Source organism: Anabaena sp. PCC 7938 (assembly GCF_049315035.1).
Taxonomy (GTDB): domain Bacteria; phylum Cyanobacteriota; class Cyanobacteriia; order Cyanobacteriales; family Nostocaceae; genus Anabaena; species Anabaena cylindrica.
This window is the reverse complement of the sequence record NZ_CP186034.1, coordinates 5,999,289-6,056,959: the sequence shown is the minus strand read 5'-3', so window position 1 is coordinate 6,056,959 and position 57,671 is coordinate 5,999,289. Positions and strand designations below refer to the sequence as shown.

Sequence of the window (57,671 nt, the reverse complement as noted above, 5' to 3'; positions counted from 1 at the left end):
CTTTCTGGAAACTGAAATACGATTCCGGCTAATTGTTGTAGTTGTTCGGCTATCAGTTGTTGTTCTCTCCAAAAAGCTGCACCGGAGGTAGGTTCAGCCAGTCCAGATAAAATTTCTAGTAAGGTACTTTTGCCGGAACCGCTGGGGCCAATAATCAAACCTAGTTGCTGGGGTGGTAATTCCAAGTTGATAGATTTAAGAATTGCGGTTGGGCAAGCTGTGGGGTGATAAGTTAGATTTCTGAGATAGAGCATTTGTTAAAATTAGCAAGAAGTCAGCGAATAACTGATGGAGTAGATTAAGAAAAACTTGATTTAGCAGCAATAATCAGGCATTTTTTTCTATTGTGGCAGACTTAGCTGAGAAAATCGCTACAACCAGTCAGGGAACCGAAGTAATTGACCAGAGTCTACCTGTGTAGAAAATTTTGACGGTGATAGATGCTTCTGGAATTTACCAATTTTTTACATTTTAAGTAACAGATAAGACAATTTCAACCGCAATTCTTCTGAGGCGTTTTATGTCCAAACAATTTTTCATTCCTCAATTAATTATGTTTTTCCGATTTCCTAACCTTGTTAAAGTCACCTTTGCTACTACTTTTGCGCTAAATTTATTGGTGAATCCTGCTTGGGCTGGTGATCCGTTTCGGAGTGGTGAACAGCATAAAATTGGCGATCGCACAGAAGCCGCTTTTAAAGCCATTTTTCAACAAGGAAATTACCCAGCAGCCGCAGATCATCTGCAAAAAGCAATCTCTGAGGAACCAAATGAACCCCTGGCTTACGCTATGAAGGCTTCTTTCGCTTATGGCGATCAGGATTTAGCCGGCTTAGATAAGTACAGTAAAAAAACTTTAGAAGCTGGACAAAAGCTGATTGCTAGTGATCCCTTACGCGGTAATTTATACACTGGTGTGGGCAACTTTTTAGAGGGTGCAGTCATGATCACCCGTGACAAGAGTGTTAATGGTGTATCAAAAGCCCTGAGTCGCTTGACAAAAGTTTATGAGTATTTAGATAAAGCCGAAGCGATCGCACCTAATGATCCAGAGGTAAACTTACTCCGGGGTTATATGAATTTAATGTTAGCCGTTAATTTGCCTTTTATCAGCCCAGATCAAGCAATTGAAAAGTTAGAAAGAAATGCTGCACCTAGGTATTTAGTAGATCGGGGTATTGCTTTAGCCTACCGGGATTTGAAACAATATCCTCAAGCCTTAGATTATGTCAATCGAGCCTTAAAATCGACTACTGACAATCCAGAAATCTATTATCTCAAAGCCCAGATATTGCACGAAAAGGGTAAAAAAGAAAAAAGCCAGAATTTGATTAAAGATGCAATAGTTCATTTTGATAAAGCTTTAACCAAAAAATCCCAACTTCCCGCTAGTCTAGTCAAACAAATTGAACACGAACGCAGAACCGCAGCCAGCCGATTGACTAATCTGTCATAGTAGTATTCATCTCAGTGAGAAGTTGTCAATTGCAAAGCCTGTAGGGGCGGGGAAACCCGTCCTTTGATCATATTGCATCCCACCCAAAACCGCTATATAGTAAATAGTTCGTAATTAATTTTGAAACCCTTTTACTAATTACCCATCACCAAAATGCACATTCAATTTCGTGAGTTTAATCCTTTTGATGTCTGGATTTGGTTGAAATTCAACATGATTCCCTCTGAACGGGAAAAAAAATATGTAGAAGAAGTATTTAATTCTTGGTTTTATCTTGGTAAATTAGGAGCATTTAATGCTGAAAATCTCCAGGTACAGGAAACTGGTTTAGAACTCAGCTATCTGGATTATGATCCACAAGGTTATAACAAAAGCTTTCTCGCTTTGATGCACAACATGGGCGAGTTTGAGTATGAAGGAGAATGGGGGCGTTGCTGGTTTGATATGGGAACTAGTGATGCTATCTCTCTCGATATCTTAATCAACGCCCTGACTCAATTAAGTGAGGAATATGTTGATATTCAAGAACTATATATCGGTGGAGAAAATCCAGATTGGCCTATCGAAGATAGCGAAACTCGTGCTGATGCAATTTACAATAACTAACTACAAACATGAATAAATCAGGTCAAATTCGAGTCATAGTTTTAGCTCTAATTCGAGACGGTGAAAGAATATTTGTTTCTGAAGGTTATGACCCTACCAAACAATCAACATTTTATCGTGCTTTAGGCGGTGGTGTTGAATTTGGCGAAACTAGTTCTATAGCTTTAGAAAGAGAATTTCAAGAAGAAATCCAAGCTGATTTAACAAATATTCGCTATTTGAGTTGTATCGAAAATCTGTTTATCTTTAATGGTAAACAAGGACATGAAATTATTCAACTTTATCAATGCGATTTTGCAGATCCTAAATTTTACAAAATCGAAAGTTTAACTTTTTCCGAATCTCCAGATCGTAAGCATCGCGCTTTATGGATAGATATTGCTCGATTTAAATCAGGAGAATTAAGGTTAGTGCCTGAGATATTTTTTGATTATTTGTAAATTCAGGAGTCAGGAGTCAGGAGTCAGGAGTCAGGAGTCAGGAGTCAGGAGTCAGGATGAAGAATATTTTTCTCTTCTGTTCCCTGTTCAGAGTTCCCTGCTATATCAAAAATTCTGTATCCTAAATCCTTACACTCAAGATAGCAATCCTCTCTGAGTGAAATAAAAATGTAAGTATTCAGGATAGAGAATACAAAAGTCAGGAGAATAAAGCTTTTTTAGTCAATTTTGATGATTTTTATAAAATCTCTCTTCTCTCTATTCTTCATTTCATAAGCATTCTGAACCGCAGGTCTGCGTAGCGTCTCCTGACTCCTGAATTCTTACATAAAAATTACATCCATGATGATTGCTATAATTAACTTAGAACATCAACCAAGAGAGTGAATTATGTCTATTCAATTAATGACAAGACGTTTCACAGTTGCACAATACAACCAAATGAATCAAGCTGGTATTCTCACAGAAGATGACAGAGTAGAACTTATTAACGGAGAAATTATTGAAATGTCCCCCATTGGTAGAAGACACGCAACTTGTGTAAACCGTTTAAATTTTCTTTTTTCACAATTACTTACTAAAAAGGTAATAGTGTCTGTACAAAATCCCATTATCTTAAATAATCTATCAGAACCACAACCCGATATAGCATTACTCAAACCTCGTGTAGATTTTTATGAAGCTGGACACCCACAACCAGAGGATATATTGCTATTAGTTGAAGTTGCAGATAGTAGCATTGAATATGACAGAGAACTGAAAATTCCTCTTTATGCAAGTAGCGGTATTTGTGAAGTTTGGTTTAATAGATATTTATGAACAACTAATTACAGTTTATCGCTACCCTAATGCAAATGGTTATAGTGAAATCAAAACTTTCCGACATGGTGATATTCTAAATATACAAGCATTTCCTGAACTTACGTTGAGAGTTAATGATGTACTAGGATAGACGATTGAATTAATCGTATCTATCTTTTTTTAATTTAATCACTTCAATGACATTATCATGGTGTTGACCACCGATAATATCTTTTAAATGTATTTTTCCCTCAATATACTGTAAATGTATCCGCCAACCTGATATTTTATCAATATCAGCACGGTAGATAGCTTGTTTAATACCAGTCACTTTGTGTAATCTTGTTTTGGGAAAAGTTCTAGTTCTGTGACATTCATTATCTTCTAGTTCTGCTAAAGCTTTGAGAAACTCTATTTTTAACTCCTCTGGCAAAATTTGCATGGCTTCATAAATAACACCATATTCATCTAGAAGAGGCTTAATTTGTGGCATTATAAAGCAGTAACCTTAACCTCTTGATTTTCATCTACCGTAAAATCTTGATAAATAAATTCTGCAATGGCATTATATGCTTGTTGTGCATCTTCGATGTTAACTATTCTAAATAAAGTAACAAGTATACAGCCAAAAATTGGATCATCATCAATAGTTAGAATTATTCTTTGTTGGTCATTAATTTTTAAAGAATATATAGTTGAATCATAGGAGTGATTAAGTTTTATGTTTCTGAGTTGCTCACTGTGTTGATAAAAAGAATTGTTCTCAGATGATAAAAGTTCAAAATGGCGATTCATTTCTTTAATAATTTTAAACTTCTCCGTATCATTAAATCTTTCTAAATCTTTCTCAAAATCCTTTGTCGATTCAATGAGTATATCCATCAATTTAACTCCTGAGTCGAATATTCAAGGTTACTTTAAATTTATCCTAAACTTATAGATAATTGTATGGTGGCAAATGTCAATGTGCCAGATTTTTTATAAAAAACTGATTTATGTCAGAAATCCATTTATCAGAACCTGTAATCATAACTATTCATGCTTATACTGCAAACGGTTCATAGTTTAACCAAATATGGAACCCCTCTCCATAGACGCGTTCGCGAAGCGTCTCGAAGAGTACCTCTCTCCGTGAACGGGGAGAGGCTTAGAACTCGGTTTTTTCATCAATAAAAAGTACAATTCCTAACCGTTTTGAGTATATAGCAATTCCCAAGCTCATGAAATACACCCCACCTGCGCTGTCGCGCACCCTCCCTTTACCAAGGAGAGGGTTGGGGAGGGGTAATTTTGTATCTAACTAGAGTGGGAAAGGCTATAAGAACAAATCTTTTTGAATAATCAAACATTATGCCAGTTCAACAGCTAAAAAATAAACTACCTGTAACTCTATTCATACTTCTATCAGGAGTGGCTATTACCCAGAGTATTGGTTGTAGCAAGTTATACTTTGATAATAACAAAAATGTAGCAGATGCCCAAACTCCACCTAAACCAGCACCCCAAGAAATTATTCAAGCGGGAGAAGTGCGGGCTTTACCTGGGAAATTAGATACCATACCTGTTTTTAACAGTAATAGCCCGGAATGGGTAAAAACTGAAGGAGTTTTACTTTCTACATTTCCCCCCAATGGGAAAACAGTTCCCGCAGCACATCTTAATTTTCCCTTTCAAGGACGCTTTGATTTATTTGCTCATCACTATAGCCATACTCCTAAAGATTTGCAAACGCTTTATTTGGGTATAGTTTTGCATAATCCTGGTAAAAAATCTGTAACAGTCGATGTTTTACAGGGTGCGAGTTATTTAATGCAAGATGCACCTTTTGTCACTTTAGCGCCATACATTGAAAATAATGATGGAAAGGCTTTTTCTGGGCCGGGAAATAGGGCTGTAGCTGATGTGTTGCGAGGAGTTCGTCAAGCTGATTTTCCGGCTAAATTGGTAATTCCTGCGGGAAAAAGTCGGATGTTGTTAAATCATCCTATTCCGGTGCGAAATTTAGAAAAACCTGTCAATGGTCGGTCGAGCTTTTTTCGTTTGCGTAGCGGTGGCAAAGTTTATACAGCTAGTTTGGCGATGTATGCGAAGAAAAATGCTGATGGTTCTGACCGTGCGCCAACTTTGGCAGAATGGCAAGCTTTATTAAATAACGGTAATTTTGCTGGGCCAAGAGATAAAGTTCCTACAGCACCAGATGCTAAAGGCGGTCAATTGATTTATGGTCGTGTAGCGGGCGTTTCTCAAGGTTCTCGGTGGGAAGCAAAACTGGTGGATAAACCGGAAACGCAAACTTTGACAATTCCCCAACCTGGTAAGGCGATTTCCTATCCTATAGCTACTTTGCGGGCTGGTAGATTAGGTACTGAACAAAGTCAAACGGCGAAGATGTTGGTGCGTTATGCCGACACCGCTTATGAGGCACATGGGAATTATGGTGTGGAATATAATCTCAGTTTGCCTTTAAGTAATAATACAGAAAAAGCTCAAACTGTTTCCATGACTTTAGAAACACCTTTAAAAGACGATAAATTAGCTCAAGGTGGTGTCCGCTTCCGAAAACCATCCTTAGATTTTCCTTTCTTTCGGGGGACAGTGCGGTTGCGTTATGCTGATGATCAGGGGGAACAAAGGACGCGCTATGTGCATTTATGGCATCGTACTGGTCAAGTTCTGGAACCTTTGACAAAAGTTGTGTTACAACCTGGAATGAGGCGCATGGTGCAGCTAGATTTGATTTATCCACCCGATTCCACTCCACCCCAGGTGTTGACGGTGAGAACTTTAGAAAAATGAGGTAAAGACGGTGGGAGTTTTCCCTATCTTATTTACCGCCGTAGAAGAAGGCAATTTCTTTTTCTTTAAGGGGTGCAAAACCTGCATCTACTAATTTTTGGTCTAGTTCTGCTTGGGGAATGTGTTTTGCACCAATGCGGACTATTCGGGAACGCATGGTATTAGATACGCCACTACGTTGTCTACCTGCTTCTAGTCCCATAACTTGGGTGTATAGTTCTAATTTAGCTGATGGAATGGGAGAACCATCAAAATCAACTCCTTGGGCGATCGCTACATCAATAGCATCTGCACCTGTGGTAGTCTGCTCTCCTAGGTTAATTTCGGTCGTCATGGCAATTTGCTCACAAGAATATTAAGTATACTTTACCAGTCTTGCTGCCACCTCTGGCTGTATTGCTTGACTGATGAGCTTTGCGAGTCCAGACTTGTCACTTTTGGAAATTTTCGTTTAATCTCGAACCAGCAGTATAGCAATTTTTAGGTGATGCTATGTCTGATGCCAACTCTCCTCACGACAAAGACCGCAGCCTCGAACAGGCACTAACTAACAAAATTATCGACGATTATTTCGAGAATTCTGAAAGTTGGCTGAGAGCAATTTTGCGGATGTGTATTTTTTCTTTAGCTGAAATTAATGGAGAATCAGTTTTTATTGTTGAATGTCCAAATCACGCTGTAGCTAAACGTTTGAGTCGGAAAACTTATCCGTTTCGAGGAATGGTGTATTTTTTAACTGATAACTTCGATGATCGCGATCGCACTTTGTTTTGCTATAAAGATGAACGTAAAGGCTATTGGCGCTGTTTCGATACTAGTACAAACAGTTGGCAATCTCTAAGTAAGTTACAATCATCCACGACTCCAAGGGAATAGGGATTCGGGACTGGGGACTGGGGACTCGGAAGAAGAAAAGGAGCAGGGAGCAGGGAGCAGGGGAAAAAATGCCTCTCCTCTGCACCCTGTTTCCTGCCTATTTCCTCTATTCACTATTCCCCAATTACGAATTACGAATTACGAATTACGAATTAGATCGTGTAATTGAACCACCAACAAACGCACCTAATATTGTACCTGTCCAAATGCCGGCTGTACTGCCTTGCCACATTGCCCCTGGTGTCACCCAAGCATTACATATCTGTTGAAAACCCCAAGCTTGGTTTTGGCATTTTTGACTGTGGAGCATTGACGTGATTTGTACACCAATCAAACCACCAAAAAAACCGGAAGATAGAGCTAAACAAGTACAAATTAGGATGCGTTTTTTATTCATGGTGGTTGGGGAATGGGGAGGAATAATTAATATAAAACCACAGTCGAAATCAGAATATAGAATTTAGTTTATAAAGAAGTGAAGGTAAGTAATGAGTCAGTAATAATCTAATTATAGCAATTTCCAAGCTCATGAAATACACCCCACCCGCGCTGTCGCGCACCCTCCCCTTGGTAAGGGGAGGGTTGGGGAGGGGTAATTTTGTATCTAACTAGAGTGGGAAAGGCTATATAGCCATTTACATTTTAGCAAAACTCTAAAAGCTAAAACATCTCAGCTTTCGCTCTATTCTTCTGCACCCCTAAAATATCAGCTTTTCAAGGCAGCCAATCTTGATTTAATAATTGTTCGAGAGTATATGGACAATCTTCAGGAAAATGAATTATCATACCTGTTTTCTGCTTGACATATTTTAATGCTTTTTGATAAACTTTTAATTGGTTTTCTTGTAAATGATTTCGTAGATTTTGAGTTAAATACTCGTTGAGTTGGTTTCTAAAGCTCATAATTTCAGCTTGCCAATGATTGGCGTTATATTCATGTTGCTCTTGCCAATATTCAAGAAGTAATAAATGTCTGATAATTTGTTCTAGAAAACTTTCAACTGTTAATCTGTCTCGACGACTCACCGCTTCTAATTCCTCAATCAAATGCTCTAAGTCGAGATTTTCTAGTTGTTTTTCTTTTAATAGTTTCAAGGTTTGTACTAACCATTTCTCATTATCAACTTCATACAGAGAATATAGTTCACTTGCTTGAGTCATTGCTGTACTCTACTTGCTTGTTAGTAATGACTAAATCAAATCTGTCCCACTTCTTATTTTGCCACATCATTGGTAAACAAATGGACGATGAATTGTATTTCATTGCGCCGACGAGCGTGGAAACTACGGAAGGCGATAAAGGCGGTGAATGAGGTAATGAATGACCGGTAGCAACGCGAAACTGAAAAATGACGGGTTTAGTCGTCAGGTGCATCAGATGTCAAATTTATGTTGATTGTTGATGAATTATCGAGTCTGACGCACCCTACAAAGCTACTAAGTGGGAATCCGTAATTACGAATTACGAATTACGAATTACGAATTACGAATTACGAATTACGAATTACCCATCAGCCTGTATTTCTCATTCCCGCAGCAATACCGTTAATGGTTAACAATGCTCCTCTGAGTAACTCACCTTTGCTGTAACGGGAGTGAATTATTCCAGAGGTGCTGGTGTTTTTGTACTGCCGTAGACGCTTGAGTAGAGAAACTTGGATAAATCCTAAAGGTACAATTGTCCCATTTCTTAACTGTACTGAACGCTGTAAAGTTGGATCACCATCTAAAAGTCGCTGGTGTCCGGTGATGTTTAAGACTAAATTTCTGGTGAGATAAAATTCGCTGGCAATTTGCTCAAATACTTTGTCAAACCGGGGTTTGTCTTCTGGGCTGGATAATTCATCAACGTAATGACGTGCCATTTCAATATCTACTTTGGCTAAGGTCATTTCGGCTTTGGAAATTACCATTTTGAAGAAAGGCCATTTGACATAAAAGTAGCGTAGCAATTTGAGGTGTTCTTCTGGTTCGGCGTTTAAAAATTCTTGTAAGGCTGTGCCGATACCGTACCAAGAAGGTAACAAAAATCTGGTTTGTGTCCAACTAAATACCCAAGGAATGGCTCGTAAGCTGCTTAAGTCTTTTTTACCAGATGGTCTTCGCGCTGGACGGGAGCTAATTTGCAGTTGGCTGATTTCTTCAATGGGGGTGACTTGGTGGAAGAAGTCAATAAAATCAGGTTGTTCGTAAATGAGGGCGCGATAATGCTGACGCGATCGCATTGACAACTCTTCCATGATCTCATTCCATGGTTCAATATCATCAAATCCAGTCCGCAGTAAACTAGCTTGAATAACCGCACTGGTAATGGTTTCTACGTGGTACAAAGCCAAATCCAACAAGGAATATTTAGAAGCTAAAACTTCTCCTTGTTCGGTAATCTTAATGCGGCCGTTGATACTGTGACCTGGTTGAGCTAAAATCGCCTCATAAGCTGGGCCACCACCCCGTCCCACAGATCCACCTCTACCGTGAAAAATCCGCAGATGTAAGCCGTATTCTTCAGCGATTTTCTGGAGTGATTTTTGCGCTTTGTGAATTTCCCAGTTGCTACTTAAGAAACCGGAGTCTTTGTTGCTGTCAGAATACCCCAGCATGACTTCTTGCAAATTGGGGTTGAGGGTGGGAGATGGAGAAGAATTTTCGGGTTTAATTGCTTCATAGCCACCTGCTAAGAAGGCGCGATAAAGGGGAAGTTCAAACAGTTGCCGCATGACGCTTCTGGAGCGTTGTAAGTCTTCTACAGTCTCAAATAGCGGTACTACTCTAATTGATCCTACTGCGATCGCAGGATCAAATAATCTCGCTTCTTTGGCTAAGAGTAAAACTTCTAAAACATCGCTGACTTCGCGGCACATACTGATGATGTAAGTCTGACAGATGTTGATGCCAAATTCTTGTTGTAGCGATCGCAAAACCCGGAAAGTTTCAATGACATCGTTGGTTTTTTCCGAAAATGGCAATTCACTGGGAATTAATGGCCGTCTTGTTCGTAATTCCCCGGTTAACCAAGCCACTTTCTGCTCTTCTGAAAGTTCGTTATAGGGTTGGGGTAAAACTTGCAAGTATTCAAGAATCTCATTCAGCGCATCAGCATGACGGGATGATTCTTGGCGAATATCTAGCTGGGTGAGGTTAAAGTCAAAAATTTCCACTTGACAAATTAGGGTTTCTAAAGCTCGACAGCCTAAACCCGTTTCAGTCAAATTGTGGTGAATTAATCGCAATTCAGCTAAAAACTCTGCCCCGGAACGGTACATTGGTGCATCTTCATTTGTGGGCGTTTCCCGTTTATATAAAGCCAAATTGCGATCGCGTGTATTTTCTAGCCGTCTCAACACATAAGCCAGTTTTAACCGATAAGGTTCTTGGCGATAACGCAGAGCTAAAGCATCATAGACATCACTCATCGTTGATTGATCTAACTCTAGAGATTCCAGCAAATCTGGTAATACATCACTCCAGTGCATGGACACACTCAATAACTCAATCAGTTGCGTCACCGACTGAATATATCGCTCTAAGACCATTTTCCGCTGATAACAAGCAGTCTTCCAAGTAACTTCCGGTGTCACCGACGGATTTCCATCTCGGTCTGAACCTACCCAAGAACCAAAGGAGCAGAAATTTGTACTTGGTGGTTCTAGCCAAGGAAATGTTTGTGCTAGAGAATATTTGAGGCGTTTATACAACTGCGGAATGCCATCAAATAACACTTCTTGGAAGTAGTGCAGAGCATAATCTACCTCATCTAAAACCGTGGGCTTAAATTGATGTAGCTCATCTGTCCGCCACCACAGACGAATTTCTTCCATCAATCGCTCTCTCACCTCGGCTGCCTCCCAAGGATAGCCCCCAGAGCGATTTTCTAAGCTATCTAGGTGTTGTAAAAGGTCAACTACCTGCCGCTGTTTATCGCGGATAGTATGACGGACAATTTCCGTGGGGTGTGCAGTGAAGACTAAGCGGATATCCAGTTGAGAAATGAGGCGTTGAATTTGCTGGGGTGGAACATTCAGTTTGAATAACAGCGGAAATAAAGCGGCAAATGTACCCTTTTGTTGAATTGGCGTGGTGTCTGTCCAACTTTGTGGTGAGTCTGATCCTAATGACTTGGTAACTGGTAGGTCATCTTCTCGTTGGTTGGTTGAATAAATAATATTGGCGAGATTTACCTGATCTGTACCGTTTGTATCAGAATAGCGAGTAAGTTGCTGCTTTTGTTCGTATTCCTGCTCAATGATGTTAATTAACTGAAAATACAGAGCAAAGGCACGAGCAGCACGAATGGCCTCGTTGATATTTAATTGTTCAATCAATTCGACTGCGGAGGAAGCCTGGTCATGGGTAGCTTGTCCTTCAGGAGAACACAAATCGCGCAATTGACGCAATAGATCTACCATTTTTTGTCCGCATTCTTGCCGAAGAACCGACTCCCACAATTCCTCTACTACCTGTAGACGATGACGCAAGAATAATTCCGACATGGGGTATGTATTCGCTGCTGGCGATGAAGAGTATAAAAGGGAACCCATATTCTCCGTTCTGGTAAAGCCAATTAATATTTACAGTGCTGAGTATCGAGTACCGAGTGCTGAGTCAGAAGAATGCTTACTAATTTCGCAAACAGTCAATGCCTGACCTTTGTAAGTGGTCTTTTAATTCAATACGGGCTAAACGCCCTGCTAATAGCACTTTTAACTCAGCATTCTTCATAATTCTAGTTTTTTTGTTTGTACTGGAATAGGATTAACCGTAGCCAATAAATGCTTATATATATAGTTAGCTTTGGTTTAATTCCTGTTCATGGGGAAAATCAAGAATGGGCAAGCGATCGCCCCGAAATACTTCTTCACTGGCTTCCCCCAAGGCTTCTAGTGCTTTACCAGTAGCTTTATCGGCTATGAGCAGCAGTAGTATAGACGTTATCCCTATTTGGAGGAGACAAGATTGGGGAATGTTCAAGAAAGTCGGATTAAATCCGCTGGTTGGTGAGGGGTTTTGGGTTACAGGTGACATTGCTAATTCTTGTTTTTTGGTAAGGATTCAGGATACACAATGTTTGATATAGCAGAAAACAGGGAACAGGGAACAGTCATGGGAAGAAATTTCCTTTTTACTTCTTTATTCTTTGTTCCTCCTGACTCCTGACTCCTGACTCCTGACTTCTTGTTTTTGGCAGATGAGTAAAATAAATGCAAAACTCAATCTTGATAAGACTTGTAACCTTATAAGACTATCTTTGCCCATTTTTCTAGCTCTAAAGGTAACAAAATTGTTAAAAAAAAACTGCAAAATGTGCTAAATGTATGTTTCTAGTTTACAAGTACAGGCAAAATCCCCTAATACTCGCTTCCTGTTAAAGTTAACTTCCCATGAAAACAGTATCACTTGAACGCCATCAAACCTTAGTGCAATGGGTAAGCCAAGCCACAGGAATCAGCACTTTCGGGGTGAAAGTCCGGTTGCTGGGAAATGATCTGCACATACTTTGTGAAGGTACAGACTGCCCGCAACGTTGGCGCACTCTGTCTGATTTGTTGCAAGCACTACAGCAAACAGATTTGGATAGCTTAACCAGTGAGGAACAATCCCCAATATACCAAGTATTGGTCTACGGTCGAAAAAAAGGCTCACACCATCCTCAATGGTGTCATCGGGTTTATTTAAATCAATTAGATCGGCATCTAGAGCAGGTACAGCAAGCCATGTTAGTAGAAGCGGAAAAAACACAACTACCTGGTGGGGCGCTGATTGTCTCTAATGAAAGTTTGGCACGCCAAGGAAATCCAGATGCGATCGCTCGCTATTTGAGTGAAAATCTGAGTAGCTTGGGTGTGGCAGTACAAGTCAAAAGTCTACCCCATAATGCCAAGTCCAAATCTCAAAAAATTGTTAATCGTCTCTGGATCTTCTGTCAATCGAGTTATAGCCCAGATGCCACTTTGTTAGCCGAACCAGTAGCCCAAAAATTAAGGCATTTGAAACTGGCTGGTTATGAAGATGCAATCATTGTCTCTCAAGTGAGGGGAGAAATAGACCCTGATTGGCGGCTGCGGGTGGATTTGACACCACCGGAAACAATGCTGAAAGAATGGGCGCGGTGGGGAGATGTGCAAGCGATCGCTCGATTGTTAACAGAGTTGTTATCAGAATTAAAAATCTCTGTCCAAGCTTCTCTCAAAGAATTTACCCTACATATCTTTTGTACCCCAGCAGTTGATCCTGCCAAAACCTCTCCTGCACCAGAGAAGGAACTGTGTTTACAAATTATTCTTTCTCAGTTAGAAGCGATCGCCCCTCAAGGTATTCTAGCAGCAGCTATCTATGGACAAAAAACAGGCGAACAACAACCCGCTTGGGTAGATTGGTTGTCTTTACCATCTGCCAAACATCCCGCTTTAGCAACATCCACACTAGCATTAGGTTCTACAGGTGATGAACCAGCCATTATTTTTTTACTAGAACGCCTACTCAATCCTGATATGGATTGGCGCTTAAAAACTGGTGGTATTCGTGTCCTCCTGCTTCGCAAAGGTGACTTACTGCACGTTATGTGTGATGCGCCTAATTGTCCCACACGGCAACAAGTCGCCAGCAAAGTCACTCAATTTGTTCGCCAACTGAATATCCCTGATCTTTTTGGTGTCAGAGTTTACGGTCGTCGTGCCGGCGATCATCAACCTGTGTGGCATCACGGCTTTGATTTTGCCCAACGTCACAGATTAGTACCAGAAGCCACACCAGAATTTGCCGCAACTGCTGAATATTTTAGTGAACTAGTCACAAATGAAACTGACGAACCAATTCTACGTCCTGATTTAACAAAAGAGGAAGTTAAAAGTTTCGTCACCGAAGCAGCACAAGATTGGATAGAAACTGCTCACAAAAAAGTTAAAAAATTACTTGTGGGAACTCAATTATTCGCAGAACCCAACCACTCCATCGATCATAACCCCGATGAACAAGGATTTTTGGCTAGTCTAGTTTGGGTAGCCTTGGGATTAATACTCACACTTCAAAGTGATTGGATGTTAGGTTACGTCCTGACTCGTACTGTCTCAAATTCACTCAAACGTAATAATGCTTTATCCTCACAGGCATCTTTGACATCAGGAGAAGATCCAAATCAGAGAACAACAGCATTTTTTTCTAGCAACAACAACATAAAATCTACTCAGGGGCATAATTCGGGATTTAATGCCTCTGGTTTTACCCAAAATGATGTCGCTTCATCAGAAAAGTTACCATCTGCACCATTGAAAGCAAAAGCCAGCGCTACTGCTATTCTTTTAGCAGCACGATCTCAAATGCCCAGTTTTAATGCTAGGCAATTAGATGAGCAATTTGCACTTTATAAACAGCGTTTAGCCACAAATGGAAAACCACCAGATATCCTGATTATTGGATCTTCTCGTGCCTTGAGAGGTGTTGACCCCGTTGCCCTTTCTAAAGCCTTGACAACTCAAGGTTATCGCCAAGTTGATATCTTTAACTTCGGTGTTAATGGTGCCACAGCCCAAGTTGTAGACTTGATCATTCGTCAAGTTTTAGAACCCTCAGAACTACCAAAACTGATTATTTGGGCAGATGGTTCTAGAGCTTTTAATAGTGGCAGAGAAGATATCACTTTTAACGCCATTGCTGCATCAAAAGGTTATCAACAAGTTTTACAAAGAGCCACGAAACCTAGTATTAGTAATCAACCATCTCAACAACAGATAAATTCTTCCCAAAAGGCAGAAATCAAAAATGAAACATTAGATTTTAATAGCTATCAAGTTGCTAATGATTGGTTAAATCAAGCTGTAGTTGGTATATCTGCTAGTTATCAACATCGTGACCAAATTAAAACACTATTACAAAAACAACTCAACCATTTACCTTTTAGCAATAACAATCAGCAAGTCACAGTTCAGTTGACAAACGATTCAGAAGAAGATAACGCTCTGCAAGCAGTTGATTTTGATGGTTTCTTGCCTTTATCTATTCGTTTTAATCCTGCCACATATTATCAAAAATATGCCAGAGTATCGGGAAGTTACGACAATGACTATAAATCCTTTCAATTAAAAGGTAATCAAGACGCAGCTTTACAATCATTAATAAAGTTTACAAAATCTCAAAAAATCTCCTTGGTTTTTGTAAATACTCCCCTCACCGCCGATTATTTAGATCCAGTTAGAAAAAAATATGAACAAGAGTTTCAACAGTATATGTTAAATGTTTCTACTACGAATACAAACTTTATTTACAGAGATTTAAGCCAAATTTGGCTCAAAGCCAATGAATACTTTTCTGACCCCAGCCACCTAAACCGCTATGGTGCTTATGAAGTTTCTAAAAAGCTGGCTGTTGACCCCATGATTCCCTGGACTTTTAAATAAAAATGTGGGGAGGGGAGTAGGCGCAGGGTAAAAATTATCTATAACCTCTTCCCAATAACTAATGACCAATCACCAATGACCAATGATTAAAAATGAAGTTTATATCAATTTTTTACGGACTTTTTTTGCTGAGTATTCTGGGAATTTACTGGACTGTAGCCAAGCAAAAATTACGCTTGTGGACGCTACTCATAGCTAGTATTGTATTTTATTCATCTTGGAATATTCAATATTTGCCATTACTACTAGTCTTGACTTTTATTAACTTTCGTTTAGGGTTAGAAATTGGCAAAAATACCTCACCAGGACAACATTCTCAAAACTGGAAAATTTCTAACGAAGATTGGCAAATTGCTCAAGCTGATTGGAATCTTAATCGGCTGAAAATTTTGTGGTTTGGTGTGATTTTAAATATAGGGCTTTTACTAAGTTTTAAATATTTACCTATTTTATTAAAATGGTTATTTGATTTATCTATAAACGCGCCAGATTCCGCTTTTAAATTAACTACACCCTTGGGAATTTCTTTTTTTACATTTGAGTGCATCGCTTATTTAATAGATGTCTATCGTGGTGCGCCAGCTACTGACGAATTTCTGAACTTTGCTACCTACAAATTATTTTTTGCTAAATTAATTTCTGGGCCTATTACTCGTTATCATAACTTAGCAATTCAATTCGATACAGTAAGATTTCCCACTGCCGATAGATTAGCAGAGGGACTGTGGTTAATTGCTAGAGGTGCAGTTAAAAAAGGTATTCTGGCAGATAATCTGGGGATTTTTGTTGATTTATGTTTTGGTAACTTGCAAAGAGCCGGTAGCACTGATTTATGGTTAGCTACCTTTGCCTATGGCTTACAGTTATATTTAGATTTCAATGGTTATGTAGATATTGCTCGTGGGAGTGCTTTACTTTTTGGTTTAGTTCTGCCTGAAAACTTTGATTTTCCTTACTTCAGTAATAGTATTGCAGACTTCTGGCGACGCTGGCATATAACTTTAGGTGATTGGTTGCGTAATTACCTATATTTTCCTTTGGGTGGTTCTCGTCGGGGGTTGCTTCGCACCTGCGGAAACTTATTGATAGTGATGATAATAGCTGGTATTTGGCACGGTTCCGCCTGGGGTTTTATAATTTGGGGAGCATTGCATGGTCTAGCCTTAGCAGTTCATCGTCTCACAGATGCGATGAGCGATCGCTTTAAAATTTTAACCCTATTTTGGGAAAACCCTCTAGGTATAGTTTTTGGTTGGTTTTTAACACAGCTGATGGTTTTCACATCTTGGATTTGGTTCCGTCTTCCCAACGTTCAAGACTCTGCTTTTGTCATCCAACACCTTTGGGGTCATACTGCTGATGAACAATTTGCTGAAAAAGTCTATGTGGAAGCCCTTAATCTCAGCCAGTACCAACTCTCTTATTTATTAATAGTTATAGCTATTCTCATGAGTATAACCTATGCCTTTAAACGAGGAATGAAATTAGAATTTAGCTGGCCTATTAAACTTGTTTTTGTACCTTTATGTTTTTACGCTGTTTGGTTACTAGCACCTGAAGGTAGCTTACCTTATATATATTTTGACTTTTAGCAAATTTTTGTGGCAGCATTTAGCTTTCCTTAATTAGATCTGGTTTATAAGGTTTATTATAGCAATTCCCAATCTCATGAAATACACCCCACCCGCGCTGTCGCGCACCCTCCCCTTACCAAGGGGAGGGTTGGGGAGGGGTAATTTTGTATCTAACTAGAGTGGGAAAGGCTATAGCTTCATATAATAATTTTTAAACAACTTCTTAGAGAAGCCGCTTTGCATCTATGGAGAGGGGGTTTTCATATTTAATTTAATCATGAACCATTTGCAGCATATTTAACTATCAAAGTGGTTTAATACATCTATCCAGAGTGATATGATAATCGGCAATATTTTTTTATCTAAATAATCCGAAAGATAGATTTTTTATGTATTTTAATTAGACGTTAATCAACACAATTAATAATTAATAATTAATAATGCCATTGTAAATTTATCCTGTCAGGGGATGAGATTCGGAACCAAAAATTATGACAGCAGTAGTTAAAAATCAATTAACAGCACATCAGTGGCACAATCTACCTGTACAGGAAGTAAGTCGATATTTAAACAGTAATATTGAAACAGGCTTAAATTCTACTGAAGTAGCCAAACGCAAAGAAAGTCTTGGTACTAATGAACTTAAAGCCAAACACGGCAAAAGTGCTTTACTGCGATTTTTGCTGCAATTTCATCAGCCACTACTTTATATTTTGCTAATTGCCGGTGCAGTTAAAGCATTTTTAGGACAATGGGTAAATGCTGGGGTAATCTGGGGCGTAACTCTGATCAACGCTATTATTGGTTTTGTGCAAGAATCGAAAGCGGAAAGTGCGATCGCAGCCTTAGCTTCCTCAGTCAAAACCAACAGCACTATTATCCGCAACGGAAATAAACTCCAAGTTCCCTCCACTGAATTAATCCCCGGAGACATTGTATTATTAACTTCTGGCGACAAAGTACCAGCCGATTTACGACTTGTGCAAAGCCGCAATTTACAAATCAACGAATCGGGATTAACAGGGGAATCCGTCGCTGTTGAAAAAAGCACCCAACCCGTAGATGCAGACGCAGCCCTAGCAGAACGCACTAACATGGCTTATGCTGGCAGTTTTGTCACTTTTGGAACTGGTAAAGGTATTGTAGTTGCCATTGGTACAGCCACAGAAACCGGGCGCATTTCTCAATTAATGGAACAAGGAAACATCCTCAAAACCCCATTAACCCGCAAATTTGACAAATTTAGTCGTACCTTACTTTACATCATTTTAGCAATAGCAGCCCTCACCTTTGCCGTTGGCTTAGGATACGGTAACACCTGGGTGCAAATGTTTGAACCTGCGGTAGCCTTTGCTGTGAGTGCCATTCCTGAAGGCTTACCTGCTGTAGTTACTGTTACTTTGGCCATTGGTGTTTCCCGCATGGCACGACGACACGCCATTGTTCGCAAATTGCCCGCAGTCGAAACTCTAGGGGGCGCTACAGTTATTTGTTCTGACAAAACTGGGACTCTGACTGAAAACCAGATGACAGTACAAGCCATCTATGCAGGTGATCAGGATTATACCGTCACGGGTACAGGCTATACACCAAGCGGAGAAATTTTACTCAATGAAAACCCTTTAGATTTTAATGATGTTCCTCCTTTAGCTGAATGTTTAAAAGCTGGCTTGTTGTGCAATGATTCCCACTTAGAAAATAAAGATGGGCAATGGATAGTAGTTGGCGATCCCACCGAGGGTGCATTAATAACTGCTGCTAATAAAGTAGGGTTAACCCGTGACAACTTACAAGCGAGTATATCTAAGCTTGATGTCATCCCATTTGAGTCAGAGTTTCAGTACATGGCAACTCTGTATGAAATTAGAACAACAAGAACGAATTATTTACATTAAGGGTTCGGTAGAAGCAATTCTCCAGCGTTGTCAACAGATGTTAAATTTTTCTGGACAACTGACTCCTGTAGATGCTGATACTGTAAATCGGCAAGTGCATACAATGGCGCATCAAGGTTTACGGGTGTTAGCTTTTGCAAAAAAACCAGTATCTGAGAATCTAATCTCAATAGATCACGCAGATATCGAAAATGATTTGATTTTCTTAGGCTTACAGGGGATGATCGATCCACCCCGCGCCGAAGCTATCAAGGCTGTGCAAGCTTGTCAACAAGCTGGTATTCAAGTGAAAATGATTACAGGTGATCATGCTGTCACGGCTGCTGCGATCGCATCTCGCATGGGTTTTAATCATCATCGGGAAATTCTGGCTTTTACAGGTGCAGAACTGGCGAAAATGGAAAAAGCAGAATTAGCAACAGCAATAGAAGATGGGGTAGTGTTTGCCCGTGTGGCACCAGAACAAAAATTGCGGATTGTAGAAGCACTACAATCTAAAGGTGAAATAGTCGCTATGACTGGGGATGGTGTCAATGATGCACCTGCTCTCAAACAAGCAGATATTGGTATTGCCATGGGTGGGGCTGGTACAGAAGTAGCCAAAGAAGCCGCTGATATGATTTTGATAGATGACAACTTTGCATCTATAGAAGCTGCGGTGGAGGAAGGGAGAACAGTTTACAGTAATTTGTTGAAAGCGATCGCGTTTATTCTCCCTGTGAATGGTGGTGAATCTATGACGATCTTGATTAGCGTTTTGTTAGCCAGAGATTTACCAATATTATCTTTACAAGTTCTCTGGTTAAATATGGTTAATTCCATTGCCATGACAGTCCCCTTAGCCTTTGAACCCAAATCTGATCAGGTGATGCAACAACCACCACGTAACCCCAATGAAAAATTACTTTCTCCTAACTTAGTCAAGCGCATTTTCATTATTTCTATCTTTAACTGGATTTTAATTTTTGGTGTCTTTGAATGGATGCGACAAACAACGGGAGATATTGCTGTCGCTCGCACAATGGCAATTCAAGCTTTAGTAGTAGGAAGGATTTTTTACCTGTTAAGTATTACCCAATTAGGTATTGCTATTGTCGATAAAATTCGCGGAATTAGACGAGAAATAAGCGATCAAACTGCAATGTATGTAGGAATTGCCAGCACTGTAATTTTGCAGATTATTTTCAGCCAATGGAGTTTGATGAATCAATTATTTTATACAGCACCATTGGATTTAAATCAATGGTTAATTTGTCTACTTTTCGGCTTGCCTATGATTGTAGTAGCATCCTTTGCCAATCGTTTAGATTCTAATTTTTGATGTTGATACGGTTTAGATAGCAAGGGGAAAAATCTTCTCCTCTGCATCCTGTGAATCTTGATACATTAGTAAAATATATAGCTGATATAATCAATACTTATTTTATTTATCTTTACAAAAATCAACTTATATTTTAATCTTGGAGAAGAAGATAGGCAAAACCACCTATCAACATTATAAAAAAATAAAGCACTTATAAAATGACCACAACCATTCAACAGCGTTCAACCGCTAACGTCTGGGATCGCTTCTGCGAGTGGATCACCAGCACCGAAAACCGTATCTACATCGGTTGGTTCGGCGTATTGATGATCCCTACCCTGTTAGCTGCTACCACCTGCTTCATCATCGCATTCATCGCTGCGCCTCCCGTTGACATCGACGGTATCCGTGAGCCAGTTGCAGGTTCTTTAATCTACGGAAACAACATCATCTCCGGTGCAGTTGTTCCTTCTTCCAACGCTATTGGTTTGCACTTCTACCCAATCTGGGAAGCAGCTTCCTTAGATGAGTGGTTGTACAACGGCGGTCCTTACCAATTGGTAATTTTCCACTTCTTGATCGGTTGCGCTTGCTACTTAGGTCGTCAGTGGGAATTGTCTTACCGCTTAGGTATGCGTCCTTGGATCTGTGTAGCTTACTCCGCGCCTTTGGCATCTGCTACCGCAGTATTCTTGATCTACCCAATCGGTCAAGGTTCATTCTCTGACGGTATGCCTTTAGGTATCTCTGGAACCTTCAACTTCATGATCGTGTTCCAAGCTGAACACAACATCTTGATGCACCCCTTCCATATGTTGGGAGTAGCTGGTGTATTCGGTGGTTCCTTGTTCTCTGCAATGCACGGTTCTTTGGTAACTTCCTCCTTGGTTCGTGAAACAACCGAAACCGAATCACAAAACTACGGTTACAAATTCGGTCAAGAAGAAGAAACCTACAACATCGTTGCAGCACACGGTTACTTCGGTCGCTTGATTTTCCAATACGCTTCCTTCAACAACAGCCGTTCACTTCACTTCTTCTTAGCTGCTTGGCCAGTAATCGGAATCTGGTTCACAGCTTTGGGTGTCAGCACAATGGCTTTCAACTTGAACGGTTTCAACTTCAACCAATCAATCATTGATTCTCAAGGTCGTGTAATTGGTACATGGGCTGACGTAATCAACCGCGCTAACTTGGGTATGGAAGTAATGCACGAGCGTAATGCTCACAACTTCCCCTTAGACTTGGCTGCTGGTGATGTTGCTCCTGTTGCTTTAACTGCACCTGCAATCAACGGTTAATCTGAAAGATTCAGATTAAATAAAAAATACCCTCCAGAAATGGAGGGTATTTTGTTTTGGGTTAAAATAAATGAGTGGTCTTTTTCAAGGTATCTGAAGATGACAACTCTATCTATAGAATTACCAGACAGTGTTTTTTCCACACTGGGGAAAGAACCAGATGAATTAGCGAGAGAAATGAAAATAGCTGCTGCTGTCAAATGGTATGAATTGGGAGAAATATCTCAAGGTAAAGCCGCAGAAATAGCAGGGTTAAACAGAATAGAATTTATGAATATTCTCATTCGTTACAAAGTTTCTCCATTTCAATATACTGCTGAAGAATTAGCCGAAGAAATTGCATCTCTAGATGAATAAAATTGTTATCAATACATCCCCCTTAATTGTTCTTTTTAAAAGCCAGCTTACCTACTTTTTACCTCAATTATTTACAGAAATTATTGTTCCTTCTCGTGTCTGGAGTGAAATTGTCAAAGCTGGCAAAATAGACATTGCATCTCAACAATTACCTAATTCTACTTGGGCAAAACAAGTTAAAGTTAGTGAAATCTCATCTTTGATTTTACCTTGGGGTATAGATTGTGGAGAATCAGAAGTTTTGACATTTGCTTTAGAAAATAATGGTTATCGGGCAGTTATTGATGATGCTGCTGCTAGAAAAGTAGCGAAAAGTTTAAATATCCCATTTATGGGAACTTTGGGAATACTGATTTTAGCGAAAAAACAAGGTTTAATAACTTCAATTTCTGAACCAATTCAAGCATTACAGGAAGCTGGTTTATGGTTATCTAATGATTTAATTCAACTTCTCAAAGAACAAGTTAAGGAATAGATTATTTAAGCCATGTTATTCATATCAATCAATAACATCCTGTAAATCCTTAAATCCTGGACATCCTGATTCAGACCATATTCAACCGTGAAACCCTGAAATGATAATAGTGTATTTAAATACAACTAACAATCAATTTTTGACAGCAAATGCCTAAGTATACACATTAAATGTCATATTTAATTGGGGAAATAGATTTTTATTAAGCAATTCAATATAAAATTTAAAATTTAAAATCTAAAATTACTATGGCAAATCTAACTCCTAATTCTAGTTTCAGTGTCACCATGCGTTTGCAGATTCCCAATCGGGTGGGGATGTTGGCTTCAGTAACTCAAGCGATCGCTCAAAGTGGTGGTAATCTAGGACAAATTGATTTAATTGAGCAAAGTCGCCAAGACTCAACCCGCGATATTACAGTCGATGCAGCTAGTACCGAACACGCTGAAGCTATTGTCCAAGCGGTAAAAGACGTACCAGAAATTAAAGTGATTAGTGTGTATGACCGCACCTTTAATTTACATCGTGGTGGCAAAATTAGTATTACTAGTAGAATTCCTCTGAGGAGTGTTTCTGATCTAGCAATGGCTTACACTCCAGGAGTCGGTAGAATTTGTACAGCGATCGCCCAAAATCCAGAAGAAGTGTACAATCTGACTATTAAACAAAACACCGTTGCTATTGTCACCGATGGTAGTGCTGTCTTAGGATTGGGCAATTTGGGGCCGGCTGCTGCTTTACCAGTCATGGAAGGTAAAGCCATGCTATTTAAGGAATTTGCAGGGCTGGATGCTTTTCCTATCTGTCTAGATACCCAAGATACAGATGAGATTGTCAAAGCAGTGAAGAATATCGCCCCAGTTTTTGGTGGAGTAAATCTAGAAGATATTGCTGCACCCCGCTGTTTTGAAATTGAAAAAAGACTGCGAGCAGAATTAAATATCCCCATTTTTCATGATGACCAACATGGTACAGCAATTGTCACCTTGGCAGCGTTGTTTAATTCTCTGAAACTGGTAAATAAATTAATTGCAGACATTCGGATTGTCATTAACGGTGCTGGTGCGGCTGGGGTAGCGATCGCTCGTTTACTTCGCAAAGCAGGCGCAGAAAACATCTGGATGTGCGATTCTAAGGGCATTATATCAACTACTCGTACAGATTTAACCCCAGAAAAACTGGAATTTGCAGTTACAGCCCAAGGAACTTTAGCCGATGCAGTGCAAGGTGCAGATGTCTTTATCGGTGTCAGCGCACCCGGAGTTTTGACACCAGAAATGGTACAAGGAATGAGCAAAGATGCAATTGTGTTTGCAATGGCTAATCCGATTCCCGAAATTCAACCAGAATTAGCCCCTGATAACGTTGCAGTCATGGCTACAGGTCGGAGTGACTACCCCAACCAAATCAACAACGTCCTGGCGTTTCCTGGGGTGTTTCGTGGGGCTTTAGATTGTCGGGCTAGTACAATAACTACTACGATGTGTTTAGAAGCTGCCAGTGCGATCGCATCTTTAGTTAATCCTTCTGACTTGAATCGACAACATATCATACCTTCGGTTTTTGACCAACGTGTTGCTACCGCTGTTGCTGCTGCTGTACAACAAGCCGCACGGGCAGAAGGTATCGCTCAGAGTTAATGACTAGCCCTTCGGGGCGGAAACAGAGGAAGAACTAGCCCTGAAAGGGTTGCAAACACCTTAAACTTTCTTTTGGTGAGGCCAGAATGCCCAGCAATCATCTGAAATGTGTCCCTGTTTCACCCCCTTACATTTATGTATGGGGTTTTCCCCTTCCTCTCTGCTCCTTTTCTCTTTTTTGACTCCTCACGGCTGAATTATAATTTGTGAGTTTTTTTCCAGCTTTTCATCACACCTACACATCAAGTTATACTAGAAATGGTGGCAAGTTGAAATTACGCCAATGACTGAGCAACCCAACGCAGACTTATTGAAGACACCAACTGATGAACTCAAACCCAATTCAGATAATGACTCTTGGCAAAACCGCATTTCCGGTGTTGTGAACAAAACCACAGCCAAATTAACCCAACTCCTACCTGTAGACCAAGTGACGCAAATCGTAGGAAAATGGTTTAGTGTCAGTGATGCCCAAGTTGCAGAGATTTTAGAGACGATTCGCGCTGAATTGCCCACTACAGAAGCATTGTTGTTAGGTAAACCCCAAGCGGGTAAAAGTTCAATAGTCCGGGGTTTAACAGGGGTTTCTGCGGAAATTGTCGGACAGGGATTTCGTCCCCATACTCAAAACACCCAACGTTACGCTTATCCTTCCAATGATTTACCCTTACTAGTTTTTACAGACACGGTGGGATTAGGAGATGTAAATCAAGATACTGAAACAATTATTCAAGAATTAATTGGCGATTTACAAAAAGAGACTACAGGGGCTAGAGTTTTAATTCTCACAGTTAAAATTAATGATTTCGCAACTGATACCCTGCGACAAATTGCTCAAAAGTTGCGTCAACAATATCCAAATATTCCTTGTTTGCTGGTGGTGACTTGCTTACATGAACTTTATCCACCAAAAACAGAAGATCATCCTGATTATCCCCCAGATTTTGCGGAAGTTAACCGAGCTTTTACCGCGATAAAAGAAAATTTTGCGGGTTTATATAATAGTGCAGTTTTAATTGATTTCACTTTAGAAGAAGATAGCTATAATCCTGTATTTTATGGCTTAGAAGCACTGCGAGATAATTTAGCTGAACTCCTCCCCGAAGCAGAAGCAAAAGCAATTTATCAGTTATTAGATCAGCAAGCGGGTGAAAAACTTGGTAACATTTACCGAGATGCGGGAAGACGGTATATTTTACCTTTTTCGATTATGGCAGCTACTTTAGCAGCAGTGCCGTTACCTTTTGCAACTATGCCTGTGTTGACTGCTTTGCAAGTCTCAATGGTGGGATTATTGGGTAAATTATATGGGCAAACGTTGACACCATCTCAAGCTGGGGGTATTGTGAGTGCGATAGCTGGTGGTTTTTTAGCCCAAGCCATAGCAAGGGAGTTAATTAAATTTATCCCTGGTTTCGGCAGCGTAATTGCTGCATCTTGGGCAGGTGCTTATACATGGTCTTTAGGTGAAGCTGCTTGTGTGTATTTTGGTGATTTAATGGGTGGGAAGAAGCCTGATCCTCAGAAGATTCAAGCAGTGATGCAAGAGGCGTTTGAAGGTGCAAAAGAACGGTTTAAGGGAATGAAAAGTTAGGAATTGAAACATCTGAGATTTCAGTTATCCATTAACCACTTCAGTTAGTGCTTCATGAATGATATCATCACTCACGCCACGTCGTTTTAAACTAGCAACCAAAGCAGTCACTGTATTGCTGTCTAGACGTTCTAAATCTACTCGGAGTCCCTGTCCAACGTATGCACGAATTAATGGTTGATAACCAGAAAAACTAAGTATGGGTGCAAGTCGCTTCAAGTCTTCTATCACATCTTCTGGCATTCTTAGAGTTACGGTAGTCGTGGGACGATTTTTGTCTAATCGTTGTTTTAAGGTTTCAATCTTCATAATATTCTCGTTCTTTGCGTGTTGCTTTACGGGCTGAAATAATTCTGATTACAAATTTGTTCAAGAACTTGTTAAATGTAGAAATTCCAACTCTTTAGCTGTGCATATATTATAGATTGGTGATTTCTTACTCTCTTGAATGTACATCATTAGACATTTAGCAACATATTCTGCTAACTTAACAGGTACAGCATTACCAATCATCTGTTCCAAATCTGTTTTTGAACCTGCCAAAATAAAATCTTCAGGGAAGGTCTGGATATAACTTCTTTCACGAGTAGTTAAAGGGCGTAAATCTGGTGTTACTCGTGCAACGTCTCCCGGATGTTGTTTATAATTTTTAGGTATTGGTCTATTCACCCCTCTGATAGTTGGACTGGGTTCATCAATACTAAAAATAGCCCTTCTTTGATAACTTCTAGGATGTCTATAATAATATTCAACACCTAAACTAGTTCCTAAATAATCTCTAATAGTTATAGGTTTTCTAGATAAATTAGCTTCTAAATAAGTTTCCATATTTCCATCTTTACCACCAAGTTCTCCTATACAAAAGAATCTTTTTCTTTTTTGCGGTACACCACATAAACTAGCATCTAAAACTTTTTCTGTTAAACCATAGCCAGCAGATTTGAGAATTTGGCGAAATTCTTGATATTTATTTGATTTTCTAAACAAATCTACATTTTCTATGACAAACCATTGACTAGCAACATTAGCGACTATTTCAGCAAATGTAATGCTTAAATCTCCTCTACCTAAATCTTCATTACGCTTACCAGCACTAGAAAAATCTTGGCATGGTGGTCCACCAATAATCACATCTGGTAAGAATTTTTTAAATATTGAATAATCATTATTTACTTGACTCAAATCATATTCAATAATTGGATGATTAAAGTTTTGCTGATAAACATTTATTGCTGGTTTCCAATTTTCAAAAGCAGCACTAATTTCAAAGCCATAATTTTGAAATCCTAACGATAAACCACCACATCCAGAAAATAAGTCTATGACTTTTAACGAACTATATTGTAGCTGTATATTCATTAAATTTCCTTTAATTTATCATCAAAAATTTCAGGATTACTCAAGATTATGGCATCAAATCTTCTTTCAGGGCTTAGAAAATTTTGTCCTCCTCCTAAAATGATATTTTTAATTTCTTCTTTGGTAATTCTGGGATGAATCAAATTATCACAAGTCATGTAACGACGAGTATTTGAGCCACTTAAAGCAAAAGCTTTATCATTTTTAGTGTTATAGGTTAATGTATCAATAATCAACTTGTGATTTATTTTACCAACGAGGGCAAATTCATATAACATCTTTGCCAACCATACTACAGATCGCATAGGTCTTTGTATAGTTTCTTCTGATTTGGCTAATCTTTTAGTAATATCAAAGAAGAGCCTAGTAAAGCCGAAGTTACTCCACACAAAAATATCTAAGCAGTTTTGATAAAGTTTGGAGGTCTTACCTACTGTTTTCCATATTGGTTGCATGACTAATGGAGATTGTATTTCTATATAATCAGCTAGTAAATTATCTAAACACTCTACAAGCTGAGAAACAAAGGGCAATACCTGACGTATACTTAACCAATCTTCAATTTGACTACATACAGGTTGAAGATAATTTAGTAATTTATCTCTCGAATTTTCAAACTCATGAGCAATACTCAAAGCTAGATAGATAATAGTATCTGGTCTTGTTACAATTTCACAACCATATTGATTATCTGGTAAACGATAAGTTGAGTTGTCAGGTAATGCCGTTAATTTAATTTCTATACTTCGTAAACAAGCATTATCTCTATTAATATCATGTGTCACTAAATCAACTCGTGGCAGTTTACCTATCACAATTTTCCTATAAGGTACATAATCACTTTCAAAGGAGAAAAACAAATTAGGTGAAAGAGGGGGAATGCCGAAGATTTCTGAAACATCTATTTCTTGGTGCTGAATTGTCAAATTTTCATCCAGCACCAAATAATTTAACTTCATTCCTTTTTGGTACATATAACAAGCTAATGATGCTGGAAAAGAATTATTAAATTGATTTTTACCCCAGCTTTCTCTTTGAGAAAAATCTCTATTAGAATGAACTAAACCGAATAGTCTAACCTGTGCTTTTTCAGAGTTCATATTATTTCAATAACCTAAATAATTAATCAGCCAAGAAAACATCATATAAAATCTACTATGAGCAGTGTGATTTTGAATTGACAAAAACTTATCTTACACCTTCTCCCTTGCAGGTGGGACAATACCAAATCTATTCAACCCCTGATCAATATCTCTTAAAACCTGAAAATCATCCTCCGGTAAAGGATAACTATTACTATTAACTAAACCCCCACTGGGATATTTTTCCAAAAAAGAAAACGCCTTTCTAAATTGCTGTGGTTCGGCTTTAATAGGTGCGTCAAAATGACAGGGAATTATCCATTGAAAATCCCATTTTGCGACTTTATCAGCCCAATTGATTGTTTCCTGGGGTGCGCGGTTGAGTATTAAACTCTGTAAAACTGGCGCTACAAATATCCGTCCATTTCCTCTTAACGCTTCATAAGACCTTTCCCAGCCTTGTCGCCATTGAAAGGGGAAAAAGCCAAAATATGCTTTTCTTGTGCGTTCTGGAGCTTTGGAGGCATCACGGAAGATATCTTTCAATTTAGGTACATCTAACACACTGGGTTGGAAGTACAAAGCAAATAAAGTCACACGCTGCCATCCTTTGCGGCGATTGGCTTGGGTATCAGCTACGATGTCATAAGCTTTGTCTTTTGCGTGATACAACAACGGATAAGGGTCGAGTTGAACGATCGCAGGTGGTTCTGCTGGTACAGAAACTATGGTATCTGTAAGTAAGAGAGTGTGCGATCGCTTGTGGAAAAAAGCCACCTCTGCAAACTTACCAGGACCCAAGTCAATTGCTCCCAATATCGCATAATCAAAATCATCCGCAAAAGGCGTTTCCTGACTATTTTCCGGCAATATCTGAGTGCGTTTAGCCGGTAAACCCAACCAACTCAAAGGCAAATTTAGCGGAAAACTCCATTGTTCAGGTGCAACAAAAACCTGTGCATTAGTAAAGCATCTCGCAAATGGTCCGACAAATACTTTATGTTCTATCCCTGATATAGTTGGCAAAATAATATACTTAACATCACCGTATTCTGCTACCAACTCATTTACTAATCGGATACATTCTTTAGTTGGTGCGACAGGTGCATAAACCAGCAAACCACCATTTTCTAACTTTACCACCGTCATGCGAATCGGCACAACCACATAGAAAACCCCCTGCATTTGGTCAAAAGTCCAGATGGTATCCTTTACTACCTCTTTGCAGATAGTGCGACGTTTACCGTAAGGATAAAGGGGGACAACAGGCCAGAATTTCCATAAATAGTCCTGGGGGTTGACGTTTTCTACATTGATTGTACCTTCACCTTGAGTCACAGTGCGATCGCTCCCAATAACCAATACTTTAATCTTTCACAAATTTGGAGTTTAGCAAATTATGTAGCTAATAATTCAATTTTGTCATAAATGAAGATACGATGATAATAAAGCAGATGGAGAACTGCTATGAATGTAACTACTGTAAATTTCATGAGCTTGGGAATTGCTATAATTTTATATCCCAGCTTGATTTAATACTTCACTAAACTCATCAACCAAATCTAAAAATTCTGCCCATTCGCCTAAATAACCATAATCCAAATTTTCTGCTTGTAACTTAACTATTCCCAAAACATCACGCCATTGTTTTTCTGATTTACTTCCCTTACCCCAGCGCAGTTTTTGTAAAATAATATCTTCTGCTGAAGCTATCCAAAAAGTAGGTATTTCCTCTACATCAACTAACACTCTCCGATTCATTTGCGATATAGCAAAAGGTGAATTATCTGTAATATAGATATCAGCATTAGCAATAGTTTCTGTATGGGTAATATTCAACATATTTCCATAACCAAGTTGCAAATCTTCTACCGCTCCTGCTGGACAATAATATCCAGAGGTTTCTAAAGTTTTTACTAATAAAAATAATTTATTTTGGTTAACTTCTATAACCAAATCTAAATCACGAGTAGAACGTGGTTCTCCATGAATAGAACTTGCAACACCACCACTTACATAGTAACAAATATTAATTGATTCAAAAATTTGGTGCAGTTCACCTGCTAAAGAAATTGAATCTTGAATCCACATATTTTCATTAATACCTTTTGGTTGAAAATCAGGAGTAAATTTTTCTCCTAATACAGCACGGGTAAATATATCACGAATTTCCTGGATAGTGAAATTTCGATGTCGTGATTTAATTCCTACAAGACATAATTTTTTTACGCCTTTTTCATGGGAAATAAACATTTCTAGGCGTTGTTTTAATGTCAGTTGTCGTAATCTAGTAAATAAATAAACATCTGCTTCTATATTTGTATCTTGGCTTTGAGGTTGATAATTAGATTTGGAAAGTTTTGGGAAATAGAATCTTGATTTTTCTAGCATAGTTTAAAGATTGGGGGATATTATAAAAAATATACATCTTAATTGATATATTTATCAGTATATAATTTAGCATATACGTATATTAGCAAAAATGAGCGGACTTGTTAAAATTCCCGATAGATCCCTTATAATATATAAATTTCCCAATTTCTCAGAAAATTCATTTCAGTCAGGAGAGAAAATTATGACAGAGAAGGAATTGTTTAAGGATCTGCTTATCCTGGTCAGAAAGGAAAACTCATTTGGAAACCCGAATATATTAAAATGAATTAGGATTTATGAGGATAGAAATTATGACAACCAAAGAATTACTAATAAAAGAAATTGATTCAATGTCAGAAACGGAGCTTATAGAAACACTGAATATTATCCGATCAATTAAACAAAAACCGTCTAAACCTCCTCATCGTCCAGGATCAGGAAAATCTATTCTTCGTCATGCTGGAAAGTGGGTTGGTGATGATCTTAAAGAATGTTTAGAAATAGTACAATCTTCCCGTGGGTTATCTGAATTTTCATGATATATCTTCTAGACACAAATCACTGTAGCTCTATTATTTTTGGGGATTCTACTATTACTATTATTACAAAGACAGAATCTGTTGGTATTGGTAATGTTGCAATTTCAGCTATTACTGAAGGGGAGTTATTATAGATGGCTGAAAATTCTACATTAATAGTAGATAATTTGGCTATAATTGAGGAACTTTTAGAAGATATACCTGTTTATGATGTGAATAGTGATACCAGTCGGATTTATGCCAAGCTAAAAGCCAAAATTATGGATTGTTTTGCTCCAAAAGATCGAAAAAAAAGGCGGAAAATCCGAATACATGAATTAGGTATAAGTGAGAATGATTTATGGATTGCAACAACTGCTATTGAAAATTATCTCACAGTTGTTTCCGCAGATAGAGATTTTCACCGTATCCAACAAGCTTGGGATTTTCCTTTAGAAAATTGGCATGATTTATTGGATAGTTGATATATATAGCCTTTCCCACTCTAGTAAGATACAAAATTACCCCTCCCCAACCCTCCCCTTGGTAAGGGTTGGGTGCGCGACAGCGCGGGTGGGGTGTATTTCATGAGCTTGGGAATTGCTATATATCACTAAACATGATTACTACTATCTTGTCTGAAAAATATTCTGCACCATCTTCTTTTCAGATTTCGCAGCAGCATTATCCAATTCTGCAACTTCCCCATCATTCAAAAACCAACCCAAAGCACCAATATTCTGTTGTGCTTGTTCTAAATTTTTAGCACCAGGAATGGGAATTGTACCTTTGCAAATACACCAATTAATTGCCACCTGAGACATAGTTTTATTTCGACTATTTGCGATTTCCTGCAAAGTGCCTAAAACCCCTTTAATTCCTGGTAATATTTGTTTAAATAAAAATCCTCTTACACCTTTAGGAAAATTACCATTTTCAGAAAACTTACCTGTTAATAAACCCAAAGCCAAAGGACTATAAGCAATTAATTTAATTCCTAAATCATCACATACATCTTTTAAACCTAATTCTGTGACTGGATAGGTAGATAATAATGAATATTGTACTTGCAAAGTTTTTATCGGTATTCCCCTTTCCTGAAATCTTTTATGTACCCATAAAAGTCGTTTTGTACCGTAATTAGATAATCCTACACCTTTAACTAAACCCTGTTCATATAAATCTGCCAAACCATCTAATAAACCTACTTCTTGCCAAGGTGCATAATTAGCTGTAGACCAGTGCATTTGCACTAAATCGACATTTTTACCTAAACGTTTTGCAGAAGCATGACAAGCAGATATAATTGACTTTCTTGTCCATCTCCAAGGGTACGCAGCCAGCTTGGTAGCAATGCAAATATTGTTTTTATTTATCCCGTCGTATTCTCTTGCAAAACGCCCTAAAAGCAATTCACTACGTCCGTTTAATCTTCCTGTTCCATAGGAATCACCAGTATCAAATAGGGTGACACCATTATTTACACACAGGTTAAATACCTGTTGCAATTGGTCATCCATACTTTCATTGTATCCCCAGAGGAGTTGGTTTCCCCATGCCCAAGTCCCGCAACCCATATTAGGGAGGGATAATGTTTGGTTAGTTTGCATACTCAAGGCGTTTTTAAAGTTCTCTAAAAACTCATTATCAGGCCATACTGACCTAAGTTGCTAATTATGCTTTAGCCGCTCCATAGGCATGATAATAGCACAAATGTACCAGTTAGAGAATTAAGTAACTATGCCAAACTAATTGGGGATTTTCACTATTTTTTTCCGGTAGCAGCAACCGCCAAGTTTTACCTTCTCGCTGAATTTGCAAATAAACTTCAAAGGGTTTTTGCGGTTGAGTGAGTTGTCGTTTTGGTAATTTAACAGTTAAGTCATAAGTTCCGCGCACACGGTAAGCGGGTAAATTTTCAATCGTTAAAGGTTGCTGTTGAGTAATTGACAGTCCCTTAATATTGAATTTTTGGAAGTCTAAATCCAGCTTTTGGTTAAGCTGCTGTTGGGTTTGTTCTAGCTGAATTGCGATCGCTTTTTGCACCAATTCATAAGTCGGTAGCAACGCAATACTGCTACAAGCTGTTAAAAACACCAAAATACCTGTGAAAACAAACCGCACCATGTCTTTTATATACTACTCTCCACCGTTAGTATATTTGATGATCAAATTATTGGCTGAACGACACCCAATCCAAAAAGCTTTTAGTGTAAAAGAACACCAGAAAATAAATTACCAGAAAACTGTAGGTTGAGTTAGACACACAATATAAAGATGAGAACGCTCAATATTTGCTCTCGTTGCATTGTAACCCACCATTTATGGCAAAAGTGGGTTACTGAATGTACGCTTTGCAAACACACACTGTCTCTCTGGGATACTTTACTCAACCTCACCTTACTGACATTATTGTAAACACCTATGCCGATTTCTTTTCCCTGAGACTACCACGCATTTCGGCTTTTTGCTTACCAGCTACTTCCAGATAAGCTAAATCTTTCATTTTGCTCAAACAGCTAGGTGCTAAATGACCATCAGACCTTTTCTCCGTAGCTGATTTGGCAATTTTTAGATTTTCATTGTTTTGAGAGTTTGATCTACTCATGCGGGAGTTCTCTTTGAGTAGCCGATTATAAGTGCGGTAAGGAATGTAATGCAAAGGATTATAACCAACAAACCGTAGCATTAAAACACAAGCCCACGAATACTTACCAGCCAGAATTGCTTCTAATACTTGATCAAACTGTTCAGGATTAATTTTCTTATCTAAGTTGTTACTACTGCCAGAAATGTCTTGATTCATAGTGAGTGTTAGTTTTATTTGAATAAAGTAAACTAGTCCAGGTTCTGCAAGTGCTATTGACAAACTGCAACACTAGTCCACCACGCCAACATTGATGGGTTCACAACAGCAAGATAATTGATATTCTTCCTGTGCGTACTTGCACCCAGCAGTAATGGTTTGGTTGCTTACTAGTCTTGAGATAGATGTTGAATTAATTACAGGAATATATTGGTAATTGATTAGTAGCGAATGTTGAAAAAATAGATAAACTTTCCAACAGGCACAACCAGAAATTTCTCAACTTAACAGCGGTTCCCGTAACTCCCAGTGGAAAAAGCTACTCCTAAAATGGCTCTGTTGTTTTCGCTGCGTATAGATGCTATTGAGCCAAGTTTTAGGTTGAGTCATTTTGGCGACTAACTGGGTTTTTTTCTGTACGTTTGGGAGCAACTTCAATAAATAAACTTTCAAAGCTAATGCTCTTGGGGGTGCTGGTTCTGCTCTAGCTATAATCACTCCAAGAGTTTGAGTCTTTGAAGAAGTCTGAGGTATCCCAGATGTGATTTGCTTTACCTGGGTGTGACTGACTTGTAAAATCTTTCCTGTACACACCCAAACCACAACTGTGGGCAAAAAATCTAACTTACTCCACCAAACTAAATACAGAAGGGCTGAGAGAACTTCTGTTTGAAAGGATGTTGACCTGTTGTCTGTATTTTTAATTCCTATGTCACTACTTTTATTTAGGACTGATAAAGTTAGCCTTGGTGAAAGTACGGGACTTTCTTGAATAGATGCCTGACGAGAATGCAAATCAGAGAGTTTGATCTCTAAAATACCTCGTTGGCTTGGTGTTTCGACTGCATTTGACCTGATGATTTGTTTCATGACCTGACCTGTGATTGAAAACCTGACTGTTTTTAATCAAGTCTGTGTACTGCGTTGATGTATTGACCCTGTTGTGCAGTTTTGTCGCTTAGTGGCTTTAGTTGTTGATGAAGACAACTGCCATTCATTACGTTTCGACTGTGGCTTTTGCTGATTAGTGAATGAAAGGTAAATTTTTACCTTCTTTCTGTAATTTAGCAGGCTGAGTAGATGCGGTTGTGTCCTCTAAAAATTTTACACCCTTTAATTCAATAGATGACCCTTGGATATTATTGTATAACTTACCGCTGAAAATTAGGAAAGCCTTTCAGTAAAGTCTCATAATTTTCAATTGCACCGAGAAGATGATTCATCTGGGAATCTCAATACCTACATTCGTATTTATACTATTTTTTGTGGCTAATGTCATCTGCCAATTTGGCAGTCTTATAAGTTAAATTTACTGAATATCTCCGAATGTTCATTTATGTGTTGTGCAACTTTAACTTTTGTCCCAAATTTATCAAAAAAATGAGGGGTGACACCCCTCATTTTATATACTTAAAAACTCTAATTACAGTTACTTTTTTAGTAATTGTTATGATTAAATTGTTTTTGTAACCCTTGCTAATAAAGACTTTTAGCAGCTTTAGTCAAAATAAAATTCACTTTTTTTAATAAATTTAGCTGTAATAGTTTAGTCATTATATATTGTTATATGTTTTTCTTTGAAGTCTGGTCTAAAAGTAGTTACAGCCACACCTGTATTCAATAGAGTCTAGTGAAATAGGAGTAACATATTACCAGGTAACAAGTCAACTTATTTTGTTGTTAAGTTGTTTATGATACTATTTTATGATATGATATATAAAGGATAATTGTCACACTTAAAGCATATGAAAAAACACTTATAAGCGGGTACATTAACAAAAGAGTTAGCTCATTAAAGTTGTATACAATAATCTAACTAAAACGCTAATTTGAAGTTAAGCGCAAATAAATACTTCTAGAATTATTTTTTTGATAAAATTTATAATTTTTGGATATAAACTCAACTAAATTCAGTGAGATTACAGTTGTCATTTTATTTTTAATAAATGCGAATTTAATCCCTTAGTTATGATTAGTTGATAATTGATAATTTGTTAAAAATTAATACTTCGGGTTTAGAGAACAACGTTGATAAATTCGAGGTCGGATATATGATGCTAATATTTCAATTTTGAATTTTAAACAACAATTGATTGCCAATTAGCAATCAAAGGGTTATAATATAAGTCCTGATAGAATGAAATGCCTGTTTGTGGGTTAAGAGTGCAAATACTTGATGAACCTGACACAATTAATTAAGACGATTGGTGCTGCTGCTAATTTTTGATTTTTCTGTATTTTCTTTGGATATTTTGTAATAGAAGCTAAGATACTAACACCTATGTCGGATAAAGGGTATTATTTTACACCTTAAACTCGATATTTTTGTACAAAAATTTTATGATCATAGTTTTTGCTGAGGGGATAGGAGATATTCATGATCTTTCTGACCTAAAAGCGTAATAAAGGTATAACTTCAAACAAGTTTACTGAGCATCAAATCTTTCGACTCTTACCATTACTTAGTTTTTTCATGGATTCCGGAAATAATCGGAAAATAAAGTTACATTTATTCTGTAATTGGCAAGAGTCGCCGCACTCGTGTTAAGATTTTAAGTAAATTGCCCAAATAGCCATTGCCCGAAGATAAGTACTGGCACGAAAAGTACCAGCCGATGTAATTGCTTCTGGGGTACGAAACTGCAATCCATTGTCATAAATTTGCTGTACTACAGCCTGGGTTAAGCGCATTGCTTCGTTTTTCATGCCCATCTGTATGAGAAAAGCTGCTAGTCCGAAATTGATACCTGTCCAGACTTCAAGGGGATGGGTAGCTTGGGGATTTTCTGGTGAACCATCAGGACGAACGCCGTTAGCAGCACCAAATTGACCATTACAAAACTTTACAAAACAAGCATCATAAACTGTTTGCAAAGCCGAAAGGGCATTATCATTGGGGACAATATCAGGTAAACCCAGTAGTCTGGCGTAAAATTGCCCACACAACTGATCTGCCATGACTACATTAGAACCACTTTCACTATCCAAGCGGTAATATTGCCCATTCCAAAGCTTTTCCTGATAGATAGGTAGTGATTGCTGTAGCCAAGATTGATAAACTGATTTTTGCGATCTTATTTTCTCAGCGTTCTCAGCGCCTCTGCGGTTCGTTAAAATATCACAAATTGCGATCGCACTTTCCAAAGCTGCCAACCACAACCCACCACAATAAGCACTCACGCCTTGCAAGCGCCAATCATCAAAGGTTTGGTCAGGTGCGCCCGAATTTTCCGGTATACCATCCCCATCTAAATCAAAGGTTTTCAGGTAATCGAGAGTTTGCACAATTGCGTCCCAACAATCCGCCAAAAACTCCACATCCTGCCCACCCGTAAAAATAAAATCTCGATATACTTGCAAGACAAAATCGCTACCCAAATCCTTCCACAAATTACAATCTTGATAGCAGGTGTAATTGGTTTTTTCCCAAACGTGTTCATTGGGTGCGCCTAAATCATGTGGAGTTGCACCGGCTACTTTGCGGACTGCTGTTGTCGTGTCTGCCCCAATTGTGTAGTAATAGCCAATTACTCGTAGATAGTCATCACTGTGAGGTATTGCCCGTGCAAAGGCGCGAATCACTGATTTTTCCAATTCCGGGAATAACATCAGTAAAGCAAAAGAACCATACAACCTGACATCTAAACTTTCATACCAGCGATAATCTAAACATTCTAAAACTGCAAACTGACCGATAGGATCGATTTCTGAAGCTGCACTCCAGAGAGTTCCGCCGCTGGTGAGGTCGTAAAGTTCGTTAAATAACGCCATTTTGAACCATTTTGGCAAATCTTCTCGGTCGAGAATGGGATTTTGCCAAGTTAGGATGTGCGATCGCCAATTTTGATATTCTAGTAATCCAGTAGTCGCAATTTTCCCTGCATTCTCTCCATTGCGTCCAAAAAAGTCTGTATATCTGCGGTAATAGTTAATTCCTGCCGAAAATTCTGTAACTGGAAAATCCCAAGCCAGAGTAAAGGGAATCTCCAGAGTTTCTCCTGGTTGGAGAGTAAAACGGATAGCAATTGCTGCCCCTAAACGCGTATTTTCATCTGCGGGAGTTGCATCTTGATTATTAGCCAAAGATCCATCTGTTGCAAAGCTTTGCCATATATCCGCACCTGTCCCCACTGAATCCCAACGGGTATGATAAAATATTTCTACCTGGGGATGTTTGGGTGTTGCAATAGACCAGCTACCATCACCTTCTCCTACAGGTTCACCACTAGCTACCCGACCTAAAAAACAACTGAAGTGATCTGTATTTTCTACTATCTGGTTGTAATTACCTTGACTTGCACCTAAACGTGGCTGATACTCATAAACCGGACTACCATCATCCCGTATTTGCACTTGGGGCGATTTCAAAGCATTAGTAAACCAACCCACCATATTTTCCCAAGTCAGCATAATGCTAAGAGTAATAGGTGCATTTGTAGGGTTGTGTGCTTTCCAAACAAATACTGCTACAGGGTAACTAGTTTCTTGATAATTATTTGCCCAAATAGGTGAAAATTGCTCACAAGTTAGATCCGTTTGGAATACATTTTCATAAACAAACCAACTACGAGGGTATAAAGCATGATATTTCCCGGTTTCCTCTGTAGTGCTAGATGCTGGATACCATTGCCATGTTTGTAAAGTCCCATCTTCCGGGGGTTGGCTTGATAAAGCGTAAGCTTTAGTACTTATACCCGTTGATTCAAATATACTAAATTGACAAGCGGGGAAGGTGTTGAATATATGTTCACCACCGTCAATGTGCCACAAGTTAAAATCTCCCCGTGAGGAACGACCAATACAACCTGCACCAAAACCACCAAGGGGCATTCCGTGCCAAGGGCCATCATCAATATTACTAGGGTAACGGACGGTATAGGGTTTGTCCCAGCCTAAACCGATAGGACGATTCCAAGTACAGGATGGTATTTGCAGGGTGATGGGGGTTGTCATTTATATCAGATATCACTGGTTGACGCTAAGGAAGAGTAGCGCAATGTGTGATTTTGATCAAGTTGTTAGAAACCCCTACCCTGTACACAAGTTATTTTTTTACATCTTTACTTAGGGTTTGCTGAAAAAGTCTTTTCGTTAGGGCTAGGAGTCAGGAGTCAGGAGTCAGGAGTCAGGAGGAAGAATTAGAAGGAGATCAGAATAGTCTCGAATTTGGGTAAATGGACGGGTTTTGATGATTTTATCGCTTATTACTTGCACCTTCTCCAACTTTTTCAGCCTGAAATTGCTGCTATATCTAGGTTTTAGCTTTATTAAGCAAGCCCTACTTAGAGACTTCCAAATAAAAAATATCCCAAAATTTCTTGTGGTGCAGGCCAAAAAGCCTGCTAATAATACAAGAACGGGCAGGATGCCCATCCCACAAGATTGGATCATCTTTTTTGTGGAGTTCTCTTAGTACTCAATACTATTTTGGTGATGTATCACTGTCTTCTAACTCAGCGGTATTATCTTTGACTCTGCGGATAGGTAGATTGGCAATCAAGGCTGTAGTGCGCTGATTGCTTTCTAGGGAAAATTCCAAACCCTCCGTCTCAATTTCCACATAGCGACAGACTATTTCCAAAATTTCTTGGCGCATTTTTTCCAAGGTTTGGGGGTCTAAGTCAGCGCGGTCGTGGGCTATCACTAGTTGCAAGCGACGTTTAACTTGAGTGCGACTGGTATCGGGTGTGCGAACAAAAAGTTTTTCTAAAAGTTCAAGAATCATTGCGGCTAGGTCTAAGGCGAAGACTGGAAAATGAGTTAAACGATCTTTGTCCACAACAACTTCCGCAACCGCGAAAAGATGTTGTCGTTGGATGAGTCAAGCTCAAGGAATTCGACAGTTTGCCCTTCTAACCTACGAGCAATGTTTTCAAAGGCTACGGCTGCTAAAGAGGGGGTGTCTGATAATACTAAAGGTTCACCACGGTTAGTAGAGACAATGACACGCTCATCGTCAGGGATTACCCCGATTAAAGGGATGGCGAGAAGTTCCTGAACATCTTGCACAGACATCATATCATTTGCTCGTACCATTGCAGGTCTGATGCGGTTAATTATTAAATGAATCTTTTTGACTCCTTGTGCTTCTAATAACCCCACTACTCGGTCAGCATCCCGAACGGCGGAAATTTCAGGAGTGGTGACAATGAGAGCTTCTTTGGCTGGTGCGATCGCATTTTTAAATCCCATTTCAATACCTGCGGGACTATCAATCACCACATACTGGTATTTTTGCGCCAGTGCATTTACTAGCAGCTTCATCTGTTCAGGGGTGACTGAATCTTTAGTGCGATTTTGGGCAGCTGGCAAAAGTACAAGATTTGGTTGTCGCTTATCTTTAACCAAAGCCTGTTCTAGCCGACACTCTCTAGCCAGAACTTCTACTGCTGTGTAGACAATTCGGTTTTCTAGTCCTAATAGCAAATCTAAATTTCTCAGACCAAAATCCGCATCAACCAAGGCAACTTGGCGGCCTATTTTGGCTAAAGCCATGCCCAGATTGGCGGAAACTGTGGTTTTGCCCACTCCTCCTTTACCGGAGGTAATTACAATAATGCGAGTCATAATAGCGGTGCGCTCGAATAGGGTTCAGCAAATAATACTAAATATTTAGAGGTTCTGATTAATTTTACTTAACTGACTGCGAGAAAAATCAGTAGCTTTAGCGATGCGAATTCCTGCCGGTGTGATATGTGCCACTTCCGCGAAAAACTGCGACGGAGATTTTTCCGGCGCTCTAGCTACAGCATCTGCTATCCGCAATTGGGTTGGTTCCATTTGCAAAGCCATGATTAAACAATCACGATTTCCCCCCGCACCAGCATGAGCAACACCCCTCAGACGACCCCAAACCAGGATATCTCCATCTGCGACCACGATACCACCGGGATTGATATCTCCCAAAATGATGACTGTTCCAGGATGACGGATTTCGCCACCAGAACGGACTGTCATTTCTAGATAAAGAGCATCTGCTTGAGGTTTGGAGGTGGTAGCTTGGGAATCGGCATTAAAAGATGGTTGTAGCTGTACTTGTTCTACAGAATAACCTAAAGTACAAGCTGCGATCGCTGTTTGCCTCCGACTAGTAGCTACAGACTTTAGCTGAAGTTTAACTTCATTTAAAGTTTCCGCCAATTCTTGCAGTTGTCTAGTATCTAATAAACGGTCTTTTGCTAACAGATGTACTGTGGTATTAGGAGTCCGCAAGCGATCCCCAGCATTTAGCCGCTGTCTCATTTGTTGCCAAATCTCTGACCAACTAATTTCTGAAGCAGGTACTTGAGATTCAGTTGGCAAAATTAGTAACAGTCTTTCCTCTTCAGTTTTTAACTGAACTTGGATATTATTGTTGAACTTTGGTTCTGGTAATCCTAACTCATTGCTGTCCAAATCAGTCAACTCAGAATTAGATTCCTCTGTCTTTTTCGCTTCAGAATCAGCATCAACATTCGCTGCTGAATTAGCTTGTAAATAGTTAAGAACAGAAGTTAACTCCCCATTGGGGATAATAGAATTACTATTTTCAGTATCAACAGCAGTATCTGTCTCTATATCGGTAGTTTTGGCAACTTTTTCCTCTAGTTCAGCTAGTTGAGAGATTAATTCCACATCAGGGTGTGCAGAATTTGACTCCGTTTCCAAATTTTCTGGGGAGTTAGTAGAATCAGAAGTCATTGGTAATTGGTAATTGGTGATTTGTCAGATTTGATTATTGATTCTCCCCATCTCTCCACCTTTCCATTTTTATTAATTTCCAATTCCTTTTGCCGTCAATCTTTGATAACTAGTAGCCAAGGCATCAGCATTACCGACATTACCGGGAAATAGAACAACTGGCAAGTTAGGAAATTGGGGATGGTTAGATGGAGTCAACACCATTGAACAACCTGCTAAAATTTGACCTAGTAACCTAGCTGAAGTTAAAGCCAGTCCCGTACTCAAGACATCGTTTGAGGTAATGCCACCTTTGCTGATTAAGAATCCTATATCAGACGGTAAACCCTGGACAACATCCATCAGTAATGTCGAAACTTTTACTCCAAAATCCAACCTGGTTTTAACATCTTTAAAAGATAATTCCTGACGGCTAGTATAAACTACTGGTGTTTTACCAGCATTATGTACTGCTTGGACGCTTTCGAGAATCTCAGTTAACAGTTTAGCTGATTCATTCACTCCATCATCAACTAATCGTCCGACTTCAACTTCGATTCCCACTGTTCCCTCAACTTGTAACAGTGATGCTAATTGCTGAGTTGTTTTTTTGACATGGGAACCAACAATTACGGCACCAGGTTTACCACCACGCACATATTCTGCCATATTTTCGGCAGCGATGGGTTGGGGAGGCAGGGCAGCTAAAGCTTTTAAAATACTGGCAGCAGAACGGAATAGAAAGCGTTTTCCTCGACTTGCGGCTGTTAATATCTCTAAAGCAAAGGTGTTGAGATCGGTTTGAGTTTCACCATCGACAACACCACACTGATTATCATGGAGTTGCAATAATCTTTCTAAACTTCCTGCACGGATGTCTGCTAGTAAAAATCGGGTGACAGTATTTTCTTTAATGCGTCCTTTGGTTTTTTCTTCTACATACTTGGGGAGATAGCTGTAATTGTAACCAAAGACGGAATCACGAGCAAATTCTGTTTCATGGACTGGGGTAGGAACACCATCAATAATTAAATAATGGATGCTGTCGCGGGTAATGCGTCCCCCTTCACTTTGTGAGTCTTCACCAACAAAAAATGCTGGAACGAGAAAATGAGCATCAAATGGTCCGAGTTCTTCGGCGATGACATCGGTTTCTATGGGATAATGCCCGCGTAAGGTGGAGTCAGAACGACTAACTACGAGAAAATCGTCTATTTTTTCTGCGGCTAATGCAAGTTTGAGATTTTGACAAACTTCTCTGGTGACGGCTGCTGCTGATTCTGGGGTGAGCGATCGCGTATTGGTTAAAATAAAGAAAATGGGAGCATCATCTTTTAGTCCCAAACGTAAGGTTTCTACATCCCAGCGCATCAATAATAAGCAACTGTGAACGGTTTGCGAACCTGTGGGATCATCATCTAAAACGATTATTTTGGGTTTGTTATTCATAAATATGTGAATGGTGGCAAATATTCTACATCTAAAATCTGCTCAACTGTGTAAGGGCAAATTTGAGGAAAACAATTTAAACCACTTTTTTTATTTGCTTGTCGTGCTGCATCAGTATAAACTTCATCCACCACTGTTAACATATAATTGTAGAGGTTTTTTGATTTTGTTAATTTCCTAATTTCTACCCGAAAATTATCAATTTCTACTTCCCAATGATTTTTACAGTTGGGAAGACTCCAATGCTGGTACAACAGCAGATGCTTGAGCAGTTGCAGGAGATAACTTTCTAGTTTGTGTTTTTGTTCATTCCCCAATGTGGCAATCTCCTCAATCAAATTCTCCCAATCAAGATTTTCTAAATCCCGTTCTTGTAACTTTTGTAAAGTGGTTTCTAACCACTGGGGATAATCCTGTTCATAGAGAGTTTGACTCAATAGTTTAGATAGCATTTAGGATCTCCTGATTGAATAGACAGATTAGGATTTAAGCATTGAATTTTGGGGAATAAATTTATGATTACACTTTTCTGAATTTTCTGATTTCCGCTTGCACATCTAACGCAATCTGTAATGACTCATTTAAGAGTCGTGCGTATTCTCCAGCCTGTGAGCTAACCTGTAAGGCTTGCAAATTGGCTAAGTTATTGACTAGTAACTCTTGGTTATTAAGAAGCAGTTTTTTATTATCGCGCAAAATACGTTCACTTTTTAAGGCGCGAACTAAATCTTCTCTAATTAATTGGAGTGCAGATATTACTTGTTCTCTGTCGCTAATGCTACTGTGGGAGTTGCCAGAGGTGGCGAGTTGATCATTGATATCTATAGCTTGGACTACGGTGTGATATTTATCAACTTCATCTAAAAGTATTGTCAGTGCATGGGGACAGGTTTTTTTTCGCCAGAGCGATCGCCCCACAATCACGGCAATAGGTACAATAATCAGTAAAATAATCCCCAATTTAGTGGAAGATCCCAAAGCGGGCAAAATTATAAAAGCATAAATAAAACCGACAATAATCGGCGTAAGTGCCAAAGCCACCAAACCTTCATTGAAAAAAAAGCCCATCCGCTTTTCCTTGTCTGCCATAATTGAGGGTCTAAAAACGTCTTCAGTATCAAAGCCTGTTAAACGTCTCAATTCCCCTTTGCTGATTTCTAAACCTACTAAATCTGGCTGCACCGCTAGATACTCCTTGAGTAAGCGTGAGTTAAGTATCTATTTTAGTCCGCTTTACCGTGATGATTGCAGCTATATTCAGGAAACCAGTTTTCATCGAGGATTTGTTCTAAAGAACCAATGGGTATGACAGGGAATTTGTCAATAGGAAGTTGAGAGCGATCGCTTACTAATTTTCTGGCTTCTTGATAACATTGGTCGAATATCTCTAAAATGTAAGGTTTTAAACTAGGACTATCTTTGAGTTCGTCTTTTATCTGTGTACGAAAAGCCCTAATTTCTCTTTTCCAAGATCCTTGATTACGTTCTCTTTCACTATTCCAACATTTGAGTTTTAGAAGATGTTCAAGCAGTTTAAGTAATAAACTTTTAATTGCTCGCTTCTCACTTCTACCCATAGTTTCTAATTCTTCTAATAAGTTCTCTAAATCAACAGCGGAAAATTGCCCTGTGCGAAGTTGATTAATGGTTGTTCTCAGCCACAGGTAATAGTCTTGATCGTATAAAGTTTGGGTTGTTGCTTCTGTTGATATAACCATATACTGGCTAGGATTTTGCTATTTATTTTATTTTAGCTTAATTGAGTGATTACTGTTATTAATTGAGTTGCTGATTTTACAAACTTGATTTATGCTGAAAATAAGAGTTTATGAAATTAGCTTATATGTCAAATTTACTGGAAAGAATTACAATTAATCCTAAACAATGTGGTGGTCGTCCCTGTATTCGGGGAATGAGAATTAGGGTATCAGATATATTAGATTTATTTGCTTCTGATTTAAGTGCAGAAGAAATTCTAGAAGAAATGCCGGATCTTGAAGCTGATGATCTCAAAGCAGCACTTTTATACGCTTCACGAAAAATCAATCATCCGGTGTTAGTTGCATGATAATCTGGGTTGATGCACACTTATTATTAGTCATAGTTATAGCCTTTTCCACTCTAGTTAGATACAAAATTACCCCTCCCCAACCCTCCCCTTGGTAAGGGGAGGGTGCGCGACAGCGCGGGTGGGGTGTATTTCATGAGCTTGGGAATTGCTATAAGTGCATTAATGATGTAGCCATTACATAAAAATAACTTATTATTTTTCGTAATTCTTTAGGATCAATAAATATGATAGATGGTAAAGCTATTTCTATTTCCTTATTTACAGGTGCTTATGGTTTAGACTTGGGTATGGAAGAAGCAGGATTTCACACAGTCAGTGTAGTAGAAAAAGACCGTGATGCTACAAAAACAATTGCTCTTAATAGACCATTCCTTCAAGAAAGTGCTGTTCCTAGAGAAATAGAAAAAGTTAGTTCTCAACAACTACTTGAAGAAGGAGGAAGAGTTTTAAATTTAGGTCGCGCTTTACAACCTGGTGAAATAGATTTAATAACAGGTGGTCCACCTTGTCAGCCATTTAGTACCGCAGGAAAAAGAGGTTCAGTTATGGACCCTCGTGGTAGTTTATTTATGGACTTTATCCGCATTGTTAAAGAAGTCCAACCCCGGTTTTTTTTAATGGAAAATGTGAAAGGTTTACTTTCTGCTCCTCTTTGTCACAGGCCAATTAATCAACGAGGAAAAGATTACCCACCTTTAGAAGCCGATGAAGTGGGTGGTGCTGCTTTAAAAGTCGTATTATCTGAAATGAAACAGATAGGCTACAATGTTGTTTATAATCTTTTAGAAGCAGCAGATTATGGCGTTCCACAAAACAGAGAACGTGTAGTATTTATTGGTTCTAGAGATGGTGAATCTGCTACATTTCCGATTCCCAAATATTGCAAAGACGGTAAAATTTTACCTAAATGGCTTACCTTACGAGATGCTTTAACAGGTTTAGTTGATCCAGAACCTGAATTTATGGCTTATTCAGAAAGTCGCTTAAAGTATTTAAGATTATTAGAAGCAGGACAAAACTGGAAACATTTACCAGAAGAATTAAAAAAAGAAGCTATGGGAGGTGCTTATAATTCGGGAGGTGGAAAAGTCGGTTTTTATAGAAGATTATCTTGGGATAAACCTTCACCAACAATAACAACAAGTCCACATCAAAAAGCAACAGATATGTGTCATCCTGTGGAATTGCGTTCTTTAACTGTACGTGAATCTGCAAAAATTCAAACTTTTCCTGATGATTGGATTTTTTATGGTTCGGTAAGTTCTAAATATAAACAAATTGGTAATGCAGTTCCTATGTTATTAGCAAAAGAGATTGGTAGTTATCTTTTCGATTTAATTCAAGGAAATAAAACAAAAGGTAAAGAAATATCTGAACAATTATCGCTTTTTTCTCTATAGAATTGGAATTGTTTATTTTGTAGCTAATTCGGCAAAGGCTTGATCAATTTTCTGTAACATATTTTTTACATGAGTTTCAACAAGGTCATAATCTATATGGATATTATGCCAAAACTCTTTACCAGCAATGCGAGGAATTTTAGGATCGTTAAATGTCCAATCACCTAAATCAAAAGCTGATATAAATAATGGATTATCATGAATAATCAATTCTTTTTTAGCTCTGTTTTTTTGTGAACCTGTCAATGTTCCCTTTAAAGTTTTTAATTGTGCAAACTTAATTGATTCTCCTATAAAAAGAATAATATCTATTCCTTTGATTTTAATTCCAAATTCAAATTCGGGTATAATTACATAAGGACTAATATCGGCTATTTCTTCCCATAAAATTCCCATTTTTGTACTAAGGCTTCTTGTCACTGAGTTGCTAGTAACTAGCAATTTAGCTCCACATAGTTCAAAAAGATTTCGCGGATTAGGATGATGCTCCAATATTGCACTTTTCTTTTCAAAATCAGTTTTTAACCAGTCAATAAAAATAACTGCGAATTTCTCAGTTTTACTGCTAATTAACTGAGATTGTTTATCTAATTTTAAATTAGAGTAATTCTGCTTATCTCGTAAAATTTGATACTTAAAATAAGCAGGTGCTATTGAGGAAATAATTTTTCCGTATTTGTATGCTATGTGTAAGTCTTCATCTGCAATGTGAGTCACATCAATTAATGAAGCATGATGCAAAATTAGTGATTTCCGTTCTTGGATAGAAAGTGGTATTAAAATTTCAGGAGACAACACAGTAGACATGAAAGCTATACTTAATTAATCGGGTTTTCTTTTTGCTACCCAAAATTATGCACTATATTGTAACTTATACTGAAAGTTTATTTACCCTTAGTGTAAAAACTTTATATGATCGCGTAATCCTTCTAACATATCGCTCTCTTAAAGTAACTCAATATGTGGAATTATATCAGAATGGCGATCGCCTAAACTAGAAAATATTTCTATTGAAGTTTAGTCAACATGGACATCAATGAAATCAAAGCACTGAGTATTGCCGATAGAATTCGGATTGTACAAGAGATTTTAGAAAGTATAGCAGCAGAACAGGCATATCCCGATTTGACAGAAGTGCAAAAACGAGAACTTGATCGTCGGATTACTGATTATGAAGCAAATCCAGATGATGTAATGACATGGGAAGAAATTAAAGCTTCAATTAGAGATATAGGGACTTCCAAATAAAAAACACTCAACCACCTAACGCGAAAAATCTCTCAAACCCTTATTCCTCTGTGTCCTCTGCGCCTCTGCGGTTCGTTAATCGGGATAATTTATTTCTTGGAAGTCCCTTAAAGAAGAAATATTAATAACAATTTCACTAGTATTAGGCATTTTCTATATCTGATAATAATTCTTCTTCACTTAAATCAATTAACGGCACTCCATAATCATTTAATTTCAGTATAAAAGTTACTCTTTCTACTCCCAGTAACGCAGCAGCCATACCAGAAGAAAGGCGCTTCATTTCATATAATTTCACAGCCATTGCCCATTTTGCTTCTTGTTCAAACTGTTCTCTAGTTTTACCCACAGCATCAGGTAAAGTTTCAGGATAGTTAATTTGGAGTTGCAAAGACATAATTTATCGTACAGCAAATGTTGTTGATATTATCGAATTATAACAAAGAAAGTTGAGTATCTGCGTGATTAACCACATAAGCAACTCGCTTTTCTATTTTTGTTTTTATTACCTTCCCTTCATTTATAGCTCTTGTTAACCAATCATCAATCTGTACTTTTCTCACTTGTAGAGAGTCCGCAAGAGATTTTGCATCCTTTGGTTGCTGTAAATGATTGAGAATTACGGGTAAAACAACGTTATAAATATCTTTAGAAGTAGTTGTTAAATCTTGTGGAATAGTATTAACATTCTGTTCTGGCTGTTTCGTGATTACTTCATTTTTTACTGGTTCAAAATCAGCAATAGGTTTTGTCAATATTTCCTGCAAAATACCATTTTCAAATTCTGAAGGAAACGGTTTTGCACCTTGATTATATAATTGCTGATTTCCTTCTGGGACTGGAGATTCCATTTTTACAAATACAGGAATTTCTTTCAGTTTAGATAATGCTTCTACCGCACCAGCCCAAGTTCCACCTTTACCAAAAGTAGAATTAACAACTAAGGCATAATCTGCTAAACTATAAATATATTTATTACGTCCCATTGCGTTACCTGTGCTAAAACCAGCATCAGGATCATAGCTAGAAATTAAAGTTAATCTACCTTCTTGGATACTAGAACGATATTTACTATTTACTGCTGCTTTAGTCAAACTATCAGCTAACACACCAACAGACCTTCCTCCATGATCCAAAATACCTAACATTGATTCTTGATCTATACCTCTTGCACCACCAGAAATAACTTGTATGCTTTGTTGAGAACAAGTTTGGGCAACTCTGCGTGTGTAGAGAATAATATCCTCATCTACATCACGAGAACCTACAATCGCTAATCCTCCTAAAGATAATAATTCTGCATTTCCAACTCCATAAATAATGGCTGGTGCTGAATGTTTCAATATTTGCTTAAAACGTTTAGGATATTTAACATCACTGCGTCCCAATATCCATAAACCCCGACTTGTCCATTTTTCCACTGCTAAACTTAACATTGCACCCCGTTGTAATAAAGCTAAAAGCCTATCAGGGTTAAGTTTATTGTTCGTTATTTTTTGTAACTGTGATTTTGCTGTTGTTTCCAATAAATCTGCTGGACGCATTTGATTTTCTCGCAGCCAATCTGTTAACAAGTTATATTCACCCAGAGTCAGGGGTAGCGGTTCAATTTGGCGATTTTGTCCAAAACTGGCACACAACAGCAAAATTGCTTGAGTATCTGGTGCTAGGACATGATTTAACATAATTTTCTAATCCGATTGACCTAATGAATTAAGAGCTAATGCTACAGGATAAACTAATCCACTTCCAGCATTACGCAAAAGTGCTGCAATTACCGTAAAAGTCCAACGGGAATCTACTATATCATCAATTAATAATACATTACCACTGATTCCTTTCCAAGATTCAATTGCAAAAGATCCATCTAAATTATGAGCTTGTTGATAACTATTACTCATCTTTTTTTGTAACTGAGTTGGATGAATTTTGCGAACAATAGGTTTAAATGGTAAGCCTAATTTATCGGCTAGTCTTTGCGCGAAGTTGGGTACAAGTTCTGGACGATTTAAGGAAGGAACACAAGTTACCCAAGTGGGAAAAGGTTGAGGTTTCCAATGTTGAATCATCTCAACAGTAGCTTGTACAAGTGCATCATCAAAATTATTATCTTGATATTTACCACGTTTGACTAATTCTCCCCAACCGGCATCATCCCATAGAGACAATGTTCTTCCTACTTCTGCTTTTAAATTAGCTTTTATATTTCCCGAAAATCTATAAACTAGCAATGCTTGTGGTGGCCATTGTTTACGTGGTTCAATAATTTGACTACTACGACGTAAATATAAAATTGCTTTATTTACAAGTTCATCTGAAAAAGTTTCTGGTAACAAAGGCTTACCCAAACACACTGCACATCTACCACATTCTTCTGGATTTGGATCATCTAATTCTGCTGCTAAAAAAGCCATTAAGCATTGTTGACTTTTCATATAATCTAACATCCGCGCTTGTTCATTTCGGCGAATTTGTGTTAAAAGTTCAATTTTTTCAGTATTGTATTGATAATTTACTGGGTTAAGATACCATTTTGAACCTTGTTTACTTACAGGTGCAGGATATTCCAGGGATAGAATTTTTAAAACTTTATCAATTTGTCCTCTTGAAAGATTAAGTTTCTGTTCTAATTGAGGAATAGAAAAACCATCAACAGCATTTTCTAGTTCATTCAAAACTTTTTGTGTATGAATTTCTGGAGGAAATGCTGTATTAATGAAGTAGTTAGTAATTTCTTCATCTTCATCACCACTTAAGAGAATACCATAAGCTGTTTCTACTGCTCTACCTGCTCGTCCTACTTGTTGATAATAGTGGACGACAGAGCCAGGTCTTTGATAATGAATTACAAAGCCTAAATCTGGTTTATCAAAACCCATACCTAAAGCTGTCGTTGCGACTAAGACTTTAATTTGGTTGTTGAGTAATTCGTTTTCTAATGATATCCGAACTTCGGTATCTAAATCTCCATAATAGGCTTTAGCACTAATATTTTGTGTTTTTAACCAATCAGCAACTCGTTGAGCATCTCTTACCGTTAATGCGTAAATAATACCGCTTCCGGGTAACTGAGGTAGATATTGGGCTAACCAAGCTAATCTTGCTGCTTGACTAGGAAGATAAATATTTTGTAATCGCAAACTTTTTCTAGTTAAATCACCTCTAGAAATACGGAGATTTGCTCCTAATTGAGCTTTAATATCATCAACTACTCGGTTGTTAGCTGTAGCGGTTGTAGTCAAAACAGGAATATTTTGTGGTAATGCTTGTAAAATTCTGACAATGCGGCGATAATCAGGACGAAAATCATGTCCCCAGTCAGAAATACAATGAGCTTCATCAACTACAAATAAACCAATTTTTTGAGATAATGGTAAAAGAATATTTTCTCGAAATTCCTCATTAGCTAATCTTTCAGGTGAAATTAGTAGAATATCTACTTGATTTGCTAACAACTTTGTTTCTATAAAACTCCAATTATCTGTATTACTAGAGTTAATTGTTTCGGCTTTTACTCGAATACGTTGTGCTGCTGAAATTTGGTTTCGCATTAATGCTAAAAGAGGAGAAATTAAAAGAGTACAACCAGCACCTTGATCTCGTAACAAGCGAGTTGCTAAAAAATAAACTAGACTTTTTCCCCAACCTGTGCGTTGAACGACGAGTAATCGTGATTTGTTCAGTAGTAATTCTTCAATAGCTTCCCATTGTCCATCACGAAAATCAGCGTTTGGATTATTCAAAGCCTGACGCAGAAGCAATAATGCTTTTTCTTTGAGTATGGTTGTCATATACGCTGGATATCCGTTTATCATACTGTTGTAGCATAAAAGATAACCAGCATTAGTCATGTTGAGGAGTTGATATAGCCTATTTTAGACATCGCTCTTTTAGATTAACTTGATGTGTGAAGCTATATCTGGGTTGTGGTGCAATAGCTTTCACGTAGTGTTTCGCAGGAAAGCTGAACGAAGGTAGCGGTCTTTTTAATTCACTTGATGTGTAGAGCAAAAAATCTATTTCAGCATTTCTTCAGAAGCCGCAAATTCCTTTGGATCAATAATTTGAATTGATTCAAACATTTTCAATATTAATAAATCTTTATCCCCTGTAATAATGCAAACGGCTTCTCCTGCGATCGCTGTCGCTAAAATCATATCATCATCTGAATCACGACAGACAGGCGCATTTAAGGGTATTGGTATTACAACCTGCATCCTAGAACGCAATAAATTTATAACTTCTCCCGCATCTTCAAGAGAGTATTTAAACTTTACTGTCAGTTTTTCATGTAATTCATTGAGAATAAAATCTGAAGTAATGGGAGAATGTACAATTAGACAGTGTTCAACAACTTTGCTACACATCCCTTTAGCAATAAAAGCAGCAATCAGAACATTGGTATCTAGAACTAGCTTCATGAAATTATCTCGAAAATTTCCTCATCTGTGTAGACTGTTTGATTCTTTTGAATCAAGTGAGAACGCAGTGCGCGGAATTTGTGGGTAAAGATGTAGTCCTCAATAGCTTTACCAACCAAACTATCAGGAGATATACCTTCAGATTGAGTAATTTCTAAAAGTGCTGCTTTCAGTTCTGAGGTAATGGTAATGATTAGGGTATCTTGCATATTTTAGAAGCCAGCTACATGATTAATTATACAGTATATATAGGTTGTAAGTCTATATCGCCGATTTACTGGAAGCATCTCAACTTTGCAATTATAGCTGGAGATTTTTTCACGCTTCACTACGTTGCACTCAGAATGACAGCGGTGTTTTTACGAAAGTGAGATGCTCCCGATTTGCTCACTGTAGGCATCGCTTATCCTAAGCTTTATTTTCTAATTTATGATAAGCTATTAATTAACCCTTGTTATAACAATGAGGTATTAATGAAACCTATATTACCCACCTTATCATCTTCTCTCTACAACCAAGACTTTCATCTTTGGGTAGAGTCAACAATTGAAATATTACAACAAAAAAGATTTGAAGAATTAGAGATTGAAAACCTAATCTCCGAAATAGAAAGCATGGGGAATAATGATAAAAAGTCAATTAAAACTAACTTGAGAATTTTGTTAATGCACCTGTTAAAATGGCAATATCAACCAGAAAAACGGACAAATAGCTGGCGCACAACCATTAAAGAACATCGTAACCGTTTAGAAGATGATTTTGCAGATAGTCCGAGCTTAAAGAATTATTTTTTAGAAGTGTTTAATGAGTGTTATCAAAAAGCGAGAGATTTAGCAGCTTCAGAAACAGGTTTATCTATAGCTGTTTTTCCTGTGGAATGTCCTTTTGATACTAATTTAGTCCTCAAATCTGATTTTTTACCAGAATAGAAACAAATCAGGTTTTTCTTAATACTATTTGGGATAATAACGAAGATGAGATTTATGCCCAGCTACTTAAAAGAAGACATCGCTGATCCTAGAAAGTAGCTGATAGTTTTTTAGTCAATCTTGCGCTCCGGCTTGCCGTAAAATTTGGGCAATTGTGCGATAGTTATTAAATTCGGCAATCATTAAAGCTGTGTAATTACCTTGGTTTTTTAAATTTACATTTGCCCCTGAGGTAATTAACATCTGCACAGCTTGTCCATAACCCTCGGAAGCTGCCCACATCAATGCTGTTGCTCCAGATGAGTCCTGAAAATTCACATCTGCTCCTTGTTCTAGCAGCAGTTTGAATATTTCTGGATGGTTGCTGGCTATGGCTTTGACTAAAGCAGTTTTACCATCATCTGCTAAAATATTGACATTAGCTCCGTGGTCAAGCAATACTTTTACTGTCTGAGCGTGTCCTTGGGATACTGCCAGTGTTAGAGCTACTTCTCCAAAGTTTTTCTTATCCATGTCTGCACCAGCACGCAGTAATACCTCAACTATTTCGTTGTGTCCCTGGAATGCAGCTAGAAGTAGTGGTGTATCACCAAGATGATTTCTAATTTGTAGATCTGCTCCCCGTTGCAGTAATAGTTGCACTACATCAATGTACCCTTCAACAATGGCACAATGTAGGGCAGTTTCACCTTCTTTATCTTGGTGATTTATTTCTGCACCTCTATCTAATAAAGCTGCGATAATATTACTATGTCCGGCAGCAGATGCGGCTAAAAGTGCAGTGCCACCATCAGGATTTTGCAAATTAGGATTAGCCCCTTGTGACAACAGTGTTTGCACTACATCCAAATATCCCAAGTCTGCCGCTATCATTAACGGTGTTTCACCTTCTGCATCTGGTTTATTGACAAAAGCACTATTTTGTGTAATTGCTTTAACAACTGCTGTATAACCGTGCTTAATGGCAAGTTTTAAAGCCGTATCATCATCTTTATCAGTAATATTTGCATCAGCACCAGCAGCTAATAAGACTTCTACAACATCTAGATGACCTTTGAGCGCTGCTGCCATCAAGGCTGTACTGCCATCTTCATTAATAGCATTTACATCTACACCTTTAGATATTAAAAGCTTAACAATATCAATTTTGTTAGCACTCGCCGCCAACATTAAAGCCGTTAAACCATAGGTTTTTCTACGTAAATTGATGTTAGCACCAAAATCTAGGAGCGATCGCACAATTTCTGTATAACCTAAATTCGCTGCAAACATTAACGCTGTCGTGCCAGTGCGATCGCACACATCCACCTTAGCACCCGTAGCTAGTATTTCACACAGCCGCTGAATATCCCCATTTTTTGCAGCCTTGAGCAGTAAATTCTCTTTGTTTTCAGTCATAAATGCAATCCCGCTTCGGCAAATTTATTGATCTAGCCTCCAATTTCAGTCTGAGATTATTTAACCACTTTTGCAAGAGGAAATTTTTAGCTCCTGTACGGGCATATCGCAATACGCCCCTTCTTAACTCCTAAACCAAGGTATGCTAAATTTTATTAAGATTTAATAATTGGAAAAAACACAATGAGTCTTGAACTTTCTCCAGACATAAAATTTGCTTTAAACTTCTTTCACCCGGCCATCATGTGGATCTTATTGGCACTATCACTTTATGCCGCCTACTTAGGACTGCAAGTACAGCGTACCAGAAATGCCAAGGGCGAAGAAAAGAAAGAACTAATTCAAGGTAAATATACCATCAAGCACTACCAAATCGGCTCAATTCTCTTAGCTGTGATGGTAGCTGGTTCAATTGGTGGCATGGCTGTCACCTACATTAATAATGGTAAATTGTTTGTAGGCCCCCACCTATTAGCCGGTTTGGGCATGACAGCTATAATAGCTTTCTCTGCATCCCTCTCCCCCTTTATGCAAAAAGGGGCAAATTGGGCGCGTGCTACTCATATTTTACTTAATTTCGGACTTTTGGGACTGTTTGTTTGGCAAGCTTTCTCTGGCGTAGAAATTATTCTCAGAATTATTAGTAAAGCATAGATTCTTAATGGGTAGGAGGCAGGGGGCAGAAGAAAGATAAATATCCCCTGTTCCCTGTTCCCTGTTCCCCGTTCCCTGTCCTCATAACTATTGACGCTTTTTCGAGGAATTAGTATGAAAGGGGATATTAAGAGATTGATGAAAATCTTCTTGGACTTTGCGTGTTAAACGACGGGAGACTTGGCGAACAATTTGATTAAGTAAGCGATCGCCTGTAGATTGAATCAAAGAATGTGGTAAACGTTGAATAAATCTGGGAAAGTGCAGCTCAACGATCAAATCTAATTCCCATTCTACCCGCGTCACCTGTTCCAAACCTTCTACTAAATGCATTGAAGCATTATAATCCACATCATAACCAGGTGCTTGATAGTCAGGGATGGGAATTGTACGGATACGGTATTTACCCTCCTCTGGGGCCAACAATTCCAAACCGATTTTTGGTTCTACCTCATAACCAAAAGAGCCAAACTTACCAATCACCAAAGCATAACCATTTTCACCCAACGCTTCCACCCTCATGGGTTCAGCACAGCGGACAAACCATGACGAATGACTACAAAGATACTCAGCCACCTGATCAATAGGAGCATACATTTCCATACAGTCCTGATAACGACTGCGAAATTTACTTGGCCCTACATGAGCCTCTTTTAATGGCGTTTCATTGACAGTAACGCTAGAACCCATAGGCAAAACTGACTCTGTTATATCTAAAGATTGATAATCCCACTTGTTTGTCACCATAAAATCTATTTTTTGTATAGTTTGCAGTTTGTCTATATTTATGATTCCCTCTTTGGGAGGGTTTTTTCACACGGAAATGTAAATTTCACGAAAACCTCAAAAATCTGTCATCAACTCCATAGATTTACTAAAATTAAGAACGGAACAAACACATATTAGTTTCCTAGGATAGCGTTAAATATGAAAGTATTTGTAGCAGGGGCAACAGGTGAAACAGGTCGTCGGATAGTACAAGAGCTAGTATCCAAGAAGATTCCCGTTCGGGCGTTGGTACGGGATGAAGATAAAGCTAAGGCTATCTTATCTCCTGAAGTCGAGTTATTTGTAGGCGACGTATTACAACCAGCAACTCTAACTGCTGCATTAGGTGATAGTACGGTGATAATATGCGCCACAGGAGCAAAACCAAGCTTTGACCCCACAGGCCCATATAAAGTAGATTTTGAAGGTACAAAAAATTTAGTAGATATTGCTAAAACCAAACAAATAGAGCATTTTATTTTAGTTTCTTCTTTGTGTGTTTCCCAATTTTTTCATCCACTCAACCTATTTTGGCTAATTTTAGTATGGAAAAAGCAAGCTGAGGAATACATTCAAAAAAGTGGACTGACTTATACAATAGTGCGACCTGGAGGACTGAAAAATGAAGATAACTCTGATGTCATCATCATGCAAAGTGCAGATACCTTATTTGATGGTAGTATCCCTCGGCAAAAAGTAGCCCAAGTTTGTATTGAGTCGATGTTTGAACCCGCAGCACGGAACAAAATTATCGAGATTATCGCTAAACCTGAAGCTACACCAAAAAGTTTTCCGGAATTATTTCAACAAATAGCTGACAGATAAGCACCCAGACAGAATTAATTACACAGATTGTTTTCCTGTTAAGAGTTACCTCTCTCTACCAATGAATTTAATTTTGTCCGACTACGTAATACAGTAAACCTCTGGTGAAAAAGAATGTAGAGACGAGAATCCCTATCCAGGTTACGTCTCTACAAGGGTTCTAGGATACACATATTTCAATTCGGTCGATGTCTAGTGTATTGCGGGTAAATTTCCCGAAATCAGATCATTGGTAATTGTTGTTTTAAATTAGAAAGTGAATTTTAAGGAGTCCAACTCTGAAAGGCTTTGAACTCAAAGGCGTAGAAAAACTGATTGCCCCCCTAGCGGCACTGCTCGGTTTTGTATATTTATTACAGTGGTATATTGGGGGAAATTTGCGTTCCTCTTCAGATCCAGTGTTTGAGCGCAAACAACCTCCCTTAGTCATGCAAGACGGAGATCCTTACATCCGGGCTTTGATGCGAACTATTTCCACAAGTGAAGCAAACAGTAACCGTCCCTACTCTCTGCTATATGGTGGAAAGCAAGTAAATGATCTCAGCCGGCATCCTGAGATATGTGTCACCATTGTCACAGGTCCCAATACTGGTAACTGTTCAACTGCTGCGGGTAGATATCAAATCATTAATACCACCTGGTATCAAATTGCGCCTCGCTATCACCCAAAGCCAACACAGTTGATGTTATGGTCTAGTTATAGTTTTGAACCAGAGTATCAAGATGTAGTAGTTTACCGTTGGTTAAATGATTCAAGAGTGTGGGGAACAGATATTTCTCAACTGCTCAGACAGAAAAAGTTAGATGAAGTTTTAAAGCGACTTTCCCCAACTTGGACAAGTTTAGGATATGGAATAGAAACTAATTCTAATACTCGTTTTTTACCTCAAGTTTATCGGAAGTTATTACAAGAAGAATTAAAATAATTCGTAATTCGTAATTCGTAATTCGTAATTAAAAATTATCGGTATGTATTTGGCGAAATTTTATGGGAATATATTTTTGCTAGATCAGAAAATCCCGGATAGTTTTCACAAATGCCAATGTATTTTCTAGATGAATATTATGTCCAGCTTTTTTAATAATTTTTAGTTGGGCATTTCCACATCTATAAGCCATTGCTGTATTAATAGTGATAAATTTTTCATCATATTTTCCGACTAGCAAAAGCACAGGTATTTTATTTTCTTGCATCTTGTCCCATAAA

57 protein-coding genes and 2 pseudogenes (2 of these 59 cut by a window edge) are annotated in these 57,671 nt (G+C 38.3%); 25 read left to right on the top strand and 34 right to left on the bottom strand.

Annotation, left to right across the window (positions count from 1 at the left end; translation table 11 throughout):
* Nucleotides 1–254, bottom strand: partial view of an ABC transporter ATP-binding protein gene (locus ACOWPH_RS27025; RefSeq protein ID WP_015213200.1) — the beginning only. The gene continues 424 nt to the left of window position 1, outside the view; the window shows 254 of its 678 coding nt (coding positions 1–254); its start codon is at nt 252–254; its stop codon lies beyond the left edge, outside the window.
* 266 nt (nt 255–520) lie between these two features.
* Between ACOWPH_RS27025 and ACOWPH_RS27020 the strand changes: the two genes are divergently transcribed.
* The 4 genes and pseudogenes from ACOWPH_RS27020 to ACOWPH_RS27005 all read left to right on the top strand — a co-directional run bounded on the left by ACOWPH_RS27020 (nt 521) and on the right by ACOWPH_RS27005 (nt 3,454).
* The gene (locus ACOWPH_RS27020; RefSeq protein WP_015213199.1) at nt 521–1,456 is read left to right on the top strand and encodes a Sll0314/Alr1548 family TPR repeat-containing protein; all 936 of its coding nucleotides are present in this window, start codon (nt 521–523) and stop codon (nt 1,454–1,456) included.
* Between the two features lie 153 nt (nt 1,457–1,609).
* Nucleotides 1,610–2,062: a DUF3531 family protein gene (locus tag ACOWPH_RS27015; RefSeq protein WP_015213198.1), complete on the top strand. Its 453-nt coding sequence runs from the start codon at nt 1,610–1,612 to the stop codon at nt 2,060–2,062.
* 8 nt (nt 2,063–2,070) lie between these two features.
* Nucleotides 2,071–2,502 carry an NUDIX hydrolase gene (locus tag ACOWPH_RS27010; RefSeq protein WP_015213197.1) on the top strand — a complete coding sequence of 144 codons (432 nt, stop codon included), beginning with the start codon at nt 2,071–2,073 and terminating at the stop codon, nt 2,500–2,502.
* A gap of 390 nt (nt 2,503–2,892) precedes the next feature.
* Nucleotides 2,893–3,454: pseudogene (locus ACOWPH_RS27005) on the top strand (Uma2 family endonuclease).
* A gap of 9 nt (nt 3,455–3,463) precedes the next feature.
* On the opposite strand, the gene ACOWPH_RS27000 reads toward ACOWPH_RS27005, so the two are convergent.
* Nucleotides 3,464–3,796, bottom strand: coding sequence for a hypothetical protein (locus tag ACOWPH_RS27000; RefSeq protein WP_015213195.1), 333 nt, complete (start codon nt 3,794–3,796; stop codon nt 3,464–3,466).
* Nucleotides 3,796–4,185, bottom strand: a complete 390-nt coding sequence (locus ACOWPH_RS26995) for a hypothetical protein (protein ID WP_015213194.1) — start codon at nt 4,183–4,185, stop codon at nt 3,796–3,798. Before ACOWPH_RS26995 ends, ACOWPH_RS27000 begins: the two co-directional genes overlap by 1 nt.
* Before the next feature lie 468 nt (nt 4,186–4,653).
* On the opposite strand from ACOWPH_RS26995, the gene ACOWPH_RS26990 reads away from it, so the two are divergent.
* The gene (locus ACOWPH_RS26990; protein ID WP_015213193.1) at nt 4,654–6,099 is read left to right on the top strand and encodes a DUF3370 domain-containing protein; all 1,446 of its coding nucleotides are present in this window, start codon (nt 4,654–4,656) and stop codon (nt 6,097–6,099) included.
* Nucleotides 6,100–6,127: 28 nt separating this feature from the next.
* On the opposite strand, the gene ACOWPH_RS26985 is transcribed toward ACOWPH_RS26990, so the two are convergent.
* Nucleotides 6,128–6,433, bottom strand: a complete 306-nt coding sequence (locus ACOWPH_RS26985) for a small RNA NsiR4-regulated ssr1528 family protein (RefSeq protein WP_015213192.1) — start codon at nt 6,431–6,433, stop codon at nt 6,128–6,130.
* Nucleotides 6,434–6,591: 158 nt separating this feature from the next.
* Here ACOWPH_RS26985 and ACOWPH_RS26980 point away from each other — a divergent pair, with 158 nt between their 5' ends.
* The gene (locus ACOWPH_RS26980) at nt 6,592–6,975 is read left to right on the top strand and encodes a hypothetical protein (protein WP_015213191.1); all 384 of its coding nucleotides are present in this window, start codon (nt 6,592–6,594) and stop codon (nt 6,973–6,975) included.
* Between the two features lie 145 nt (nt 6,976–7,120).
* Here the strand turns inward: ACOWPH_RS26980 and ACOWPH_RS26975 are convergent, their stop codons facing one another.
* From ACOWPH_RS26975 to ppc, 3 genes are all read right to left on the bottom strand, one after another.
* Nucleotides 7,121–7,372, bottom strand: a complete 252-nt coding sequence (locus ACOWPH_RS26975) for a hypothetical protein (protein ID WP_015213190.1) — start codon at nt 7,370–7,372, stop codon at nt 7,121–7,123.
* A 317-nt stretch (nt 7,373–7,689) separates the two neighbouring features.
* On the bottom strand, nt 7,690–8,136 hold the full coding sequence (locus ACOWPH_RS26970; protein WP_015213189.1) for a DUF29 domain-containing protein: 447 nt from the start codon (nt 8,134–8,136) through the stop codon (nt 7,690–7,692).
* Between the two features lie 350 nt (nt 8,137–8,486).
* Nucleotides 8,487–11,513 (bottom strand): phosphoenolpyruvate carboxylase, encoded by a 3,027-nt coding sequence (gene ppc, locus ACOWPH_RS26965; RefSeq protein WP_015213188.1) that lies wholly within the window; start codon nt 11,511–11,513, stop codon nt 8,487–8,489.
* On the opposite strand from ppc, the gene ACOWPH_RS26960 reads away from it, so the two are divergent.
* Nucleotides 11,464–11,619, top strand: coding sequence for a hypothetical protein (locus ACOWPH_RS26960; RefSeq protein WP_190645506.1), 156 nt, complete (start codon nt 11,464–11,466; stop codon nt 11,617–11,619). The genes ppc and ACOWPH_RS26960 overlap by 50 nt on opposite strands.
* 141 nt (nt 11,620–11,760) lie before the next feature.
* Here the strand turns inward: ACOWPH_RS26960 and ACOWPH_RS26955 are convergent, their stop codons facing one another.
* On the bottom strand, nt 11,761–11,997 hold the full coding sequence (locus ACOWPH_RS26955) for a hypothetical protein (protein WP_015213186.1): 237 nt from the start codon (nt 11,995–11,997) through the stop codon (nt 11,761–11,763).
* A gap of 356 nt (nt 11,998–12,353) precedes the next feature.
* Here ACOWPH_RS26955 and ACOWPH_RS26950 point away from each other — a divergent pair, with 356 nt between their 5' ends.
* The 8 genes and pseudogenes from ACOWPH_RS26950 (at nt 12,354) to ACOWPH_RS26915 (ending at nt 25,504) form a co-directional block, all read left to right on the top strand.
* On the top strand, nt 12,354–15,365 hold the full coding sequence (locus tag ACOWPH_RS26950) for a hypothetical protein (RefSeq protein ID WP_015213185.1): 3,012 nt from the start codon (nt 12,354–12,356) through the stop codon (nt 15,363–15,365).
* Between the two features lie 92 nt (nt 15,366–15,457).
* A complete protein-coding gene (locus ACOWPH_RS26945; protein WP_015213184.1) occupies nt 15,458–16,957 on the top strand; it encodes an MBOAT family O-acyltransferase in 1,500 nt (499 codons plus the stop codon).
* A 473-nt stretch (nt 16,958–17,430) separates the two neighbouring features.
* A pseudogene (locus tag ACOWPH_RS26940) lies at nt 17,431–20,155 on the top strand (cation-translocating P-type ATPase).
* Nucleotides 20,156–20,355: 200 nt separating this feature from the next.
* Nucleotides 20,356–21,438 (top strand): photosystem II q(b) protein, encoded by a 1,083-nt coding sequence (psbA, locus tag ACOWPH_RS26935; protein ID WP_015213182.1) that lies wholly within the window; start codon nt 20,356–20,358, stop codon nt 21,436–21,438.
* 99 nt (nt 21,439–21,537) lie between these two features.
* Complete coding sequence (locus tag ACOWPH_RS26930; protein WP_042465681.1) at nt 21,538–21,795, top strand: UPF0175 family protein; 258 nt, start codon at nt 21,538–21,540, stop codon at nt 21,793–21,795.
* On the top strand, nt 21,788–22,270 hold the full coding sequence (locus tag ACOWPH_RS26925; RefSeq protein ID WP_015213180.1) for a DUF3368 domain-containing protein: 483 nt from the start codon (nt 21,788–21,790) through the stop codon (nt 22,268–22,270). Before ACOWPH_RS26930 ends, ACOWPH_RS26925 begins: the two co-directional genes overlap by 8 nt.
* A gap of 248 nt (nt 22,271–22,518) precedes the next feature.
* Entirely contained in the window at nt 22,519–23,910 is a 1,392-nt protein-coding gene (locus ACOWPH_RS26920; RefSeq protein ID WP_015213179.1) for a malic enzyme-like NAD(P)-binding protein, read from the top strand.
* Nucleotides 23,911–24,193: 283 nt separating this feature from the next.
* Entirely contained in the window at nt 24,194–25,504 is a 1,311-nt protein-coding gene (locus ACOWPH_RS26915) for a YcjF family protein (RefSeq protein ID WP_015213178.1), read from the top strand.
* A gap of 24 nt (nt 25,505–25,528) precedes the next feature.
* Here the strand turns inward: ACOWPH_RS26915 and ACOWPH_RS26910 are convergent, their stop codons facing one another.
* From ACOWPH_RS26910 to ACOWPH_RS26890, 5 genes are all read right to left on the bottom strand, one after another.
* Nucleotides 25,529–25,813, bottom strand: coding sequence for a hypothetical protein (locus ACOWPH_RS26910; RefSeq protein ID WP_015213177.1), 285 nt, complete (start codon nt 25,811–25,813; stop codon nt 25,529–25,531).
* 60 nt (nt 25,814–25,873) lie between these two features.
* Nucleotides 25,874–26,863 (bottom strand): DNA cytosine methyltransferase, encoded by a 990-nt coding sequence (locus tag ACOWPH_RS26905; RefSeq protein WP_015213176.1) that lies wholly within the window; start codon nt 26,861–26,863, stop codon nt 25,874–25,876.
* Nucleotides 26,863–27,963, bottom strand: coding sequence for a HindVP family restriction endonuclease (locus ACOWPH_RS26900; protein ID WP_015213175.1), 1,101 nt, complete (start codon nt 27,961–27,963; stop codon nt 26,863–26,865). The genes ACOWPH_RS26905 and ACOWPH_RS26900 overlap by 1 nt, the downstream gene beginning before the upstream one ends.
* Before the next feature lie 93 nt (nt 27,964–28,056).
* Nucleotides 28,057–29,283, bottom strand: a complete 1,227-nt coding sequence (locus ACOWPH_RS26895) for a DUF4336 domain-containing protein (protein ID WP_015213174.1) — start codon at nt 29,281–29,283, stop codon at nt 28,057–28,059.
* Between the two features lie 177 nt (nt 29,284–29,460).
* Entirely contained in the window at nt 29,461–30,336 is an 876-nt protein-coding gene (locus ACOWPH_RS26890) for a hypothetical protein (RefSeq protein ID WP_015213173.1), read from the bottom strand.
* Between the two features lie 293 nt (nt 30,337–30,629).
* Between ACOWPH_RS26890 and ACOWPH_RS26885 the strand changes: the two genes are divergently transcribed.
* Entirely contained in the window at nt 30,630–30,857 is a 228-nt protein-coding gene (locus tag ACOWPH_RS26885; RefSeq protein ID WP_015213172.1) for a hypothetical protein, read from the top strand.
* Nucleotides 30,858–30,991: 134 nt separating this feature from the next.
* Nucleotides 30,992–31,321 carry a type II toxin-antitoxin system VapC family toxin gene (locus ACOWPH_RS26880; protein ID WP_242043124.1) on the top strand — a complete coding sequence of 110 codons (330 nt, stop codon included), beginning with the start codon at nt 30,992–30,994 and terminating at the stop codon, nt 31,319–31,321.
* Nucleotides 31,322–31,465: 144 nt separating this feature from the next.
* On the opposite strand, the gene ACOWPH_RS26875 is transcribed toward ACOWPH_RS26880, so the two are convergent.
* The 12 genes from ACOWPH_RS26875 to ACOWPH_RS26820 form a co-directional block, all read right to left on the bottom strand.
* Nucleotides 31,466–32,446 carry an aldo/keto reductase gene (locus ACOWPH_RS26875; protein ID WP_015213171.1) on the bottom strand — a complete coding sequence of 327 codons (981 nt, stop codon included), beginning with the start codon at nt 32,444–32,446 and terminating at the stop codon, nt 31,466–31,468.
* A gap of 112 nt (nt 32,447–32,558) precedes the next feature.
* Nucleotides 32,559–32,963, bottom strand: coding sequence for a hypothetical protein (locus ACOWPH_RS26870; protein ID WP_015213170.1), 405 nt, complete (start codon nt 32,961–32,963; stop codon nt 32,559–32,561).
* 295 nt (nt 32,964–33,258) lie between these two features.
* A complete protein-coding gene (locus ACOWPH_RS26865) occupies nt 33,259–33,642 on the bottom strand; it encodes a HetP family heterocyst commitment protein (protein ID WP_015213169.1) in 384 nt (127 codons plus the stop codon).
* A 279-nt stretch (nt 33,643–33,921) separates the two neighbouring features.
* Complete coding sequence (locus ACOWPH_RS26860; protein WP_015213168.1) at nt 33,922–34,512, bottom strand: hypothetical protein; 591 nt, start codon at nt 34,510–34,512, stop codon at nt 33,922–33,924.
* A 1,674-nt stretch (nt 34,513–36,186) separates the two neighbouring features.
* Nucleotides 36,187–38,595, bottom strand: a complete 2,409-nt coding sequence (locus ACOWPH_RS26855; protein WP_015213167.1) for a GH116 family glycosyl hydrolase — start codon at nt 38,593–38,595, stop codon at nt 36,187–36,189.
* Nucleotides 38,596–39,064: 469 nt separating this feature from the next.
* Nucleotides 39,065–39,367 carry a cell division topological specificity factor MinE gene (minE, locus tag ACOWPH_RS26850; protein ID WP_042465679.1) on the bottom strand — a complete coding sequence of 101 codons (303 nt, stop codon included), beginning with the start codon at nt 39,365–39,367 and terminating at the stop codon, nt 39,065–39,067.
* A 35-nt stretch (nt 39,368–39,402) separates the two neighbouring features.
* The gene (gene minD / locus ACOWPH_RS26845) at nt 39,403–40,209 is read right to left on the bottom strand and encodes a septum site-determining protein MinD (protein WP_015213165.1); all 807 of its coding nucleotides are present in this window, start codon (nt 40,207–40,209) and stop codon (nt 39,403–39,405) included.
* A gap of 45 nt (nt 40,210–40,254) precedes the next feature.
* Complete coding sequence (gene minC / locus ACOWPH_RS26840) at nt 40,255–41,322, bottom strand: septum site-determining protein MinC (RefSeq protein WP_015213164.1); 1,068 nt, start codon at nt 41,320–41,322, stop codon at nt 40,255–40,257.
* A gap of 72 nt (nt 41,323–41,394) precedes the next feature.
* Complete coding sequence (locus ACOWPH_RS26835) at nt 41,395–42,750, bottom strand: four-carbon acid sugar kinase family protein (protein WP_015213163.1); 1,356 nt, start codon at nt 42,748–42,750, stop codon at nt 41,395–41,397.
* On the bottom strand, nt 42,747–43,202 hold the full coding sequence (locus tag ACOWPH_RS26830) for a DUF29 domain-containing protein (RefSeq protein ID WP_015213162.1): 456 nt from the start codon (nt 43,200–43,202) through the stop codon (nt 42,747–42,749). Before ACOWPH_RS26830 ends, ACOWPH_RS26835 begins: the two co-directional genes overlap by 4 nt.
* A 67-nt stretch (nt 43,203–43,269) precedes the next feature.
* A complete protein-coding gene (locus ACOWPH_RS26825; RefSeq protein ID WP_015213161.1) occupies nt 43,270–43,932 on the bottom strand; it encodes a hypothetical protein in 663 nt (220 codons plus the stop codon).
* 41 nt (nt 43,933–43,973) lie between these two features.
* The gene (locus ACOWPH_RS26820) at nt 43,974–44,468 is read right to left on the bottom strand and encodes a DUF29 domain-containing protein (protein ID WP_015213160.1); all 495 of its coding nucleotides are present in this window, start codon (nt 44,466–44,468) and stop codon (nt 43,974–43,976) included.
* Nucleotides 44,469–44,593: 125 nt separating this feature from the next.
* Between ACOWPH_RS26820 and ACOWPH_RS26815 the strand changes: the two genes are divergently transcribed.
* Together ACOWPH_RS26815 and ACOWPH_RS26810 are read left to right on the top strand one after the other, a co-directional pair.
* Nucleotides 44,594–44,818 carry a DUF433 domain-containing protein gene (locus tag ACOWPH_RS26815; RefSeq protein WP_042465676.1) on the top strand — a complete coding sequence of 75 codons (225 nt, stop codon included), beginning with the start codon at nt 44,594–44,596 and terminating at the stop codon, nt 44,816–44,818.
* 227 nt (nt 44,819–45,045) lie between these two features.
* The gene (locus ACOWPH_RS26810) at nt 45,046–46,221 is read left to right on the top strand and encodes a DNA cytosine methyltransferase (RefSeq protein WP_015213158.1); all 1,176 of its coding nucleotides are present in this window, start codon (nt 45,046–45,048) and stop codon (nt 46,219–46,221) included.
* A gap of 12 nt (nt 46,222–46,233) precedes the next feature.
* Here ACOWPH_RS26810 and ACOWPH_RS26805 read toward each other — a convergent pair whose 3' ends face one another.
* On the bottom strand, nt 46,234–47,028 hold the full coding sequence (locus tag ACOWPH_RS26805) for a hypothetical protein (RefSeq protein WP_015213157.1): 795 nt from the start codon (nt 47,026–47,028) through the stop codon (nt 46,234–46,236).
* Nucleotides 47,029–47,075: 47 nt separating this feature from the next.
* Here ACOWPH_RS26805 and ACOWPH_RS26800 point away from each other — a divergent pair, with 47 nt between their 5' ends.
* Together ACOWPH_RS26800 and ACOWPH_RS26795 are read left to right on the top strand one after the other, a co-directional pair.
* A complete protein-coding gene (locus ACOWPH_RS26800; protein WP_015213156.1) occupies nt 47,076–47,219 on the top strand; it encodes a hypothetical protein in 144 nt (47 codons plus the stop codon).
* 28 nt (nt 47,220–47,247) lie between these two features.
* A complete protein-coding gene (locus ACOWPH_RS26795) occupies nt 47,248–47,469 on the top strand; it encodes an addiction module protein (RefSeq protein ID WP_015213155.1) in 222 nt (73 codons plus the stop codon).
* 142 nt (nt 47,470–47,611) lie between these two features.
* Here the strand turns inward: ACOWPH_RS26795 and ACOWPH_RS26790 are convergent, their stop codons facing one another.
* The 5 genes from ACOWPH_RS26790 to ACOWPH_RS26770 all read right to left on the bottom strand — a co-directional run bounded on the left by ACOWPH_RS26790 (nt 47,612) and on the right by ACOWPH_RS26770 (nt 52,099).
* Nucleotides 47,612–47,866: a UPF0175 family protein gene (locus ACOWPH_RS26790; RefSeq protein ID WP_015213154.1), complete on the bottom strand. Its 255-nt coding sequence runs from the start codon at nt 47,864–47,866 to the stop codon at nt 47,612–47,614.
* 37 nt (nt 47,867–47,903) lie between these two features.
* The gene (locus tag ACOWPH_RS26785; protein WP_015213153.1) at nt 47,904–49,154 is read right to left on the bottom strand and encodes a DNA-processing protein DprA; all 1,251 of its coding nucleotides are present in this window, start codon (nt 49,152–49,154) and stop codon (nt 47,904–47,906) included.
* 6 nt (nt 49,155–49,160) lie between these two features.
* Nucleotides 49,161–51,260 carry a RecQ family ATP-dependent DNA helicase gene (locus ACOWPH_RS26780; RefSeq protein WP_042464600.1) on the bottom strand — a complete coding sequence of 700 codons (2,100 nt, stop codon included), beginning with the start codon at nt 51,258–51,260 and terminating at the stop codon, nt 49,161–49,163.
* Nucleotides 51,261–51,485: 225 nt separating this feature from the next.
* The gene (locus tag ACOWPH_RS26775) at nt 51,486–51,890 is read right to left on the bottom strand and encodes a putative toxin-antitoxin system toxin component, PIN family (protein WP_015213151.1); all 405 of its coding nucleotides are present in this window, start codon (nt 51,888–51,890) and stop codon (nt 51,486–51,488) included.
* Nucleotides 51,887–52,099 carry a hypothetical protein gene (locus ACOWPH_RS26770; RefSeq protein WP_015213150.1) on the bottom strand — a complete coding sequence of 71 codons (213 nt, stop codon included), beginning with the start codon at nt 52,097–52,099 and terminating at the stop codon, nt 51,887–51,889. Before ACOWPH_RS26770 ends, ACOWPH_RS26775 begins: the two co-directional genes overlap by 4 nt.
* Nucleotides 52,100–52,363: 264 nt before the next feature.
* Between ACOWPH_RS26770 and ACOWPH_RS26765 the strand changes: the two genes are divergently transcribed.
* Nucleotides 52,364–52,819 carry a DUF29 domain-containing protein gene (locus ACOWPH_RS26765; RefSeq protein WP_015213149.1) on the top strand — a complete coding sequence of 152 codons (456 nt, stop codon included), beginning with the start codon at nt 52,364–52,366 and terminating at the stop codon, nt 52,817–52,819.
* Nucleotides 52,820–52,933: 114 nt separating this feature from the next.
* Here ACOWPH_RS26765 and ACOWPH_RS26760 read toward each other — a convergent pair whose 3' ends face one another.
* Nucleotides 52,934–54,217: an ankyrin repeat domain-containing protein gene (locus tag ACOWPH_RS26760; RefSeq protein WP_015213148.1), complete on the bottom strand. Its 1,284-nt coding sequence runs from the start codon at nt 54,215–54,217 to the stop codon at nt 52,934–52,936.
* A 183-nt stretch (nt 54,218–54,400) separates the two neighbouring features.
* Here ACOWPH_RS26760 and ACOWPH_RS26755 point away from each other — a divergent pair, with 183 nt between their 5' ends.
* Nucleotides 54,401–54,871: a DUF4079 domain-containing protein gene (locus ACOWPH_RS26755; RefSeq protein WP_015213147.1), complete on the top strand. Its 471-nt coding sequence runs from the start codon at nt 54,401–54,403 to the stop codon at nt 54,869–54,871.
* Nucleotides 54,872–54,958: 87 nt separating this feature from the next.
* On the opposite strand, the gene ACOWPH_RS26750 is transcribed toward ACOWPH_RS26755, so the two are convergent.
* Nucleotides 54,959–55,618 (bottom strand): DUF1997 domain-containing protein, encoded by a 660-nt coding sequence (locus ACOWPH_RS26750; protein ID WP_015213146.1) that lies wholly within the window; start codon nt 55,616–55,618, stop codon nt 54,959–54,961.
* A gap of 180 nt (nt 55,619–55,798) precedes the next feature.
* On the opposite strand from ACOWPH_RS26750, the gene ACOWPH_RS26745 reads away from it, so the two are divergent.
* Nucleotides 55,799–56,464: an SDR family oxidoreductase gene (locus ACOWPH_RS26745; protein WP_015213145.1), complete on the top strand. Its 666-nt coding sequence runs from the start codon at nt 55,799–55,801 to the stop codon at nt 56,462–56,464.
* A 260-nt stretch (nt 56,465–56,724) separates the two neighbouring features.
* Nucleotides 56,725–57,390, top strand: coding sequence for a glycoside hydrolase family protein (locus ACOWPH_RS26740; RefSeq protein ID WP_015213144.1), 666 nt, complete (start codon nt 56,725–56,727; stop codon nt 57,388–57,390).
* A gap of 79 nt (nt 57,391–57,469) precedes the next feature.
* Here the strand turns inward: ACOWPH_RS26740 and menH are convergent, their stop codons facing one another.
* A protein-coding gene (menH, locus tag ACOWPH_RS26735; protein ID WP_015213143.1) for a 2-succinyl-6-hydroxy-2,4-cyclohexadiene-1-carboxylate synthase crosses the window boundary here: on the bottom strand, nt 57,470–57,671 show its final stretch. Its footprint extends 608 nt past the window's final position; 202 of the gene's 810 nt are visible here — the last part of the coding sequence; the start codon falls outside the window, past its right edge; its stop codon occupies nt 57,470–57,472.

Bases quoted from the DNA above. Each gene is read 5' to 3' on its own strand.
- ACOWPH_RS27020 (WP_015213199.1), top strand. From the start codon at position 521: ATGTCCAAACAATTTTTCATTCCTCAATTAATTATGTTTTTCCGATTT.
- ACOWPH_RS27015 (WP_015213198.1), top strand. From the start codon at position 1,610: ATGCACATTCAATTTCGTGAGTTTAATCCTTTTGATGTCTGGATTTGG.
- ACOWPH_RS27010 (WP_015213197.1), top strand. From the start codon at position 2,071: ATGAATAAATCAGGTCAAATTCGAGTCATAGTTTTAGCTCTAATTCGA.
- ACOWPH_RS27000 (WP_015213195.1), bottom strand. From the start codon at position 3,796: ATGCCACAAATTAAGCCTCTTCTAGATGAATATGGTGTTATTTATGAA.
- ACOWPH_RS26995 (WP_015213194.1), bottom strand. From the start codon at position 4,185: ATGGATATACTCATTGAATCGACAAAGGATTTTGAGAAAGATTTAGAA.
- ACOWPH_RS26990 (WP_015213193.1), top strand. From the start codon at position 4,654: ATGCCAGTTCAACAGCTAAAAAATAAACTACCTGTAACTCTATTCATA.
- ACOWPH_RS26985 (WP_015213192.1), bottom strand. From the start codon at position 6,433: ATGACGACCGAAATTAACCTAGGAGAGCAGACTACCACAGGTGCAGAT.
- ACOWPH_RS26980 (WP_015213191.1), top strand. From the start codon at position 6,592: ATGTCTGATGCCAACTCTCCTCACGACAAAGACCGCAGCCTCGAACAG.
- ACOWPH_RS26975 (WP_015213190.1), bottom strand. From the start codon at position 7,372: ATGAATAAAAAACGCATCCTAATTTGTACTTGTTTAGCTCTATCTTCC.
- ACOWPH_RS26970 (WP_015213189.1), bottom strand. From the start codon at position 8,136: ATGACTCAAGCAAGTGAACTATATTCTCTGTATGAAGTTGATAATGAG.
- ACOWPH_RS26960 (WP_190645506.1), top strand. From the start codon at position 11,464: ATGGGGTATGTATTCGCTGCTGGCGATGAAGAGTATAAAAGGGAACCC.
- ppc (WP_015213188.1), bottom strand. From the start codon at position 11,513: ATGGGTTCCCTTTTATACTCTTCATCGCCAGCAGCGAATACATACCCC.
- ACOWPH_RS26955 (WP_015213186.1), bottom strand. From the start codon at position 11,997: ATGTCACCTGTAACCCAAAACCCCTCACCAACCAGCGGATTTAATCCG.
- ACOWPH_RS26950 (WP_015213185.1), top strand. From the start codon at position 12,354: ATGAAAACAGTATCACTTGAACGCCATCAAACCTTAGTGCAATGGGTA.
- ACOWPH_RS26945 (WP_015213184.1), top strand. From the start codon at position 15,458: ATGAAGTTTATATCAATTTTTTACGGACTTTTTTTGCTGAGTATTCTG.
- psbA (WP_015213182.1), top strand. From the start codon at position 20,356: ATGACCACAACCATTCAACAGCGTTCAACCGCTAACGTCTGGGATCGC.
- ACOWPH_RS26930 (WP_042465681.1), top strand. From the start codon at position 21,538: ATGACAACTCTATCTATAGAATTACCAGACAGTGTTTTTTCCACACTG.
- ACOWPH_RS26925 (WP_015213180.1), top strand. From the start codon at position 21,788: ATGAATAAAATTGTTATCAATACATCCCCCTTAATTGTTCTTTTTAAA.
- ACOWPH_RS26920 (WP_015213179.1), top strand. From the start codon at position 22,519: ATGGCAAATCTAACTCCTAATTCTAGTTTCAGTGTCACCATGCGTTTG.
- ACOWPH_RS26915 (WP_015213178.1), top strand. From the start codon at position 24,194: ATGACTGAGCAACCCAACGCAGACTTATTGAAGACACCAACTGATGAA.
- ACOWPH_RS26910 (WP_015213177.1), bottom strand. From the start codon at position 25,813: ATGAAGATTGAAACCTTAAAACAACGATTAGACAAAAATCGTCCCACG.
- ACOWPH_RS26905 (WP_015213176.1), bottom strand. From the start codon at position 26,863: ATGAATATACAGCTACAATATAGTTCGTTAAAAGTCATAGACTTATTT.
- ACOWPH_RS26900 (WP_015213175.1), bottom strand. From the start codon at position 27,963: ATGAACTCTGAAAAAGCACAGGTTAGACTATTCGGTTTAGTTCATTCT.
- ACOWPH_RS26890 (WP_015213173.1), bottom strand. From the start codon at position 30,336: ATGCTAGAAAAATCAAGATTCTATTTCCCAAAACTTTCCAAATCTAAT.
- ACOWPH_RS26885 (WP_015213172.1), top strand. From the start codon at position 30,630: ATGACAACCAAAGAATTACTAATAAAAGAAATTGATTCAATGTCAGAA.
- ACOWPH_RS26880 (WP_242043124.1), top strand. From the start codon at position 30,992: ATGGCTGAAAATTCTACATTAATAGTAGATAATTTGGCTATAATTGAG.
- ACOWPH_RS26875 (WP_015213171.1), bottom strand. From the start codon at position 32,446: ATGCAAACTAACCAAACATTATCCCTCCCTAATATGGGTTGCGGGACT.
- ACOWPH_RS26870 (WP_015213170.1), bottom strand. From the start codon at position 32,963: ATGGTGCGGTTTGTTTTCACAGGTATTTTGGTGTTTTTAACAGCTTGT.
- ACOWPH_RS26865 (WP_015213169.1), bottom strand. From the start codon at position 33,642: ATGAATCAAGACATTTCTGGCAGTAGTAACAACTTAGATAAGAAAATT.
- ACOWPH_RS26860 (WP_015213168.1), bottom strand. From the start codon at position 34,512: ATGAAACAAATCATCAGGTCAAATGCAGTCGAAACACCAAGCCAACGA.
- ACOWPH_RS26855 (WP_015213167.1), bottom strand. From the start codon at position 38,595: ATGACAACCCCCATCACCCTGCAAATACCATCCTGTACTTGGAATCGT.
- minE (WP_042465679.1), bottom strand. From the start codon at position 39,367: ATGATTCTTGAACTTTTAGAAAAACTTTTTGTTCGCACACCCGATACC.
- minD (WP_015213165.1), bottom strand. From the start codon at position 40,209: ATGACTCGCATTATTGTAATTACCTCCGGTAAAGGAGGAGTGGGCAAA.
- minC (WP_015213164.1), bottom strand. From the start codon at position 41,322: ATGACTTCTGATTCTACTAACTCCCCAGAAAATTTGGAAACGGAGTCA.
- ACOWPH_RS26835 (WP_015213163.1), bottom strand. From the start codon at position 42,750: ATGAATAACAAACCCAAAATAATCGTTTTAGATGATGATCCCACAGGT.
- ACOWPH_RS26830 (WP_015213162.1), bottom strand. From the start codon at position 43,202: ATGCTATCTAAACTATTGAGTCAAACTCTCTATGAACAGGATTATCCC.
- ACOWPH_RS26820 (WP_015213160.1), bottom strand. From the start codon at position 44,468: ATGGTTATATCAACAGAAGCAACAACCCAAACTTTATACGATCAAGAC.
- ACOWPH_RS26815 (WP_042465676.1), top strand. From the start codon at position 44,594: ATGTCAAATTTACTGGAAAGAATTACAATTAATCCTAAACAATGTGGT.
- ACOWPH_RS26810 (WP_015213158.1), top strand. From the start codon at position 45,046: ATGATAGATGGTAAAGCTATTTCTATTTCCTTATTTACAGGTGCTTAT.
- ACOWPH_RS26805 (WP_015213157.1), bottom strand. From the start codon at position 47,028: ATGTCTACTGTGTTGTCTCCTGAAATTTTAATACCACTTTCTATCCAA.
- ACOWPH_RS26800 (WP_015213156.1), top strand. From the start codon at position 47,076: ATGCACTATATTGTAACTTATACTGAAAGTTTATTTACCCTTAGTGTA.
- ACOWPH_RS26795 (WP_015213155.1), top strand. From the start codon at position 47,248: ATGGACATCAATGAAATCAAAGCACTGAGTATTGCCGATAGAATTCGG.
- ACOWPH_RS26790 (WP_015213154.1), bottom strand. From the start codon at position 47,866: ATGTCTTTGCAACTCCAAATTAACTATCCTGAAACTTTACCTGATGCT.
- ACOWPH_RS26785 (WP_015213153.1), bottom strand. From the start codon at position 49,154: ATGTTAAATCATGTCCTAGCACCAGATACTCAAGCAATTTTGCTGTTG.
- ACOWPH_RS26780 (WP_042464600.1), bottom strand. From the start codon at position 51,260: ATGACAACCATACTCAAAGAAAAAGCATTATTGCTTCTGCGTCAGGCT.
- ACOWPH_RS26775 (WP_015213151.1), bottom strand. From the start codon at position 51,890: ATGAAGCTAGTTCTAGATACCAATGTTCTGATTGCTGCTTTTATTGCT.
- ACOWPH_RS26770 (WP_015213150.1), bottom strand. From the start codon at position 52,099: ATGCAAGATACCCTAATCATTACCATTACCTCAGAACTGAAAGCAGCA.
- ACOWPH_RS26765 (WP_015213149.1), top strand. From the start codon at position 52,364: ATGAAACCTATATTACCCACCTTATCATCTTCTCTCTACAACCAAGAC.
- ACOWPH_RS26760 (WP_015213148.1), bottom strand. From the start codon at position 54,217: ATGACTGAAAACAAAGAGAATTTACTGCTCAAGGCTGCAAAAAATGGG.
- ACOWPH_RS26755 (WP_015213147.1), top strand. From the start codon at position 54,401: ATGAGTCTTGAACTTTCTCCAGACATAAAATTTGCTTTAAACTTCTTT.
- ACOWPH_RS26750 (WP_015213146.1), bottom strand. From the start codon at position 55,618: ATGGTGACAAACAAGTGGGATTATCAATCTTTAGATATAACAGAGTCA.
- ACOWPH_RS26745 (WP_015213145.1), top strand. From the start codon at position 55,799: ATGAAAGTATTTGTAGCAGGGGCAACAGGTGAAACAGGTCGTCGGATA.